General features: G+C 44.7%; 46 protein-coding genes and 1 tRNA gene. 32 read left to right on the top strand and 15 right to left on the bottom strand.

Going from position 1 to position 49,667, the window contains the following annotated elements; genetic code table 11:
- The first annotated feature begins 232 nt into the window (after positions 1 to 232).
- Entirely contained in the window at positions 233 to 1,318 is a 1,086-nt protein-coding gene (locus tag FFM77_RS12000) for an ABC transporter ATP-binding protein (RefSeq protein ID WP_137636002.1), read from the top strand.
- A gap of 388 nt (positions 1,319 to 1,706) precedes the next feature.
- On the opposite strand, the gene FFM77_RS11995 is transcribed toward FFM77_RS12000, so the two are convergent.
- Positions 1,707 to 2,366, bottom strand: coding sequence for an EAL domain-containing protein (locus tag FFM77_RS11995; RefSeq protein ID WP_307722479.1), 660 nt, complete (start codon positions 2,364 to 2,366; stop codon positions 1,707 to 1,709).
- 243 nt (positions 2,367 to 2,609) lie between these two features.
- On the opposite strand from FFM77_RS11995, the gene FFM77_RS11990 reads away from it, so the two are divergent.
- The 4 genes from FFM77_RS11990 to FFM77_RS11975 all read left to right on the top strand — a co-directional run bounded on the left by FFM77_RS11990 (position 2,610) and on the right by FFM77_RS11975 (position 7,590).
- Positions 2,610 to 2,918, top strand: a complete 309-nt coding sequence (locus FFM77_RS11990; protein WP_137636000.1) for a hypothetical protein — start codon at positions 2,610 to 2,612, stop codon at positions 2,916 to 2,918.
- Between the two features lie 122 nt (positions 2,919 to 3,040).
- Complete coding sequence (locus FFM77_RS11985) at positions 3,041 to 3,451, top strand: hypothetical protein (protein ID WP_223876834.1); 411 nt, start codon at positions 3,041 to 3,043, stop codon at positions 3,449 to 3,451.
- A gap of 11 nt (positions 3,452 to 3,462) precedes the next feature.
- The gene (locus FFM77_RS11980; protein WP_137635999.1) at positions 3,463 to 4,215 is read left to right on the top strand and encodes a nitroreductase family protein; all 753 of its coding nucleotides are present in this window, start codon (positions 3,463 to 3,465) and stop codon (positions 4,213 to 4,215) included.
- Positions 4,216 to 4,815: 600 nt separating this feature from the next.
- Positions 4,816 to 7,590: a cation-translocating P-type ATPase gene (locus FFM77_RS11975; RefSeq protein WP_137635998.1), complete on the top strand. Its 2,775-nt coding sequence runs from the start codon at positions 4,816 to 4,818 to the stop codon at positions 7,588 to 7,590.
- Between the two features lie 268 nt (positions 7,591 to 7,858).
- On the opposite strand, the gene glpK is transcribed toward FFM77_RS11975, so the two are convergent.
- On the bottom strand, positions 7,859 to 9,373 hold the full coding sequence (gene glpK, locus FFM77_RS11970) for a glycerol kinase GlpK (RefSeq protein ID WP_137635997.1): 1,515 nt from the start codon (positions 9,371 to 9,373) through the stop codon (positions 7,859 to 7,861).
- A gap of 363 nt (positions 9,374 to 9,736) precedes the next feature.
- On the opposite strand from glpK, the gene FFM77_RS11965 reads away from it, so the two are divergent.
- The 4 genes from FFM77_RS11965 to FFM77_RS11950 all read left to right on the top strand — a co-directional run bounded on the left by FFM77_RS11965 (position 9,737) and on the right by FFM77_RS11950 (position 11,729).
- Complete coding sequence (locus FFM77_RS11965; protein ID WP_137635996.1) at positions 9,737 to 10,531, top strand: hypothetical protein; 795 nt, start codon at positions 9,737 to 9,739, stop codon at positions 10,529 to 10,531.
- 167 nt (positions 10,532 to 10,698) lie between these two features.
- Positions 10,699 to 10,770: transfer RNA gene (locus FFM77_RS11960), tRNA-Asn, on the top strand.
- A gap of 212 nt (positions 10,771 to 10,982) precedes the next feature.
- Positions 10,983 to 11,405 (top strand): Spx/MgsR family RNA polymerase-binding regulatory protein, encoded by a 423-nt coding sequence (locus FFM77_RS11955; protein WP_137635995.1) that lies wholly within the window; start codon positions 10,983 to 10,985, stop codon positions 11,403 to 11,405.
- Positions 11,406 to 11,525: 120 nt separating this feature from the next.
- Entirely contained in the window at positions 11,526 to 11,729 is a 204-nt protein-coding gene (locus FFM77_RS11950; RefSeq protein WP_137635994.1) for a hypothetical protein, read from the top strand.
- Positions 11,730 to 11,906: 177 nt separating this feature from the next.
- Here the strand turns inward: FFM77_RS11950 and ppx are convergent, their stop codons facing one another.
- The 4 genes from ppx to FFM77_RS11930 all read right to left on the bottom strand — a co-directional run bounded on the left by ppx (position 11,907) and on the right by FFM77_RS11930 (position 17,864).
- A complete protein-coding gene (gene ppx / locus FFM77_RS11945; protein ID WP_137635993.1) occupies positions 11,907 to 12,860 on the bottom strand; it encodes an exopolyphosphatase in 954 nt (317 codons plus the stop codon).
- Positions 12,861 to 12,862: 2 nt separating this feature from the next.
- Positions 12,863 to 15,019 carry an RNA degradosome polyphosphate kinase gene (locus FFM77_RS11940; protein WP_137636004.1) on the bottom strand — a complete coding sequence of 719 codons (2,157 nt, stop codon included), beginning with the start codon at positions 15,017 to 15,019 and terminating at the stop codon, positions 12,863 to 12,865.
- Positions 15,020 to 15,021: 2 nt separating this feature from the next.
- Positions 15,022 to 16,551 carry a Ppx/GppA phosphatase family protein gene (locus FFM77_RS11935; RefSeq protein ID WP_137635992.1) on the bottom strand — a complete coding sequence of 510 codons (1,530 nt, stop codon included), beginning with the start codon at positions 16,549 to 16,551 and terminating at the stop codon, positions 15,022 to 15,024.
- 503 nt (positions 16,552 to 17,054) lie between these two features.
- Positions 17,055 to 17,864: a LicD family protein gene (locus tag FFM77_RS11930; protein ID WP_137635991.1), complete on the bottom strand. Its 810-nt coding sequence runs from the start codon at positions 17,862 to 17,864 to the stop codon at positions 17,055 to 17,057.
- Positions 17,865 to 18,039: 175 nt separating this feature from the next.
- Here FFM77_RS11930 and FFM77_RS11925 point away from each other — a divergent pair, with 175 nt between their 5' ends.
- Entirely contained in the window at positions 18,040 to 18,537 is a 498-nt protein-coding gene (locus FFM77_RS11925) for a MarR family winged helix-turn-helix transcriptional regulator (protein WP_137635990.1), read from the top strand.
- 45 nt (positions 18,538 to 18,582) lie between these two features.
- On the opposite strand, the gene FFM77_RS11920 is transcribed toward FFM77_RS11925, so the two are convergent.
- Entirely contained in the window at positions 18,583 to 18,747 is a 165-nt protein-coding gene (locus tag FFM77_RS11920) for a hypothetical protein (protein ID WP_137635989.1), read from the bottom strand.
- A 225-nt stretch (positions 18,748 to 18,972) separates the two neighbouring features.
- Here FFM77_RS11920 and FFM77_RS11915 point away from each other — a divergent pair, with 225 nt between their 5' ends.
- Positions 18,973 to 20,280, top strand: coding sequence for an NCS2 family permease (locus tag FFM77_RS11915; protein ID WP_137635988.1), 1,308 nt, complete (start codon positions 18,973 to 18,975; stop codon positions 20,278 to 20,280).
- Between the two features lie 193 nt (positions 20,281 to 20,473).
- Here the strand turns inward: FFM77_RS11915 and FFM77_RS11910 are convergent, their stop codons facing one another.
- Positions 20,474 to 21,379 carry a proline-specific peptidase family protein gene (locus FFM77_RS11910; RefSeq protein ID WP_137635987.1) on the bottom strand — a complete coding sequence of 302 codons (906 nt, stop codon included), beginning with the start codon at positions 21,377 to 21,379 and terminating at the stop codon, positions 20,474 to 20,476.
- A 736-nt stretch (positions 21,380 to 22,115) separates the two neighbouring features.
- On the opposite strand from FFM77_RS11910, the gene FFM77_RS11905 reads away from it, so the two are divergent.
- From FFM77_RS11905 to FFM77_RS11890, 4 genes are all read left to right on the top strand, one after another.
- A complete protein-coding gene (locus FFM77_RS11905) occupies positions 22,116 to 23,108 on the top strand; it encodes a biotin--[acetyl-CoA-carboxylase] ligase (protein ID WP_137635986.1) in 993 nt (330 codons plus the stop codon).
- The gene (locus tag FFM77_RS11900; protein WP_137635985.1) at positions 23,101 to 23,352 is read left to right on the top strand and encodes a hypothetical protein; all 252 of its coding nucleotides are present in this window, start codon (positions 23,101 to 23,103) and stop codon (positions 23,350 to 23,352) included. Before FFM77_RS11905 ends, FFM77_RS11900 begins: the two co-directional genes overlap by 8 nt.
- Before the next feature lie 151 nt (positions 23,353 to 23,503).
- Positions 23,504 to 25,489 carry an acyltransferase family protein gene (locus tag FFM77_RS11895; RefSeq protein ID WP_137635984.1) on the top strand — a complete coding sequence of 662 codons (1,986 nt, stop codon included), beginning with the start codon at positions 23,504 to 23,506 and terminating at the stop codon, positions 25,487 to 25,489.
- A gap of 104 nt (positions 25,490 to 25,593) precedes the next feature.
- A complete protein-coding gene (locus tag FFM77_RS11890; RefSeq protein ID WP_137635983.1) occupies positions 25,594 to 26,196 on the top strand; it encodes a helix-turn-helix domain-containing protein in 603 nt (200 codons plus the stop codon).
- Positions 26,197 to 26,272: 76 nt separating this feature from the next.
- On the opposite strand, the gene FFM77_RS11885 is transcribed toward FFM77_RS11890, so the two are convergent.
- Entirely contained in the window at positions 26,273 to 28,714 is a 2,442-nt protein-coding gene (locus FFM77_RS11885; protein ID WP_137635982.1) for a Xaa-Pro dipeptidyl-peptidase, read from the bottom strand.
- Positions 28,715 to 28,849: 135 nt separating this feature from the next.
- On the opposite strand from FFM77_RS11885, the gene FFM77_RS11880 reads away from it, so the two are divergent.
- Positions 28,850 to 29,251 carry an OsmC family protein gene (locus tag FFM77_RS11880; protein WP_137635981.1) on the top strand — a complete coding sequence of 134 codons (402 nt, stop codon included), beginning with the start codon at positions 28,850 to 28,852 and terminating at the stop codon, positions 29,249 to 29,251.
- A 334-nt stretch (positions 29,252 to 29,585) separates the two neighbouring features.
- On the opposite strand, the gene FFM77_RS11875 is transcribed toward FFM77_RS11880, so the two are convergent.
- The gene (locus tag FFM77_RS11875) at positions 29,586 to 29,897 is read right to left on the bottom strand and encodes a transposase (protein WP_137635980.1); all 312 of its coding nucleotides are present in this window, start codon (positions 29,895 to 29,897) and stop codon (positions 29,586 to 29,588) included.
- A 239-nt stretch (positions 29,898 to 30,136) separates the two neighbouring features.
- Between FFM77_RS11875 and FFM77_RS11870 the strand changes: the two genes are divergently transcribed.
- Positions 30,137 to 30,328 (top strand): hypothetical protein, encoded by a 192-nt coding sequence (locus FFM77_RS11870; RefSeq protein ID WP_137635979.1) that lies wholly within the window; start codon positions 30,137 to 30,139, stop codon positions 30,326 to 30,328.
- Positions 30,329 to 30,612: 284 nt separating this feature from the next.
- Here the strand turns inward: FFM77_RS11870 and FFM77_RS11865 are convergent, their stop codons facing one another.
- Positions 30,613 to 32,007: an amino acid permease gene (locus tag FFM77_RS11865; protein WP_137635978.1), complete on the bottom strand. Its 1,395-nt coding sequence runs from the start codon at positions 32,005 to 32,007 to the stop codon at positions 30,613 to 30,615.
- Between the two features lie 722 nt (positions 32,008 to 32,729).
- Between FFM77_RS11865 and FFM77_RS11860 the strand changes: the two genes are divergently transcribed.
- Both FFM77_RS11860 and FFM77_RS11855 read left to right on the top strand, forming a co-directional pair.
- Entirely contained in the window at positions 32,730 to 33,542 is an 813-nt protein-coding gene (locus FFM77_RS11860) for a PfkB family carbohydrate kinase (RefSeq protein ID WP_223876835.1), read from the top strand.
- Between the two features lie 48 nt (positions 33,543 to 33,590).
- A complete protein-coding gene (locus FFM77_RS11855) occupies positions 33,591 to 34,001 on the top strand; it encodes a bis(5'-nucleosyl)-tetraphosphatase (protein ID WP_137635976.1) in 411 nt (136 codons plus the stop codon).
- Between the two features lie 237 nt (positions 34,002 to 34,238).
- Here the strand turns inward: FFM77_RS11855 and FFM77_RS11850 are convergent, their stop codons facing one another.
- Positions 34,239 to 34,388, bottom strand: a complete 150-nt coding sequence (locus FFM77_RS11850) for a hypothetical protein (RefSeq protein WP_137635975.1) — start codon at positions 34,386 to 34,388, stop codon at positions 34,239 to 34,241.
- Positions 34,389 to 34,549: 161 nt separating this feature from the next.
- Between FFM77_RS11850 and FFM77_RS11845 the strand changes: the two genes are divergently transcribed.
- The 4 genes from FFM77_RS11845 (at position 34,550) to FFM77_RS11830 (ending at position 37,163) form a co-directional block, all read left to right on the top strand.
- Positions 34,550 to 35,113, top strand: a complete 564-nt coding sequence (locus tag FFM77_RS11845; protein WP_137635974.1) for a guanylate kinase — start codon at positions 34,550 to 34,552, stop codon at positions 35,111 to 35,113.
- A gap of 94 nt (positions 35,114 to 35,207) precedes the next feature.
- The gene (locus FFM77_RS11840) at positions 35,208 to 35,654 is read left to right on the top strand and encodes a Fur family transcriptional regulator (RefSeq protein ID WP_137635973.1); all 447 of its coding nucleotides are present in this window, start codon (positions 35,208 to 35,210) and stop codon (positions 35,652 to 35,654) included.
- 175 nt (positions 35,655 to 35,829) lie between these two features.
- Positions 35,830 to 36,342 carry a hypothetical protein gene (locus FFM77_RS11835; protein ID WP_137636003.1) on the top strand — a complete coding sequence of 171 codons (513 nt, stop codon included), beginning with the start codon at positions 35,830 to 35,832 and terminating at the stop codon, positions 36,340 to 36,342.
- The gene (locus FFM77_RS11830) at positions 36,342 to 37,163 is read left to right on the top strand and encodes a DUF6681 family protein (RefSeq protein ID WP_137635972.1); all 822 of its coding nucleotides are present in this window, start codon (positions 36,342 to 36,344) and stop codon (positions 37,161 to 37,163) included. The genes FFM77_RS11835 and FFM77_RS11830 overlap by 1 nt, the downstream gene beginning before the upstream one ends.
- Before the next feature lie 192 nt (positions 37,164 to 37,355).
- On the opposite strand, the gene FFM77_RS11825 is transcribed toward FFM77_RS11830, so the two are convergent.
- Positions 37,356 to 37,979, bottom strand: a complete 624-nt coding sequence (locus FFM77_RS11825) for an HAD family hydrolase (protein ID WP_137635971.1) — start codon at positions 37,977 to 37,979, stop codon at positions 37,356 to 37,358.
- A gap of 725 nt (positions 37,980 to 38,704) precedes the next feature.
- Between FFM77_RS11825 and FFM77_RS11820 the strand changes: the two genes are divergently transcribed.
- Both FFM77_RS11820 and FFM77_RS11815 read left to right on the top strand, forming a co-directional pair.
- Positions 38,705 to 39,895, top strand: coding sequence for an aminotransferase class I/II-fold pyridoxal phosphate-dependent enzyme (locus FFM77_RS11820; protein WP_137635970.1), 1,191 nt, complete (start codon positions 38,705 to 38,707; stop codon positions 39,893 to 39,895).
- Positions 39,895 to 40,890: a D-2-hydroxyacid dehydrogenase gene (locus FFM77_RS11815; RefSeq protein WP_137635969.1), complete on the top strand. Its 996-nt coding sequence runs from the start codon at positions 39,895 to 39,897 to the stop codon at positions 40,888 to 40,890. The genes FFM77_RS11820 and FFM77_RS11815 overlap by 1 nt, the downstream gene beginning before the upstream one ends.
- 322 nt (positions 40,891 to 41,212) lie before the next feature.
- Here the strand turns inward: FFM77_RS11815 and FFM77_RS11810 are convergent, their stop codons facing one another.
- Positions 41,213 to 41,881 (bottom strand): HAD family hydrolase, encoded by a 669-nt coding sequence (locus tag FFM77_RS11810; RefSeq protein ID WP_137635968.1) that lies wholly within the window; start codon positions 41,879 to 41,881, stop codon positions 41,213 to 41,215.
- A 287-nt stretch (positions 41,882 to 42,168) separates the two neighbouring features.
- On the opposite strand from FFM77_RS11810, the gene FFM77_RS14040 reads away from it, so the two are divergent.
- From FFM77_RS14040 to FFM77_RS11785, 6 genes are all read left to right on the top strand, one after another.
- Positions 42,169 to 42,321 (top strand): hypothetical protein, encoded by a 153-nt coding sequence (locus FFM77_RS14040; RefSeq protein ID WP_171001623.1) that lies wholly within the window; start codon positions 42,169 to 42,171, stop codon positions 42,319 to 42,321.
- Positions 42,322 to 42,652: 331 nt separating this feature from the next.
- Positions 42,653 to 43,393, top strand: coding sequence for an amino acid ABC transporter ATP-binding protein (locus FFM77_RS11805; RefSeq protein ID WP_137635967.1), 741 nt, complete (start codon positions 42,653 to 42,655; stop codon positions 43,391 to 43,393).
- A 21-nt stretch (positions 43,394 to 43,414) separates the two neighbouring features.
- Complete coding sequence (locus FFM77_RS11800) at positions 43,415 to 44,251, top strand: transporter substrate-binding domain-containing protein (protein WP_137635966.1); 837 nt, start codon at positions 43,415 to 43,417, stop codon at positions 44,249 to 44,251.
- The gene (locus FFM77_RS11795) at positions 44,251 to 44,892 is read left to right on the top strand and encodes an amino acid ABC transporter permease (protein WP_137635965.1); all 642 of its coding nucleotides are present in this window, start codon (positions 44,251 to 44,253) and stop codon (positions 44,890 to 44,892) included. The genes FFM77_RS11800 and FFM77_RS11795 overlap by 1 nt, the downstream gene beginning before the upstream one ends.
- A gap of 17 nt (positions 44,893 to 44,909) precedes the next feature.
- Entirely contained in the window at positions 44,910 to 45,563 is a 654-nt protein-coding gene (locus tag FFM77_RS11790) for an amino acid ABC transporter permease (protein ID WP_137635964.1), read from the top strand.
- Between the two features lie 616 nt (positions 45,564 to 46,179).
- Positions 46,180 to 46,950: a formate/nitrite transporter family protein gene (locus FFM77_RS11785; protein WP_137635963.1), complete on the top strand. Its 771-nt coding sequence runs from the start codon at positions 46,180 to 46,182 to the stop codon at positions 46,948 to 46,950.
- A gap of 48 nt (positions 46,951 to 46,998) precedes the next feature.
- Here the strand turns inward: FFM77_RS11785 and FFM77_RS11780 are convergent, their stop codons facing one another.
- Positions 46,999 to 48,330: an APC family permease gene (locus tag FFM77_RS11780; RefSeq protein ID WP_137635962.1), complete on the bottom strand. Its 1,332-nt coding sequence runs from the start codon at positions 48,328 to 48,330 to the stop codon at positions 46,999 to 47,001.
- Positions 48,331 to 48,619: 289 nt separating this feature from the next.
- On the opposite strand from FFM77_RS11780, the gene FFM77_RS11775 reads away from it, so the two are divergent.
- On the top strand, positions 48,620 to 49,501 hold the full coding sequence (locus tag FFM77_RS11775) for a sulfite exporter TauE/SafE family protein (protein ID WP_137635961.1): 882 nt from the start codon (positions 48,620 to 48,622) through the stop codon (positions 49,499 to 49,501).
- Positions 49,502 to 49,667 lie beyond the last annotated feature (166 nt).

Here is a 49,667-nt window from a genome sequence, read left to right as displayed (position 1 = left end):
CAGATTGTGTTCCAACTTTTGGGGTACACCTCAACTTTGGCTTCAAAATGGCCCATGGCGTTCCAGCGTTTTAGGAAGCAACCGGCAGGCGGCAATCCAATTAGCGGTTAATTTAGTTTTAAGCTTCAGGCGGATGCTTGACGCTAATCGGGTTCTCTAGTAACATGAAGCAGTTAGTAATATCGAAAGAAATAGCGTGTCGTGAATCGCTTATAATTAGGAAGTATTTAAAATGACAACTGATTACAAAATTAAAGTGCAAAATGTGACGAAGGAATTCGACTTATTTAAAACGCGTTCTGATCAATTAAAGGCGTTCTTTTCACTTTCCAACCAAAAAATTCCCGAATTCTGGGCCTTAAAAGGGATCTCGCTAGAAGTCCATGCAGGTGAAACCTTGGGCCTAATTGGGGTCAACGGTTCTGGTAAGTCAACGTTATCGAATATTATTTCAGGCGTGATTCCACAAACGACCGGGGTTGTCGATGTTCGTGGGGATACCTCGATCGTTGCCATTAAGTCTGGGTTACGTGGTCAATTGACGGGGCTTGAAAACATTCGTTTGAAAGCGTTGATGATGGGACTCACGAATCAAGAAATCGATGAGATGCTTGATGATATCGTGGCTTTTGCGGATATCGGTGATTTCTTGTATCAACCGGTTAAAAGTTATTCATCCGGGATGAAGTCACGGCTAGGCTTTGCCATTGCTGTGCACATTAATCCAGATATCTTGATTATTGATGAAGCGTTATCGGTTGGTGATGATACGTTCTATCAAAAGTGTGTGGAAAAAATTAAAGAATTTAAAGAAGAAGGCAAGACGATTATCTTCGTCAGTCATTCTTTAAAACAAATTGAAATGATCTGTGACCGTGTCGCTTGGATTCAATACGGTGATTTAAAGCAGATCGGGGCGACTGAACCAGTCGTAAAAGAATATCGGGCCTTCATTAAGATGTTCAAAGCCTTATCGAAGAAAGATAAGCGTAAATATCAAAAGGATGCTAAAGAAAAGCAAAAGAATTTTGATATTAAAGCGTATCAAGAAAAGGTCACGGCAGAACGCCAACAAGCTGAACCAGATAATCGGCATGTCGCGCGTGATGTACAACATGACTTTTACAGCAGTGTGATTTCAGAAACGATGCCGATTCCAACGAAACTCTTTTCATGGGCACTGTTAATCGTATTGGTCTTCTTGATGTTGGTTAATGTTTCCGGTCACTCGCTTAAGAGTGTGGTGGCTAATCCATCATCAATCTTGCACCCAACGACGACTTTAGTTGGTCCTGGGGTTACTAAGTCAGTTAAATAGCAATTTGAAAGAATCTCGATTACGATGGTAGTCGAGATTCTTTTGTTACTGTAGTATTAAAATAGTTATCATGATTTATTAGTTGAACTAATTTAACGGACTAACCGCTAATCCAGTTACAGTCACGGGTAAATCGCTTTCATAGAGGCGATGAATTAATTGATGGTGCTTAAATATCAATTTATCTATCAATTTTTGATAATTTTTCTATTTATTTTCACTAACCATTGACAACGCTTTCAATATCGCTTATTCTAAGCATGTAAGGTATTTAGTTACCTTCTAATCAATTCTCTTTCTCTCTTATGCCGACCACTATCTTTGGATAGTGGTTTTTTTGTGTAACAAAAAAACGGTTGTGCCAGCTATAGCAACAATCGTTTCGTTATTAAAAGGTTAGGTTTTCAGTAAGTTCAGTCGGCATCACCGGTTTACTGTAAAGGTAACCTTGATGAATATGTACCCCGTATTTGGCGGCTAGCGCTTGGTCTTGCTCGTCCTCGATACCTTCTAAGATCATAGTCAAGTGATGCTGATGGGCTTGTTTAGCCCAAAAGTCTAACTGTGATGGAATCTTTTCAGGAATGCCGCTCATTCGTAGATTTTGCATCGCAAACTTGATTTTATCCGCGTATGGTAGAAAGTCTTTGATGTTGGCATAGGTATTAGAGCCAGTGCCAACATCATCGAGGTCAAGTTTCATCTCGTGTTGATGGAGAACCTCACTATAATGTTGCATCTGTGCCAATGTTGGTGCTTCGGTTAATTCAATGGCTAAGCGAACGGGTTCAATCCGTGATTTTAGTTTGAGTAGGGTGTCCAAAGTATCTGTTTGTTCAAATTGCGCGCGATTGAGGTTAAAAGCGAGGAATTGATGTGATAGGTTGGTGCCTAGTTCATGAACGGCTTGTTCAATTAATTGAGCTTGTTCAGCGATAGACAGCGCTAGAAAATTAGTTGGCACCCGCCAGCCCTCAGGTTCAGATTTACGTAATAAGGTTTCGTAACCATAAACCTGATGTTTCCGGACATCAATTTGTGGTTGCACAAAAAATTTAAAAATAATGCTCTCCTCCTAACGCCTGTTTAATACAATTTCCAGGTTCGTTAATTTATTTAACCTTATTGTATGATAAATGAAACTAGCCTGCAATTAATTTGCGACAATGTTGGTAATATAATGGTCAAAAAACAGGTATTTAGGAGGGGTTTCCGACTTAATAGCCCATCATGACTTTTTTGACACGTAAAAAGTTGCCCGCTATACTAAAACTTGAAGTGAGGGATTAATTTGAAAAATCATGAAACGTTAGATTTGATTCAAGAAATTACCCGCAATGACGGGACAACTTATATGGAGCTTGGCAATATGTTGATGAACGGCCGCGCTGAGTTAGCGGCTGAACGTGGCTTTATCAAGCAAGTGCGGATCTTGCAGCTAAATATTCCACATTCTGTGCACGTCGCCGCTTATCAACAATACATCAACGAGAATTTTGAAATTCCGACTGAAGCGATGGATCATTGGGAAGAATGGACGAAGACGCCGGAGATGCAGACGGAAGTTGATACGGTTTTAAAGGAAAATCATATTGGTTAAAGGTGGTTAGACGTTATCCTATTGGGGATGACGTTTTTTTCTGGGTGGCTGAGGTCATTGCCTTACAAATTCGCAGAAATATGGTAATGTAGACCAAGTTTCTTGAAGAGAGGACCAAGCTAGTGAGGAAAGAATTGTTACAATTTATCCAGACGCGGTTTCAAACGAAGTTTCGGTTTCGCAATGAGTTTGAAACCGTGTTAACCTTAAAGATTTTACTGCGACTGATTAATGAACACCCCGAAAGTTTGTTGTTAACGAAACACGATGTCGAAACGATGGTCGGTCAAGCACTAGATGATCCGGCACTACAACGGGAATACTTCCCGCAACGGTCGATGACGTTACTCGAAACGGCGCTCGATAATTTGAGTACCTTGAGTGTCATCGTTCAACAGTCAGTGGGGCGGGTTCGCTACCCCTTATTTCACAGTATTCAGATTGACCAAGTCTGTGAACGGATCGTGTTTAATTTGAATGTCGACGTGTTGCCCCAACTAAACGTGTGGTCAACTGAATTAGTCCAAGGATAGGAGCCTTTATTTTGAGTAATGCCATTATTGAGTTGTTAAACCAGCATCGGACCCAGCGGAACTTTACTGATCAGCCGGTCAGTGATGCCACGTTGGCCCAGATTATCACTAGTGCCCAACAAGCCCCAACGAGTCAGTATTTACAAGCGTATAGCTTAATTGAAGTGACCGATCCTCATATCCGTCAACAATTGGCAACGTTGACGACGCGGGCAACAGTCGCCACACAAGGCCGTTTATTGGTGGTCTTAGCTGATCAACAACGTAACGTCCAGTTAGCCGCTACCCCGGCGGCTAAGCGCGCCTTAACCGAATTAGACCGGTTTATGGGCAGTGTGGAAGATGCAACGCTAATGACTGAAGCGATGGTGATGGTCACTGAAAGTTTGGGGCTTGGCAGCGTCGTCTTGGGCTCTATCAATAATGACACGCAAGCTGTGATTGACTTATTACAGTTACCGGCTTTGACGTTACCAGTCTTTGGGTTTCAAATTGGGTATCCAGCGACACAGCCAGAAAAGAAACCACGGTTGGGATTGGATGCCATCTTGTTTAAGGATCACTATGTGCAGCCGGCGAGTTATCAAGCTGAGTTGACAAAGTTTGACCAAACCTTGCACGCCTATTACCAGCACCGCAGTAGTGGCGCCCGGGATGAACATTTAGCTGATATGACGCGAGAAGCCTTAGGGACTGCGGCTAAACGGCGTGACTTTTTGAAGATTGCGCAACGGCAAGGCTTTCTACCGGAGATTGGCGATTAGTTGCCAGTTTGTCAATTAAATAAAGTTAGGGACCTGCTCACTGAATTGACTTTCAGTGAGTTTTTTTGTGCTGACTACGCTTCTTGGTACTGGTTGGTTTAAATTGCCACTCTGGTTGGACCAGAATTGGCTGGAATGTGGTGGCCGCGTTTGGAAGCCGAAGTGCGGTCTTCCAAGCCGGGCTTTATCTAAGTCGGAAAATCACCGACTAAGATAAACGACACCACTGAGCCAATTCTGGTCCGCCCGACGTTAACTAACGGGGATTAATGATTATCTCTTGTTGACCACAAATTTAGCCGAGCCGTTGATTCCTAAAATGATTAGCCGTGTCGTTGGCGTTCCAGCGTTTTAGGAACCAACCGGCAGGCAGCAAGTTCACCTAGCGCTGAGCGTAGTTTACTGTAAACGGCTGTTCCAAGATTAGAAAATGATGAAATTTCAGCTGGCGGTTTAGGGTAAATTCCTTCATATTAAGTTTATTTAGATCGTCGTCTTCAAGTAATGAACAATATCGGTATAAGTGGCTTATAGTTGGCACGAATTAAACGATTTGTTAAGCTTAACTTGTTACTGAAGCCCAATAAAGGAGGACCACTTATGTTTTATGACCAATCTAAAGCAACCGTCTTAGCGGATTTAAAAACCGACCGGCAGACCGGTTTAACGAGTACGGACGTGCAACAACGATTAGTGACCACTGGCAAGAATGAATTGCCAGTCGTGCCGCCGACCCCGATTTGGCTCGTTTTTTTGCGCAGCTTTAAAGAACCGCTCGTGATTATCTTACTGTTAGCGGTCACACTGTCATTAGTCAGTGGCGGTTATGACTTAGTTCAGACTGGTGATGTGCAACATGCTTGGTCGTCCTTCTATGAAGCGATTGCAATTATGATTTTGATCTTAATCAATAGTGGTTTATCAGTCTGGCAGACAGCGAATGCTCGCAAATCGTTAGCGAGTTTAAAAGCGATGAACAATCATCAAGTTGCAGTCTTACGGGATGACAATTGGGATAAAGTCGCGGCGAATTTATTAGTACCCGGCGATATTATCAGCGTGAAGACTGGCGATTTTATTGAAGCCGATGTGCGCTGGCTCAAAGTTTCGGAGTTAGCGGTTTTGGAGGCCCATTTAACTGGCGAATCGTTGCCGATTGCGAAGCAGGTTGACGCGGTTCCAGCCGATACTGACTTGGGTGATCGCAAGAATATGGGTTATTCGGGATCGACCGTGACGAGTGGCAACGGTTATGCAGTTGTGGTGGCAACCGGTGTGCAGACGGAATTGGGGAAGATTGCTGGGTTACTAAAGGATACACCGACTCAACTAACGCCTATTGAAAAGACCGTCAACGGCTTGACGCACAAGCTGATGTTGGTGGCGGGCGGTATCGTTTTATTCACCTTGATTGCTGGAACCGTGAAGACTTGGTTGACGACCGGGAGCTTCTCAGTTGCGAGCTTTGCGGCTTTATTATCTACGGCAATTGCATTAGCGGTTGCCGCAATTCCCGATGCTTTGCCAGCGGTGCTCTCAATTGTCTTAACGATTGGCGCGACTGTCTTGTCAAAGAGCAATGGCTTGATCAAGTCATTAAACAGTGTCGAAACTTTGGGGGCGACGACGTTTATTGCCTCAGATAAGACCGGGACGTTAACGAAGAATGAAATGACCGTAACACGCTTTTTTGCTAATGGACAGGATTTTGAAGTCGAAGGTCGCGGTTATGAACCATTGGGTGAGCTGGCCCCAGCTGATCAGTTGGGAGTAGCACAAGCTTTTATAACGGCGAGTATCTTGGATAATGAAGCAACGGTGGCAAAAAATGAGCAAGGCAGTTACGTGCCGTTTGGTAACCCGACCGATGTCGCTTTAGTCGTATTAGGCCAGAAAGCTGGTTTAGAGCGAGCAACTTTGCTTGATCAGTCTGGGGCAAATGATGTTGATATCTTGCGACTATTTCCGTTTGATAGTACTCGGAAGATGATGAGTGTCGTGATTAAGCAGGGGGATCAGTACAAGGTCATCACAAAAGGTGCACCCGATGTCTTGTTACAACATGCTGATTATTTAGCGATAGCTGATCAGTTAGTTCCAATCGAAACTGGACGTGCGACGTTTATGGCGAAGATTGAAGCCTTTGCAGCTGAGGCGTTGCGAACGTTGGCAGTGAGTGAACGGGTCATTACGGCGGACGAAGCGTTGCATTTACCGATGGCTGACTTGGAACAACACTTGACGCTGCTTGGTCTAGCTGGGATTATTGATCCGCCACGTGAAGAAGTTCGGCATTCGGTGGCGACCTTGCAAGCAGCGGCGATTAAGGTGGTCATGATCACCGGAGACCACGCCAAAACGGCCCAAGCGATTGCGGCTAAACTAGGAATGTTGGACCAAACGGCTACGGCTAACCAAGTGTTAGAAGGTCGTGAAATCGACCAACTGAGCGATGATGAGTTGTTTGCGCGGGTCCCTGATGTCCGCGTCTATGCGCGCGTCTCACCAGCACACAAGCAACGAATTGTGCGACAACTGCAACGCCAAGGTGAAGTGGTGGCGATGACCGGGGATGGTGTGAACGATGCACCAGCGTTACGAGTAGCGGATATTGGTGTGGCGATGGGGATAAACGGAACGGACGTAACCAAAGAATCGGCGGATCTAATTTTGATGGATGATAAATTCACCACGATTGAACATTCCGTTGAAGCTGGCCGGACGATTTTCACCAATATTAAAAACTTTATGCGTCACGAATTGACGACCAATGTGGCCGAAGTCTTGTCGCTATTACTAGGATTGTTACTGATCACCCATGATATTGGTCAGGTCAGCAGTAATACACCGACGTTGACGGCGTTAATGGTCCTGTGGGTCAATATGGTCAGCGATGCCTTACCATCGTTTGCCTTGGGTTACGACGTGCCGGAAGGTGATCTGATGCAAGTCCCACCGCGGAATAGCCAAGCGTCAATTTTAGCCGATGGTCTCTTAGGCCGCGTCTTGTTACGGGGGATCGTGATGGGGGCCGTGGTCTTTATCGCCTTTATCTGGGCAGCCAGTAGTGGTCTGTCAGTGGAAGCGACGCAAACCGTGGCTTTTTTAACCTTAGTCTTTGGCCAGCTATGGCACGTATTCGATGCCCGGAGCTCTAAAACATTGTTCCATCGCAATCCGTTTAGTAATTCTAAACTGGTTATGGCTGTGGCGTTCTCGGCAGTTAGTTCATTGCTCGTAACGTTGTCGCCATTCTTTAATGACGTGATGGGCACAGCCCGGTTGAGCAATGGCGTGTATGTAATGGTAATCTTGTTGCCGGCAGTGCCAGTACTAGTGATCTCGGGCATTAAGACTTGGTGGCTGGCCCGTTAAAAATGATAAATGCATCTAGTTTAATTACGTGCAATTGCATTGTACTATCTACGTGGCGAGTGCACTTGATTAATAATAAAATTAAGGAAGTTTTAGATGGATAAATTTATTAAGCAACTATTTATAGTGGTTGTACTAATTTTTATCTTGTTAATTTGTTTAGGGTTAATTTACTTTTACTGGTAATCGTATTTTCCTGCTAAAAATTATAAATATAAAAGCCTAATAATATGAACTTAGAAAGTCCACGTTATTAGGCTTTTTTGATTTAATCAGCTTGATAAGGCGTGTGTTTGAACATTTGTGCTGCTTTAACAGCCGTTTGCCAGCCGGCGTACAAGTTGTTCCGTTCAGCAGCACTCATCTGTGGTGAGAAGTGATCACCATCTTTATGCGAGGCTTTGATCTCATCTAAGTCAGACCAGTAACCAACCGCGAGTCCGGCTAAGAAAGCGGCCCCTAGCGCAGTGGTCTCTAAGTCAGCAGCACGTTGAATCTCAACATTGGAGATATCCGCTTGGAATTGCATCAGCAAGTCATTACGCGCAGCGCCACCGTCAACTTTTAGCGTTGGAATTGTCATATTGGCGTCTTTTTGCATCGTGTCGATGACGTCGCGAGATTGATAGGCCAATGATTGTAGCGTTGCTTTGACGAAGTCTTCACGCGTCGAACCGCGGGTCAGACCAAAGACGGAACCCCGGGCATTGGAATCCCAGTAAGGCGCGCCGAGACCGGTAAAGGCGGGCACGACATAGATTTCATTATGATTATGCGAAGCCCGGGCCATTTCTTCAGATTCAGGGGCGGTTTCGACTAAGCGCATCCCGTCGCGCAACCATTGAATCGCGGAACCAGCCACGAAGATCGAACCTTCCAACGCATAGGTCACTTTGCCATTGAGGCCATACGCAATCGTGGTCAGTAAATTATGATCAGACAATTGTGGCTTTTCACCGATATTCATAACGGTGAACGCCCCAGTCCCATACGTGTTTTTGACCATCCCGGGTTCAAAGGCCATCTGACCAAAGAGGGCAGCTTGCTGATCACCAGCCATTCCGCTGATAGGCACTTCGCTACCATAGAAGTTATAGTCCTTGGTTGAGCCATAAACTTCGGAGTTAGACCGGACGTCTGGCAGCATCTTGCGTGGAATGTTCAAGAGTTCCAAAATCTGGTCGTCCCAAGTTAAGTTGTGAATGTTAAATAACATGGTCCGACTGGCATTGGAGTAGTCCGTCACATGAACTCGGCCACCGGTTAGCTTCCAGACAATCCACGTGTCAATCGTCCCAAATAAGAGGTCGCCTTTTTCAGCCCGAGCTTGGGCGCCAGGAACATGATCTAAGATCCAGCGAATCTTCGTGGCCGAGAAGTAGGCATCGGTAATCAGGCCGGTGTGTTCGTGAATCATGTCACCGGCTCCATCGGCAATTAATTGATCTGCTAACGGTGCAGTTTGGCGTGATTGCCAGACGATGGCATTGTAAATCGGTAAGCCGGTCTTTTTATCCCAAACAATGGTGGTTTCGCGTTGGTTAGTAATCCCAATTCCTTTGATCTGATCAGGGCGAATCCCAGAGTCGATAAAGACGTTGGCGATCGTTGATAAGACTGCATTCCAAATTTCGTTAGCGTTATGTTCGACCCAACCAGGTTGGGGGAAGTATTGTGGAAATTCACGTTGCGAATCAGCGACTTGTTTACCCGCATGGTCGAAAATGATCGCCCGGGTACTAGTAGTCCCTTCGTCAATCGCCATGATGTATTCTGCAGGCATAGTATTCCCTTCATTTCATGAGTTATTTTAGTCGTATTGAAAGCGCTTTTAATTGAACGCTATTTATGCTTAAGATTAGCATGATTTGTTAGATTTGTGAATAAATATAAGAAATTTAATAAATAAGGTCTAACAGCAATTAACTAGCAATTAGTGGGGTCTTCATGAAGTTGGTAACCTAGACCAATCAAATCTTTAGGAAAGGGCTGCCATTGTCAACAAAACACACTTTATTGATTATCAAGCTTTCTGTCCGGATCATCAGCGTGTGATCAAATAATTGAAAAATAGACCAATATGAATATAATAAGGCCTTAACTAATTATTGGATAGGCTTCAGGTCACATAATGGAGGCGATGCGCATGCAAAAAAGACGTTTCTTTTTGAAAGGGTCATTAGCCGAAAGTCGTTGGTTGAATCGTCAGGCCCATCATGGTTGGCAGTTGACAGCTGTCAAGGGCTGTCATTATCAGTTTAAGCCTGCTGAGCACGTTGTAACGGTGATGACTGAATATGTACCAGTTGTCGCATTAAAACCATTAGCGGCGCAATTTAAGCCGTTAACGAGCTATACCTATGAACGGCTGGGTGTTGGTGTCGTGTATACTGGACAACCGGTTATTGGGCGGCGAGTCGTCACGGCTGATGACAAAGAACGCTTAAAAGTCACGCGTTGGGCACGCGATTTAGCGATTAACTCGATGAATGCGTGGGTCATTGGGTTATGGTTACTAATGTGTGCCGCCGTTTTCGGGAGCGCACAGGGTAACGCAAATGCGGTCTTAACAAACTTATTATTAGGTGCGCTGGGACTTGGTGGCGGATTAATGTTAGTTGGCATGATTATGGGGGGCCGCTTAGCCTTACGCTATCATCGGCAAGTCTGCCAGTTGATACAACGGACGGGTGACCGGCAAGCGACTTGGCAGCCGACCTTGCATATCCAATTTCACCATCAGACCCAAGCCCCAGATGTCAGTGGCTTAACAAAGTTAGGCAAGTGGTTGCCAACGATGCACAATCAGCGTGGTGATTATTATTTTGATTTGCGCACGACCTTAAGTCCGATTGAAATCCGCAATGAATTGCAAAAACAATTGCACGATCAAGACTTTACGGTGATGTCATGGCTGGGATTATTAACGCCGGTTAAGTAATTGTTATAAGTTAGTTGCGAAAATATTTTGCGCAACCTGTGAATGGCTTGCTAATTATCAGGTGCTTTTACGTTTTAAGCTGAACTACAATGAGAAAAAATGGTGAAAAATTAAAAAAAGATTGTATTTCAATGGCACAATGTGTTATAACTATTGAGTAGCAAAATTGCCCGGTAGTTCAGCGGTAGAATAATTGACTGTTAATCAAGAGGTCGCTGGTTCGATCCCAGCCCGGGCAGTCAGTCAATATTAGTTGGTTTGGCGGTATCTCACAATTGAGATACCGCTTTTGTGGCCAGTGACGTGGTTCGCAAAACCATCAAACTTTCTTCATTAAATCAATATGAAAAAGTTTCCTGACAAACCTTGACTATTATTGACTAACAACGTATACTTACTATATAAAAGTAAGTGTTAAAACCACTTACTGTAAACTTAGGAGGAATTCATCGTGACAGTAAATTTATATTATTCAACATCTAGCAAGTCAAGCCGTAGTGCACGGGCATGGTTGGTTGCTAATGGCATTCCCTTCAATGAACGCGACATTATTGCGAACCCGCTAGATCGCGATGAATTGAAACAGATCCTCCGGCTAACGGAAAACGGCTTCGAGGACATTGTTTCAACGCGGTCCAAGGCTTTCAAGGCATTGCACATCGACTTGTCAGAATTAGGCTTTAATCAGCTGTTAGATTTATTAGTCGAAAAACCACAACTCTTAAAACGGCCAATCATCTATGATGGGCGTCGTTTACAAATCGGTTATAACGAAGAAGATATTCGGGCATTTTTGCCACGTTCAGTGCGTAAGTCAGAATTACGTGAGATTCAACAAAAGCTATATGATGACGACCAACAAGCAGTTGGGTAGGCACCGAGAGCGAGAGGATTGTGCATAAGCGCGATCCTTTTTTGTTACAAGCGAAAAGTTTGGCAGATAGTCTTAAATTGCGTACAATTGATATCAGCAAAGATGAAGGGCGGGGTAACCATGAGTGAAGCCGATCAAGCGACATGGGCGATCCAAGAGTTAAAAAAGTTACAGACACCAGCAAATCAAGCCATAATTGCAGGCATTATTAAAACAATCGATGACCAACAAGCCGAGATTGAAAGTTTACGTGGCTCGATGGAGGGCCAATTATGGAGTCCGACGAGTTGGCATCAGGATCAACAAGACCAGCATAAGCATTAAAGCAGATTAGATAAAAGCAGTCGTCAGTAAGTCCCTTCTAATGGGGCCTTTACTGACGACTGCTTTTTATTGTTTTGTTGATACGGCGTTAGTTAAAACTGCCACGTTCCAGCCGATGCTGGTCCAACCAGAGTGGCAATTCCAAGTTAACTCATTTGTTGATCTGGAATCAGTGGATTATTCACTGACCTTACTATTTTGTTCTGCTAACGCAGTCAGGTGTTCAAAGAGAACGCCTTCGCGTAAGCCATTTTGTGAGAAAATCATGCGGTCAGAATCCAAATAACGCATTAAGGTAATGGCTGGCACCATCCCACCGACGATGATATCGGCGCGATCCTTGGCTAGACCCGGAATTTTTGCGCGGCCAACAGCATCTTGAGTGAGGACATCATCGAAAGTCTTGTAAATTGCCGTATCTTTCAACCGGTAACCGTGAATATCTTCAAAGTCGAGAAAGTTATTCTGGCGGCGATTGATTTTAGCTAAGGTCCGATTACTGCCCCCTAAACAAACTAAAGGGAGATTGAGACCATTGCGCAGCCACCAAACGCTGTTGAATAATTTATCAACGAAGGTCATAGCCTTAAACAGGGCATTGGCCGGAATAGCGTCGCCTAGTTGAAACTTTTCGGATAAACTGACAGCACCAATCGGTAAGCTCACTAAATGTTTAGCTTGGCCGTTGATCATTAGCACCAATTCACAACTACCGCCGCCGGTATCCATCATGACACAGTTAGTGGTCGGTAAGGTGTTAACGACGCCTAAGTAATCATAATAGGCCTCAGTCGTCCCGGGAATGACTTCGATGTCTAAGCCGAGTTCCGTCTTGACTTGTTTCAAGAATTTCTTCTGATTAGTGGCTTTACGCGTCGCCGCAGTCGCTAACGCTTTTAGCGTCAGGTTAGGCAATTGATCATAGATGGTTTTAAAGGATTTCAAAGCCGCAATGGTCCGTTCGATGGCGGCTGGTTGTAAAGTTGGTAGCTCCGTCACGTTTTCATTTTCAGATAAACGCACCATCTCTTTAAGCCGATGCGTGACTGTATAGCCGCCATCGTCATGAATCTGGGTCACAGTCATGCGACACGAGTTGGATCCTAGATCAATTACTGCAAAATTTTCCATACTTATTGATCACCTCCATCATCATGTAACGGATCTGGTTCATTTTTCGGACTCATCATTGGAATAAATTGATGGGCTGTACTCGTTGGCGTCGGGGTGGCATGATCAGCCGCAACCCGGTCTTCAGCCTGCTTAATAAAGGTAGCTTGTGAATCCAAGTTCGGTAAGCCGCGACGGTCACACTTCAAGAAGGTGTCGTCTGGTTGTAAGATCCGTGTCTTGACCGTATCGTGCCACATCGTCTCAAAAATTTCCATAGCCCGTTTGCTGATTTCAGGCTGTAAGAGTGGGAAGAGCAATTCAACCCGGCGATTTAAGTTCCGGGTCATCATATCGGCACTCGACAAGTAGATTTGTGGCTCGCCATCGTTACTGAAGTAGTAGATCCGGCTATGTTCCAATAAGCGCCCGATGATTGAATGTAACTCAATGTTATCGGAAATCCCCTTGATGCCCGTCTTTAAGCAGCAAATACCGCGCACGATTAATTGGATCTTAACGCCAGCGTGGGAAGCTTCATAGAGTTTGCTGATAATTTGCGGATCAGAAAGCGAGTTCATCTTCATCTTGACCAAGGCTGGCCGACCAGCCTTGGCAATGGCAATCTCCGCGTCCAGCTTTTCATTAATGAAGTCGCGAATACCGTCGGGAGAAATATGCAATTTGTGGAAATAAGGCGGTTCGGAATAACCGGACAACATATTGAAAATGTTGGACGCATCGATCCCCATATCAGTATCAGCGGTAAATAAGCCGAGGTCGGTATAGAAGTGGGCGGTCACATCGTTGTAGTTCCCAGTCCCCATGTGCATGTAGCGCTTGATGCCTTCATTTTCACGCCGCACGACTAACGCTAATTTACAATGAGTCTTCAAGCCGATGAGGCCATAAATGACATGGCAACCCATTTCTTCCAGCTTTTTAGCCCAATGGACGTTATTCTCTTCATCGAAACGGGCTTTAACTTCGACCAAAACAGTGACTTGCTTTCCGTTCTGGGCGGCTTGGCCCAAGTATTTAATAATGGGGGAGTCGGCAGAAACCCGGTAGAGGGTCATCTTAATGGCTAAGACATTTTTATCTTCGGCGGCTTCATGAATAAAGTCCACGACGGGCTGGAAATCATCGTAAGGATATTGCATGAGAATATCATGGTCTTTGATTAAGTCGAAAATTGACTTTTCCCGGTAAACAGCCGGGTAGTAAGCGTGATACTTCGGATAATTCAAATCATCATGGCCGGTCACGGCTTTGACAAGCTTAGATAAGAACGTCAAGTTCAGTGGCCCATTAACCACGTAAAGTGCGCTTTCAGTACTGCCTAATGCTTTGGATAGCCGGGTCCGCTGGTGTTTGCTCATGCTCTTTTCAACTTCTAGGCGCATAACCTTCCCGCGTTCCCGCATTTTGAGTTGCTTTTGGACTTCTTTCAATAAATCGGACGTATCTTCTTCAGCCACATCTAAGTCCAAGTCACGAATGACCCGATAGGCACTGGTCTCTTTAACGGTGTAGTTAATGAAGAGGGAACCGACAAAGGCTTTGATGATATCTTCGATTAAGATAAACCGATTTTCAGCCCCAGGTAAAACCACGACTCGTGGGAAAACATCGGGAACTTGCACGGTCGCAAATTTGCGGTCTTTTTTATTGCCATTTTTATAAATGCGTAACGCAATATTCAACGTATTGTTACCGATGAATGGGAACGGCCGCGATGAATCGTCCGCCATCGGGGTTAAGGCTGGATAGAGTTCATCGTCAAAGTAGTTCTTAACGAACGTATATTGTTCACTTGTTAAATCTGCCATGGTTAATAAGCGAATATCGTGTTGTTCAAGTAACGGCAACAGTGAGCGATTCAAAGTGTTATATTGTCGCTTGACCATTTCGTGCGCTTCGGCACTGATAGCGGCGACTTGGTCACTCGGTGTTAGGCCGGCTGGGTCTGGCTTGGTGTAGTTGACGGACATCAACTTGCGAAGTGAAGCGACCCGGACGGTGAAGAATTCATCAAGATTACTTTGCGTAATCCCTAAGAAGCGAACACGTTCCAATAATGGATTCTCTTTATCGCGAGCTTCTTCCAAGACACGATAGTTGAAGTCCATCCAACTGAGTTCTCGATTGGTGTAATAACTTTCCTTATGATAATTCATCATTAACGTACCCCCCGACGTTTAATTACCGGTGTCAGGCCAAAAACCTCCTTGAAAAATTCGGCTTTTTGCGAGAACACCCAGTTTTCTAGAAACAGGTCATCATGTGAGTAACACGTAATGATGACTTTTGGATTTTTTATAGAGACAGAGATTTTAGTAATCTTTTGTTGGCGACCATCATCTAAAGCGTCCGCAATCCGCAAAATTGCGGACAATTTTGAGATAACGAGGCGTTGTTCAAGCGTCATATGCTCAAAATGCTTGATATCTTTAGATGGCGTCTGCGCACTGTGATAGCGGGCAATTGTGGCGATAATTTGTTTTTCGTCGTTCGTCAGACCCGTGATTTCCGTTGCCCGTAAGATATAATCTGAATGCATATAATGTTGATGCGGGTCGATATAACTACCGACATCATGGACAATGGCGGCGACTTGTAAGAGGAGTCGGTCACGCTTGCCTAAGTGATGCAGTGGTTTGAGTTGGTCGAATAAATGTAGTGAGAATTTGGTGACCAAGTCGCGATGTTTGGGTTCAACATTGTAGCGGTTGGCCAAGTTGGTTGCTGCTGTCACAATCTGGTCGTTGAAGTTATACTTCTTATAACCTAACTTGACGGCCTCTTGAATGATTAAGCCATCTAAAACGGTGACGTTCCCCAGCCAAATCGTTTCAGCGTTGGTCAGTTGTAATAGTTCGTTGATTAACAAGAGTTCGGGCACAATAAAGTGGACATCGTTCTCATCAACTTCGTATTTATCCATTAAGTACTGATCGGAGGCATTGATGACATCATTGTAGAGGGCTTGAAAGTCAGTCTTGGTCATTTCAGTCACGCCAGCTTTGGTTGTTTGTTGCTGAAAGAGGTTTGAAAATGGGGCAACCCCTAACATGACGACGTTGCTTGGCTGGTGGTTAGTGGCCGGCAAGAAGCGACCAAAGTCCGCAATTTCGCTAGAAATATAATCATCTAAGACTTCGACATAATTAGGTACCGTTGATTGGAGGTCTTCCAAGACTTCGGCGATGCGAACGGGGCCTAAGCGCAGGCTCCGTGAAAAGCTAAAATTGCCGTGATTGTAATGTGAAATGCCAACGCTCCCAGAGTTAATCCCTAATAAGTAGGTAGGTTGTTGAATGACTTGTTTGAACTTTGGAAAGTTAACCGCAACGGCCGCTGACCGCAAGTAGGTCTCTTGACTGTTGGATAACCAGTCAATCTTGAGCCCCGTTCGGACGAGTAATTGATCTTGAATGTAATCGGCATTGTCGGCTGTTGACAGTGACCACGATCCCCATAGATGATAGTCTTCAACGCCATAATCATGAATGATCTGAATAAAACCAGTCAGGGCTTGGGTCGCTTGTTCGACTGAATCATAATCAATTGTGTGTTGATCATAGATATCTTCCCCGAGGGACACATCCGAGCGCACTCGTTCAACTTGCTTTAGCGTTCGCAAGTTAACGATGGAAAGCTCGATGCTTTGTACATTGATCATCATAATGCCAAAAAGTTTTGCTGCCATGGTTATCCCCCATTTGTTTAATTGATGTGGCTGATGGTTAAAGTTGATTTATCGCGCTTTAAATCGGTTTCTTTACACCCTCAATTTTAACATACGCAAATTAAGGGTGATTACTGTTAAAAAAATAAATTAGTTTTTCATGAGTGGCTGTTTGGTATTAGTCGGTTTAAGTTACCACTCTGGTTGGCCTAGAATCGGCTGGAACGTGGTGGCCACGTTTTCGAGCCATAGTGCGGTCTCGAAAGCCGGGCTTTCACTAAGCGGGGAAACCACCGACTAAGTGAAACGACACCACTGAGCCAATTCTGGCCCGCCCGGCGTTAATGACCAAGTATTTATAAAATAACCGATAATTTTTCACTGGTAGTTAGTGGTTGTGACTAGCATCAATAGGTTAATCAAATATTTTTCAGAGTAGCAGCTTTAAGTCAGCTAATAATATGAAATTTCTAAAAAAGGTAGCTCGGAAGCCGTTACTGGTTTCGGAACTACCTTAGTCGCAATTACAAGATTTCGCGATTATTAATGATTAGTTTGTTCAAATGTTTTTCAACGCGTTTATCAGCTGGCGGTAGTTGCATATAGTCACCATACATCCGGGTCAAAATGGCATCGTAAGCTTTTGGAATCTTGACCTGTAAGGATTCAAACGGTGCCGTTTGTAACTCAGTTAGCTCATCATAGCTGAGAATTTCCTTATCGTAATCATATTGCGATGCAAGATTCTTGTAGGTCCGTGAATCAGAATGTTCGTATAACCGCATGTAATCTTCACGCTGTTGTTTATGGTCGTTAACTTCTGCCAACTGTTGCGGTGTTTTCTTAGTGATGAGGTTGCGCAACGGGGTCTTAACGAAGTTATAGTTGAGGCGCAGCAAAATGGCGGCGTCCTCCAACTTGTAGTGCATCATTTGTGACCGGCGTAAGTCAGTATCATCAGGAATCTTATCGAACGGAAAGATATCAACAAAGACGCCTTTAAAGGCATTATTGACGTTATTCTTTTCTTCGATGTACGTGGTGGCATCCAGTAGCTTCATATAACTGAGTCCGTAATCTGGGTCACTCGCACCAGTCTGTAAAAAGGTCTGGTTAGGGTCCAGATAGTGATTGGCGACTGTAATGAAGCGTTGGTATTCATCGCGGCGCATGCCGATGTCGATGTCGTCATCCCACGGAATGAAGCCGTGATGACGAATCGCACCGAGTAGTGAGCCGCCGATTAAAAAGTAATCGATAGCTTCAGCGTCACAAATGTTAATAACGCGTTGCATTAAGTTCAATTCAACTTGGTGCAAGGGGGTTAATGACATTTAAACATCTCCTCGTAAGCGGTTTAATTCATATCTCAATCATACACGTTTTGAAATTGAAATGTTAGGCAGGATGCTTTACCAGAGGAATTAACCAAATTGTGTTGGTGAATCTGTGCAAATTGGTTAAAGGCGTGTTATATTTTAGAAAATAGCAAATCTTGAGGATGGAACGATGGTGATGGTAATGACTAACGATACGGATTTAACGGATTTATTAAATAATTATTTTGAGGCCTATCAAAATGCCACGAAAATTATGGCGGATTTAGTGGCATGGCCGTTAAGTCAAAATAATCTTTCCTTTGAACAATTTTTGATTCTTCGCCGAATTGCTACGGCAGATGAAGTGACGTTGAATGATATTGCAGTGCAACGTAAAGTCACTCGGAGTGCCATTTCACGGCAAATCAAAGCTTTATTGTCTCAACATTATGTTTTTCAAGTGCCAGATCCAACTGACAGACGCAGGTTATACTTACACTTAACCGAAGGCGGTCAACGGGTCGAGGCTCAAGTTGACCAAGCCATTACCGAACATTTTGAAGCTTGGGTCAAACAGCTAGGTGTCCCGCAGATTAATCAAGTACTTGAGATGATGCAGACGATTACCAATCAAGTCGCAAAGCTCGGGGAGCATAGCGATACCAGTCAATTGCATTATCATCATTAAAAAATCAGATGGGGCGGAAGCATTTTTCCAGCGCCATCTGATTTTTTATTCTTTATGGAAGAAGTTACAATAAACACCTTCGCAGGCTTCTAAAAACATCCCAATTGCCATCAAGTACATGGCGGCCATATTATGCATCGTGAAGACGAGAAATAGCAGGACCGCGTATAGAATTAAAAAGAAAATTGCACTGAACTTGGAACTAGCCATAAGACTCACTCCCTCAAAAAATGATTAAACTTAGCATGTAATCACTTACATTGTAATACACGTTTGGTCAATTTAAAAATGAAAATAAAACTAATGATAATTAATTAGTGTTCGGATATTGTTTTTAATGATGAACAATGATAAGATAATTAGTGTTAAAGATTAGTAAAACACGAACGTTTACAAATGTGCAATTTCTGCAATTATAATTTTTTGGAGGAAATCATGAATAAAATAGCGGCATATTTTAATTTTTCAGAACTCAAGACCAATGTCCGAACGGAAAGTTTGGCTGGCCTCACCACGTTTGTTTCGATGGCTTATATCCTGTTTGTTAACCCTAGCGTGTTAGGGGCTTCCGGGATGAGTAAAGGGGCTGTCTTTACCGCCACTGCGTTAGCGTCAGCATTAGGTTGCTTGTTAATGGGATTAGTTGCGAAGTATCCGATTGCGATTGCACCAGGATTAGGGGTCAACGCCTTCTTCACGTATTCCGTCGTGATTGGGATGGGTGTGAAGTGGGAGACCGCTTTAGCCGGGGTATTCGTTGCTTCAGTGATTTTCATGATTATCACGATCTTTAAGTTACGCGAAATGATTATTGATGCGATTCCGCGTGATATGAAGTTGGCCATCTCGGCCGGGATCGGCTTCTTTATTGCGTTTATCGGGTTACATGGTGGTGGCTTGATTGTGGCCAACAAGTCAACCGTGGTCGGTTTAGGCTCATTAAGTGTTGGGACGACTTGGTTAACAATTTTTGGATTAATCGTTACGTTGATTTTGATGGCACGTAAAGTTCCTGGTGGGATTTTCATTGGGATGGTCTTAACCTCGATCTTGGGCCTAGTGACTGGCTTAATTAAGATGCCAACGACCGTTGTGTCAGCAGCGCCGTCACTAAAACCAACATTTGGGGTCGCACTATCACATATTGGTGACATCAATAGTCTGCAATTAGTCATCGTAGTGCTAACATTCTTATTAGTCACGTTCTTTGATACGGCAGGGACGTTAGTTGGTTTGGCTGAACAAGCTGGGTTTATGAAAGACAACAAGATGCCGCGAGTTGGAAAAGCCTTAATGGCCGATTCCACGTCAATGTTGGTGGGCTCAGTCTTAGGGACGTCACCAACTTCCGCTTATGTTGAATCATCAGCTGGGATTGCCGTTGGTGGCCGCTCTGGTTTTAGTGCCGTGGTAACGGGGATCTTATTCATTTTCGGGTTATTCTTCTCACCATTATTGAACGTGGTTACCGACCAAGTGACAGCGCCGGCGTTAATTATTGTCGGGGTCTTAATGGCTGAATCATTGAAGCAAATTCATTGGGAACGTTTTGAAATTGCCGTGCCAGCCTTCTTGACGGTCATTGGGATGCCATTGACTTACAGTATCTCAGATGGGATTGCTTTAGGGTTCATCAGTTACGTGATTACGATGGTAGCCACTAAACATGGCAAGGATGTTCATCCGTTAATGTATGTGCTCTTCTTTATCTTTATTATCTTCCTCTGGATCTTAAACGTTTAATTTGAATTTAATGGGTCGCTTTGGCAATTGCCGGGGCGGCTTTTTTTAGATTAAATTGCCACTCTGGTTGGGCCAGAATCGGCTGGAACGTGGTGGCCGCGTTTGGGAGCCAAAGTGCGGTCCTCCACAAGCCGGGGTTATCTAAGTTGAAAAAAATACCGCCAACCCAAAGTAGGTTAGCGGTATGAGCTAATTATTTGTTAAAGCTGCCGTCTTCAACATCCTTGATAAATTGTTCCAAGTGGTCGAAGTAAACCGGGGCATTATCAATCATATGATGATGACCACCGTTTGGCGTGGTAACTAAGCGTGAGTTTGGAATATCACGTGCCATGCGCCGAGCTGAGTCGAGTGGCATGGTTTCATGTTCACCAAAGGTCAATAATGTTGGCACTTTGATGTTGTGGATTTGGTCCCGGATATCCCATTCCTTTAACTTACCAGTGATGACAAATTCGTTGTCACCTTGGAAGGCGTTGTAAACGGGGGTAGCCATCGTGTTGATCAAATGCGAGATGGCTGTTGGCTGTTTGCGGTCCACGTAGTTAGCGTTTAACACGTCCACGTATTTTTGATATTGGGGATCATCCCAATTGCCTTCAGCTTCTTTTTGCTTCATATAGGCAACCGCATCGGCTGGCAAGCATTCTTCACGACATTTGTTAACGTTGACGACGTATTCGTCAATATTATCGACCATGCTAGAAATGATGGCACCTTTTAAGTGTTGGCCATATTTCAAGGCATAGAGCATTGTCAAAGCGCCGCCCCATGATTGACCGATTAAGTAGAACTTGTCGATGCCTAACTTTTGACGAACTTCTTCAACTTCATCCAAGAAGTAGTCATAAGTGAGGTATTTCTTAGCAATTTCAGGGTCAGAGTAGTCGGGTTGATCGGAGTACCATGAGCCTAATTGGTCATACATGGTGACTTGGACGCCTAAATCAGCTAACTTTTCACCGAAGTTTTCCCAATATTCATGATTGCCACCAGGGCCACCATGGAGACAGAGTAAATGAATGTCACCTTCACCTTGGGTATTGGTCCATAAATGGTAACCGTTATCCAATGTAATGATCGTTGTGCCTTGTTTCAAAATGATCACCTAATTTCTTATATTTACTAACCATCATACCACTGTTAAAAATGGTTTGGCAATCACCGACAAACCGTTGTTTTGGTTGCCTTTAGTGGCCTAGCCCGATTCAAATCAAATGCATATGTATACGGTTACACGGATAACGCTGTTAAAGTGGTAGGACATAATTGTAGTAGTGTCTGGTATGTCGATACTGTTCAATGCTTAATTTATCGTTTCTATACGCTTGGTGCTAGTTGAAATTGCCGCCTACTGGTTGGTTCCTAAAACGCTGGAACGCCATGGGCCATTTTGAAGCCAAGCCCGGTCTTCAAAACTGACCTTGGCCTTAGTGCGAGTGGTTTGCTCGGACTAAGGCCAACGACATGGCTGAGCATTTTAGGAACCAACTTCTCGGCTAAATGACCGAACTGATGTCAATGTTTTTAATTCCTGTTAGTTAACAGCGGGCGGCCCAGAATTGGCTCAGTGGTGTCGTTTATCTTAGTCGGTGGTTCTCCGACTTAGATAAAGCCCGGCTTGGAAGACCGTACTTTGGCTTCCAAACGTGGCCACCACGTTCCAGCCAATTCTGGGCCAACCAGAGTGGCAAGAACACTAAATTAACAAATATAACGATTCTTTTACCAGTTTTTATGAAAATGTAATATTACAAATGCTCGAATCAATTGCGGTCGGTTAACCGGTATGAAATAATAGGTTAACAAGTTTGAAAGTTAGGTGGACACGATCGATGGCAACCCAGACAGAAGTTTTAAAGTTTTTGATGCAGACGGCACCGAATTATTATTCTGGTGATGGTTTAGCGCAACAGATTGGGGTCAGTCGGACTGCAGTTTGGAAAGCAATTCAAAGTTTGCAGACGGCCGGTTATTCGATTGAAAGTCGTCATGGCCTTGGCTATCGTTACGTGGCCAATAATCAATTGAGTGCACCAGTCATTATGGCGGGGTTAACGGGTCCGGTTCGGCCGAAGCTGTTAACGTTGGATCAGGTTGATTCAACTAATGCCTATCTCAAACGTTTGGCGGTTACTGATCCACTGACGGAACCGACTGTGGTAGTAGCCGATACGCAGACGGGCGGCTATGGCCGCTTTGGGCGACCGTTTTATTCGCCAAGTGCGACCGGATTGTATCTAAGTATCGGTTTGCCAATCAAAGCCGGTGCCCGGTTTGATCCCGGGTTGTTAACGACGGGGACAGCGGTCGCGGTCGCCAAGACATTGGACCAACTGTTCGATGTCACGGTGGCGCTTAAGTGGGTCAATGATGTGTTAGTCAATCATCATAAGGTAGTTGGCATCTTGTCGGAGGCAACAACTGATTTAGAAAGTGGTCAGATTTCAACCGTTATTGTCGGGATTGGCATCAACTTGACACTACCAACGGGTGACTTCCCCGTTGAGTTAAAACAAAAGGCTGGGGCCGTGACCACTGAGTTAACGGTGACGCGTAATCAAGTAGTCAGTACGTTGTTATCTGAATTCTTTACCAGTTATCAAACTTATACAACTGGTGATTTCATGGCCGATTATCGACGCTTGTCGATGGTGATTGGCCAACAAGTCGAATTAAAGACGGGCGCTACGACGATTACCGGGGTGGTCAATGATATTGATGCTACCGGTGCGCTGGTCGTACAACTGCCAACTGGAGAGGTCCAGCATTTGAGTTCTGGTGAAATTACCAAGGTTAATCTCCTGACAGGGGACTACCGTGGGTGAACATAGGCTTCGTAAATATACCAAACAAACGTCAGGATTAATTATGAATAACGTGGTCAGTGTGGTTGGTCAATTATTTGCAGGTGCGTACTGGTTAACCTTAACGACTGGCACACCGCAATCACTATCGGGCAGTACCAGTCGTGATGCTAACCATCATCAAGGTAACCATAGTCGCTGTAGTGGGTGTGACAAGGTTAGTGTAGTGGTCGTTGCTGTGAAATCAAGGGTCGCGAGTCGTTAAAAATTAAGGACTTTGGTGGTTAATAAGAATAACTAAAAAAGTCCGACTAATACTAGTCAAAGCGTTGATTGCCATATTATAGTAGAACTATTAAGATCGTTAGTTATGGATAGCTAATCACTGAAGTAACAATTCAAGGGGTAATGGGAAAATGAACGAAAATTTACAGGGCGTAAACATGAGCCGCACGATGTCGCGGATGAACCGGCACCGCATGCGTCCACGCCGGTATATCACCGGGTTCGATGGTATTCGGACGTTAGCGGTTTTGGGGGTCATTATTTATCATTTAATGCCCGCATCCTTACAAGGCGGTTATTTAGGGGTTCCGATTTTCTTCGTGGTATCGGGCTACCTGATTACGGACATTTTATTACAAGAATGGGAAGGCCACGGGTCAATTCGCCTGTGGAATTTCTATGGTCGGCGATTGCGCCGGTTATACCCGGCGTTAGTCACGATGTTACTAGGCACCACCACATATATTACCTTGTTTCAGCGATCATTATTGACCAATATTCGGGCCACGGTGGTGACTAACTTACTGTATGTGTATAACTGGTTTGAGATTGGGCACGGTCAGAGTTACTTCGATCGGTTCAACGGTGAATCGCCGTTTACCCATCTTTGGTCACTCTCGATTGAAGGGCAGTATTACTTATTCTGGCCATTGGTCGTCATTGGTTTAATGCTGATTTTGAAAGAGCGGCATCGGATCTTCTTATTAATGATGCTGGCGGCGGTCATTTCGGCCGTCACAATGGCGCTTTTATATAATCCGGCGAATACGAACCGGGTTTATTATGGGACCGATACGCGGATGTTTGCGATTTTGATTGGTTCTGGATTGGCCTTTGCATGGCCATCGCGACACTTACCGGATACGCTTGCACCAGTCAATCGGTTGACGTTAGACTTAATCGGTGGCGGTTCATTAATTGGGTTAATCTGGATGTTCTTTAAGATGTCTGGTGAATCCAGCTTCACGTATCATGGTGGGATGTTCTTGTTCACGTTGTTGTCAGGAGTCTTGGTGGCCACGGTCGCACATCCGGCCAGTCATATGAATCGGCTCTTGACCAACCCAGTCTTTACTTATATTGGGCAACGGAGCTACGGCATTTACTTGTATCAATTTCCAGTCATGATCTTCTATGAATCCCGCGTACAAAATATCGGTGACCATCCTTTATTGAACAGTGTGATTGAAGTTGCGTTGATTATGGTGTTTACCGAATTAAGCTATCGGTTTATTGAAAACCCAATGCGGCACTATAATTACAGCCAAGTCTTCAGTGATCTACGGACATTTATGCGGGCCCCTAGGTTCAACAAAGTGACCGGATCGATTGCTAGCTTGGCAGCCGTATTGTTCGTTGTCACAGCGGTTGGCTTTGTGCAACAGCCTAGTAAAGCGTCTACAGCCCAAAAGACTGGTTTACAAAAAACGCTAACGAAGAATTCTAAGTCGGTTAAGAAACAGAACGCCACGGCCTTAAAACGGCAAAAAGAAGCCGTCAAAGCGTCTTCTAAACAGGTTGCCGCTGAAAAGCTAAAGACGAAGCAAGCGTTAGCTAAGTTAAATACTAAGCAAAAAGCGGTGGCTAAGTCGTATAACTTGAAACCACAAGTGGTACTGGCGATGGGACAAACAAACTTGACGGCGATTGGTGATTCAGTCTTGTTGGATGTTTCCAATGATTTGCAACGAGTCATCCCTGGGGCGGTCATTCAAGGTAAAGTCGGGCGACAAGTTACCGACGTACCAGTGATTATTAGTAGCTTGAAGGCGCAAGGGCAATTGTCAACCAATGTCCTAGTGAATATTGGGACAAACGGGACGATTACCAATGCCCAAGCGGATCAGGTTATTCATGCGATTGGTCCTGGTCATCAAGTCTTTTGGGTGACGGCACACGTCCCAACGCGTAGTTGGCAAAATCAAGTGAATACTCAAATTAATAAGACGGCGAAAAAGTATTCAAATGTGCATGTGATTGATTGGTACAGCATGGCTTTAAAGCAAGGTAGCTGGTTCGGCGATGATAATGTGCATCCGAACACGACTGGTAACAAGCATTTAACGGCTTTGATTGCTAATCGGATTGCAACGGTGAATGCACCCAAAAGTAAATAATAAGGCTAACAAATACCGCCAGAGCAAGGTGCCAAGATTCTAAGCTAGGGTCTTATAAGTGAAACAGGTTATGATGAACCTAACTTATGAAGGAGTTGATGGCATTGCGTTTTGGAGAGCGGTTAAAACAAGGTCGCCTAGCACAGCAGCTAACTCAAAAGTCTGTGGCTGAACAATTGCATGTTTCCCGGCAAACAATTTCTAGTTGGGAAAATGAGAATAGTTATCCGGATATTGATAGTTTGTTGCAGCTGAGTGATCTTTACGGCTTGTCCTTGGATACCTTATTAAGGGAAGACACGGGGATGACAGATTATTTACGGCGACAAGATGTGCGACGACAAATTTGGCCCGTTCAGTTGACCTTACGGATACTCGCGAGTGGTTACTTGATTTTAGTAGTGGTTAACTTTTTTAAACCGCAACTAAAATTGATGAATCCGGTGGTGAGCTTATTTTTCCTAGTTGGCTTGTTAGCGTTGAATTATTTGACGAAATTTAATCGGCATTTTGGTTTAGATGAACGGCCATTGTTGCGTGAACGGCATCGTTGGCTTAGCTTATATGGTGCGCTAATCTCAGGATTTATCTTAGGAATTGGTATTGTTAGTAGTATTAAGCAAGTTCTAACGTGGGCTGCAATTCCAATGATGGTGCTCGGAGGTGCAGGCTTGTTCTTGTGCTTGATTGTGCGAACTGAAAAGTAAGAGGTTATTATCAATTCCAACTATTATTGCAGCATTCAAAAATGCGACCCTCAGATTTTGAGGATCGCATTTTTAGTTAGGCTTTAAAAGGTTTCATTGGAATATGCAGCGCTAATTTGTTTAATTGTAAAGAATACTGCAAATCTTGATTGCCACGCACCGTCATCTTCATATCAGTCGCATAGATGACTAAGCCAATCTGATGACCAGTTAACAAGTGATGGAAGAGTGGCTGCAAATCAACATCAAAGTCGTAGAATTCGTTGGCGTGCAGCGCTTCATTGTGCCAAGGATTGTGCCGATTTTGTAAGTTCAAATGGCCTTTGGTGATCATCTTATAATTGGAAGCTGGCGCTAACTTGAAGTCTTTCAAATCATCTTCACGCCAGTGGTAGCCAAGGTCAAGCGCTTTGCTGGCAATCATTTGGGGACTGACCGTTAAGCGTTGGGCTTTACCAAAGTCGATCAACATGAAGCTGAGCATCCCAAAGTTCTGGTTAACCGCAACGGAACCGGATAAGTGTGGCTGGCCGACTAGCAGTTGGTCAGCTGGTGCTTGCCAGCTCTTGAATAAGAGGCGATGATCGTATAGCGGTCCAGTCTTGTCTTCTCGTAATAAGTCGGCTTGCCAGTCATCCAGATGGCGTTGATAATGAGCGAACAACTTGTCGGGTAACTTATCTGTAAAGTGGGCGGCACGTTGGTCAACGGGATGATCAGCCGGTACGAGTTCTTTATATTGCACTTTAAAGTCTAAGGCTTGATCCACATCTTGCCACCAGTTGTCATGGGCATGCCACGTTTGAGCAGCCGTGTTATCTTGAACCAAGACGTTAGGTAATAAGTCTTCGGCATGGTTCTTTAAACCATAGAGTTCGTGACTTAGCCACATGTTCATCATGTCGGTAAAGTCGAGTGACTGTAAGTTATTAATGTAAATGTGTTGGCCTTGATGCAAAATTAGCTTTTTGGTGACGGGGACGTCTTGGAGCTTGTCCCATAAATGGGCGACGTTACGCGGCTTGACATTCCAGTCATTTAAGCCGTGAACCATCACGATATCAGCTTTGATTTTATCGACGTTCTTCAGATAGTTTCGTTCATCCCAGAACTGATTATAACTGCCAGTATTGCGGTCTTGACCAGCCGTGAGGGCAGCGAGCTTTTGATCAAATTTACCTTGAATGCGATGGGCATCACCGGCTTTAAGACTCCGCGAGAAGACTTCGGCGGCTAAAACATCTGTATCTTCACCTTGGAAGGTGTCAGGTGCCACGACCAAACCGTTATCGCGGTAGTAGTCGTACCAACTAGAAATGGCGGCTTCTGAAATGATCGTCTTTAAGCCGGCAACGCCAGTAGTTGCGGCGGCCGTGGCTAAGGTGCCTAAGTAGGAGCGCCCGGTCATCGCAACGGACCCATTAGTCCACCAAGCGTCGATGGCCGTATCAGCATCACGATTAGTGAAGGCGGGCCGTTTACCAGTGAGCCATTCGATAATGGCAATGGTCGACGTGGTTTCGTCTTCGTCACCAGTTGGCGCTAAGCCATCAGAATCAACTGACCCGATGCCGGCTGCATAGACGACCGCAAAGCCACGGGCCAAGAAATAGTCGTTCAGCGTATAAGATTGCTCACGGCCAAAGCTTTCTTCGGCTTGTTTAGTTGTCGCATTGACCGGTCGAGCGGCGGGTAACGGTGTTGTTTTTGGTTGAGCTTCAACATCGGCATACGTCTTTTCATCCGGGGTCTTAGCTGTTAACGGCACATCGACATTATGCATGGTGGCTTTGCCAGCCACGTCGTCGATGCCTTGATTATAAGGACTCGCGGTGTATAAGACCGGGACTTTTAGGCCGGTTTCAGTTTCGGCCGGGCGTAATATTTCAACTTTTAGTAAGTCGCGTTGGCCATCGGCATCGGTATCTAATGGGGCTTCCACGTAGACTACATCACGAATTAAGTCGTTAGTATTGAAGACTGCTTGGGCTTTGCCATTAAAGAAGAGCGGTTTTTGTTCGTTCGGTAACTGATAAAACGGTACAAAATAACCACGGGTCGTCAATAATTCGATTAACGTTTGACCTTTGACACCACGAGTATTCAATAGTAAATACCACGCATAGTAGAGGGCTTCGCGGTCAAAAGCACTGTCAGAAACCATTGGTAATTGAATGTCACGCATAGCCAATAATGGGTCCGCGAGGTCAAAGTCGTGGCCGGGTAAGAAACCGAGCAACTGCAAGCCGACGTTATAGAAGACTTGATTATTGACCACCGTGGCGGTCGTTAACCAGTCAGCTAGTGTGAGTTGGCTGGTAGCCATGATATTAGCAAATTTATGTTTGAGTCCCGCGGCCGAATGAACTTCGGGGAAACTCTTTGCTAGTAAGGTTTGGTAGACAGCAGGTACTGTCTTTAAGGCTGCCATGTTTTCAGTAATAAAGTGAATCTTGGTGAGTTCCGCAATGGCCGCTTCCGAGTCGGTGGGCACGATTGCAAATTGATTATTTTTCATAGGAAAAAGGTCCTTTATTCATCTAGTTTTAATTCATATTATACGCCTATTAGCTGGTAGACCAACACCTAAAGCTGACAGCGCTGTCAAAATATGGGACAATGAGGCCATTCTAAAGTAAAGGTTGGATTGCGCATGGCAGATTATCCCAGTTTGTATACGACACAAGCGATTAATGTGGACGGGTTGCAAGGTGAATCTTGTGTGCCGAATGGCTTAACTGTGCCAGTGTCGAGCCCATTGAGTGCGGCGCCCGGGACCAATCCGGAGCAATTAATCGGCTTGGCATTGAGTACCTGTTTAAATGCGACGTTAGAACAGATTGAAAAAGAACAACAAGTTATCCATCAGAGTACGGTTGTGACGACCGTTAAGCTGAGTCGGGATCAGCAAGGCTATCAATTTGTCGTTGATGCGACCGTGACCATTCCAGAAGTTGATCAGGCGACCGCCGCTGCATGGCTGGAACTGGCCGAGGCACGTTGTCCCGTTGCTAAGTTGCTAGCGGGTAGTGCCAATGTGACGATTTATTTGTAAACTGACTTAACAGTGTTGTGTGCTAGGGGGGAGGTGGAGCTAACTTGCCACTCTGGTTGGGCCAGAATCAGCTGGAACGTGGTGGCCGCGTTTTCGAGCCAAAGTGCGGTCTCGAAAGCCGGGCTTTATCTAAGTCGGAAAATCACCGACCAAGATAAACGACACCACTGAGCCAATTCTGGCCCGCCCGGCGTTAATTAACTGGGTATTTGTCAATGATGGCTTATTTTTTTAACTAACAGACACAATTTACCCTAGTACTGGACGTTACACTATTGTTGCTCAATAGACAAAAAAATGACCAGCTGGCATTTTGTCAGTTGGTCGTTTTAGGTTAATGGTGCATGAAATGTTGGCAAAGATGATGATGGATAAATGCTGGACAATGGTGATGCGCTGGTTCGGTCTTGATCTTGGCTTTGACCGCACCGACTTGTTCAACGGCAACTTGTTTAGTCTTTTCACGTTCGATTTTGAGTTTAAGATGCAATTGTCGCGCTTGCCAAAAGCCGTGAGCTGAGATAGCAACGGGAATGATGTTCAAGGCTAACGTTGCCGGAATTAACCATGGATTTTTTTGAATTAAATCGTTCATTTTAGCATGGTGTTGATTGATGGCTTGATGGATTACTTTTGGTGGTAACATTTAATCACGTCCCTTATGAGTTTGTGTTCATCATACCTTAATTGGTAAGCGGTGTCATTTTTTAGTGTGGTATTGGTTGTGTTTTTCGTTGATCAGATATGACAGGATTAAAAATAATTAGGAACATGTTTAAAACCGGAAACGTTAGGCTAGCAGAGATTGCAATGGTACAATTAAGTTGGCAACAATTTCTGTGTGCGATTGCTGGTGACGTGTCCTAAATATGGGAGGTGTTGCCAGTGGATGAGTATTTGCTTGGCAATTTAGTTAGGAGACGGGTCTTCAGTTTGTTCTTCATCAAGCTGAACGTCGCAAAAGCGTTGAGAGAATTTCGAAAATTAGCACATGACGTTCAGTTAGTATTGATCGTTGCTATGGTTATTGCCATTGCAATTGTCGGTACTGTCATCGTGCTAAGCGCGACTAATTAGAGATTCAGCCACAAAAAAAGTCCGTTGTTTACACCAACGGGCTTAAGTGGTTTTAAAAGTACCAATCAACAATGAAACTTCTTAGGTCGCGTCACAACCAATACAAGCACGTAGCAAGCATTGATTGAAACCAAAGACTAGCGTGATTCCTGTCACGCTGGTCTTTTTGTGTTGAAACACAAACAACCTTACACACTGATTATACTTGATGATCATATTAAGTCAATTAAAACCAAGCTATCAAAAAACGGATCCAAGACATTGGCTTAGACCCGCTAATAGAACTATTTTTGCTGATTCATCTTACTATGGCGAATCCCATAGCTGAAGTAAATGATTAGTCCGAGGACGAACCAAATTAAGGAAGTGGCCCAAGTTTCTAAAGATAATTGGGTCATCATGAAGATACATAGTAAGCCGGAAATGATCGGTAAGTAAGGATAAAATGGGACGCGGAATCCCTTGATTTTATTTAACTTAGGGTTGCGACGTAATAAGATAATCCCAAAGGAAACGAAGGTAAAGGCGATCAAAGTCCCGATGTTAACTAAGTTAGCCAATTGTCCAAGTGGAATTAAGCCACCGAGAATCGAAATGACAATCGTGACGGTCACCATCGCGTGCTTGGGCGTGTGGTTCTTGTCAATCTTACCTAAGAAGCTCGGTAATAAGCCATCGCGACCAATCGAGTAGAGTAAGCGCGAACTACTATAAATCGTCGTGACCATCATCGTGAACATGCCGGCTAAGGCGCCGATGGAAACAATCCCTGCGATGAAGTTTTGGTGAACTAATTGCAAGGCGAATGTGACGGCATCATCAACATTTAACAATTTGTAAGAAGTCATCCCAGTCAAAACTGCGGCGACCATAATATAGAAGATCGTACAAATAACCAACGTGCCGATAATCCCAATTGGCATATTGCGCTTGGCGTTCTTGACTTCAGCGGCAGAACTGGAAACGGCATCGAACCCTAGATAAGCGAAGAAGACGACCGCCGCGCCTTTGAAGATGCCGTGGACGCCAAATGGTGCAAAGGGTGTCCAGTTGCTAGGCTTGACATAAAATGAGCCGACTAGCAGGAACATGATAATAATAGCTAATTTCAAGACAACAATAATATTATTTAGCCGAATCGAGGTTTTTAGCCCTTCATCAATAATCCAAGCAATCAGGCAAACGATGATAATTGCCACTAGGTTGATGTAAGTACCGTGGGCGGGATCAAATGAACCGGTAATTGCTTTGGGTAATCTTAAGCCAAAGCCAGCAATAAATGAATTGAAGTATGCGGCCCAGCCAACTGAAACGGTGGCAACCGCTAAGACGTATTCCAAGACCAGCGCCCAACCGGTAATCCAGCCGACCAATTCACCATAAACAATGTTACCGTAAGAGTAAGCCGAGCCAGCAACGGGCAAGACAGATGAAAATTCAGCGTAACACATCGCCGCAACCGCACAAACAATGGCGGCAATGACGAATGATAAGATAATGCCGGGTCCAGCTGTCGTGGCGGCAACGGTCCCTGGTAGAATAAAAATCCCCGTTCCAATGACCGCACCGATACCTAGAGCGATTAGATCCACCGCTGATAACGTTCGTTCAAAATGTCCGTCCGCCTTTAAATAACGATCTAGATTTTCTTTTTGGAAAATCCGTTGACGAATCCCCATTAATAGTAGCCACCTTTTTTAGTTATTTTTAACAGTCACTTGTCACAAATCGACAAATTTACTGATATGCCATATCATACCGTGACTGATTATTAAAAGTCAATGAGAAACGCGGATTAATTGTTAAAAGTCGTGATTTTAGTTGATTCTACAAGCTTATTTTCGAGTTTTAATGGGGTTACAAGTGCGGGAAATTCTGATAAGATGATTATTAATTAAAGTCGGTGGGCGTTTGAATCAGTACCGAAGTTATACATAGTAGCCTATGCTTGGTGCTAGTTGGTTTAAATTGCCACTCTGGTTGGGCCAGAATTGGCTGGAACGTGGTGGCCGCGTTTTCGAGCCACAGAGCGGTCTCGAAAGCCGGGCTTTATCTAAGTCGGAAAATCACCGACCAAGATAAACGACACCACTGAGCCAATTCTGACCCGCCCGGCGTTAATTAACAGGAGTTACTGACTATCTATTGTCGACCTCAAATTTAGCCGAGAGGTTGGGTCCTAAAATGCTCAGCCGTGTCGTTAGTCTTAGTGCGAGTGGTCTGCTCGGACTTAGACCAAGGTCAGTTTTGAAGACCGGTTTTGAGGCTTCGAAATGGCCCATGGCGTTCCAGCATTTTAGGACCCAACCGGCACGCGGCAATCTCAACTAGCACCAAGCGTAGTATTGAAGTTATACATAAGTAGTCTTAAAAACTAAGGGGGAATGTCACCGTGTCAGCGATGTTGGTAGCAGAAGATTTATCCGCAGTCGGCGGGATTTCATTGAGTGCAGCCGTACCAGTATTGACCGCGATGGATTATCAAGTAGCGGCGTTACCGACGAGTTTATTGTCGACGCATACAAGTGGCTATGGCACGCCAGCAATTGTAGATTTATCGGCATGGTTGCCACAAGTGTTTAAGCATTGGACGACCGCACAGCTGGACTTTCAGCAGGCGTTAATTGGGTATGTTGGTTCGGTGGCTTTGTGTCAATTATTAACGGATTATTTAACCAAGCAATCATTAGAACTCTTGGTGGTCGATCCAGTGTTAGGGGATTTAGGACGATTATATGATGGTTTTGATGCGGCTTACGTGGTAGCTATGCGCCAGTTGATTAAACCGGCCGATGTCATTTTGCCTAACGTAACAGAAGCGTGCCTATTGACAGGAACGCCTTACCAGTCGCAACCGGAGCTAGCGCCGTTACTGCAACAATTGCAACAACAGTTAAAATCTGGGGCACAAGCAATCATTACTGATGTCACTCAGGATGATCAGATTGGCTGTGCTTGGCTGGCAAATGACCAAGTCCAGTTTAGTGGTCAACAGCGCTTACCTGGTCATTATAATGGTACCGGGGATACCTTGGCTGCAGTGTTAGCTGGTTTGTTAGGCCGTGGCTATTCGCTTGAACGGAGTATCAGGTTAGCGAACCAGTGGTTAAATCAGGCGGTCGCGGCAACTTTAGCGCAACATCGTGCTAGTGAGCGGCAGGGGATTGCACTTAGTGGCATCTTGCGAGAAATTTTAGCGTTAGATCAAGGTTGAAATGTTATACTAAATGGGTATTTAATCAGATTTGGGAGGATTTTGTTCATGAGTACAGAAGTAGCCAGCGGTGCCGTTGTTTACCAACAAAAAGACGGCCATCCCGCTTATTTACTATTACAAAGTGCCACCAGTGATTTTTGGGGATTCCCTAAAGGTCATTTGGAAGGCGATGAGACTTTAGTTGAAACGGCTAAGCGTGAGATTAAAGAAGAAACCCAACTCGATGTCCAAGTCGATACGAGCTTTAAAACGTATACAGAATATGGGTTACCCAATGGCAATCTAAAACAAGTGACATTATTTGTCAGCGAAGTCCCAACCGGTGTGGCTGTGACCCGGCAAAAAGCCGAGATCAGCGCAGTCGGCTGGTTCGACTACGCTGCCGCTCGCGAACGATTGACGTATGATAATTTGAAGCGGATGTTGGATGAGGCTAATGCGTATATTACGAAGTAGAGTGTGAGGTAAGCCGGGTTGAGACTGAGCATTGCCTAGTACTTAGCATTACTCGGTGGGGTTTCCGAGTGGTGCTAAGTGCGTAGCAAGCGCAGGTCTCAGGCTTGCCGAACACGTTTCGGCAAATGCCACCATAGACACAAAAAAATTACCGGTCCGTCGCATAAACGGTACCGGTAATTTTAAACTACCAAGTGAATCATTATCTTATTTTTTTAAGTTAAGCAGTAACGATTTTTAGGCTTGCGTCTTTAAGTTTGCGACTGCATCTTCGATTGTGACGCCTTCAGCGCGCAATTCGGGATGAAGTTTGTCAGTCGCCACAAATAATTGCCGTTTCGTATCGAGTACGATATTGAACCAGCTGTTAGTTGTTTGAAATTTCATATGACAAGACTCCTCTCTGAAAATTGTTCGGTCTTGCTACGAGATGCTTACAATCATCTATGAACCTTACAATTTATTTACTATACGCTGTTCGTTGATATAAAGCAAATGAAAAGCCTTACAACTTTGTGAAAATTTAAGCTAATTTAGGAGAAAAATAAATGACGACGCCAAGAGTTTTTGTAGTAACGGGTCCGACAGGCAGTGGGAAAACGACGGTTTGTCGTTACCTATTAGAGCAGTTCAATATGCCACAAGTGATCACCCATACGACCCGAGCACCCCGGTCTGGGGAAGTTAATAATGTCGATTATTACTTTGAAACGCCGACGAGTTTTGCGACTAAGCATTATTTGGAACATGTCACTTATAGTGGCAATCAATATGGGTCTTCACGGGAAGGCTTGCAGGCGGCTTGGGAAAAAGCCCCATTAATTAGCATTGTGCTTGATACTGCTGGTGCGGTGACCTATGCGCAGGAATTGGGTGCGCAAGCCGTCGTGATCTATCTGGAAGTGACGCAACAGGATGCGTTAATTGCCCGGTTAACCAAGCGAGGCGATGAAGCTAGTCGGATTCAAAAACGGGTGGCCAGTAAAGAATATGAACGTGATCAACAATTACCAGCTGGGCTAGTTGGCCATGCCCACGTGATTGTTAACGACGATTGGGAACAGACGAAAGCAGAACTACAAGCCTTAGTCACGCGGTATCAAGCTGAGTAATATCTTTTATTAGTGGACTATGCTAAACTAAATAGTAATGATTACGCTTGTTGATTAGTGTAATCGGGATTTTAAGAATGGGGGCCCCACCAACATGGACGCAACATTGGAACAGGCGGTTAAGGTCTTGCGACGCAATCAATTAAAGATTACCAAGCAACGCCAAGCCCTGTTAGACTATTTAGTGACTTATCAACATCATTACGTGGCAATTTCGGCGGTCGATGACCATATGCGAACCTTATTTGCCGGAATGAGTCATAATACTATTTATCGTAATATTAAAGAATTTGAAACGTTGGGTTTATTGGAATTAAAGGCCGAAGCCAATCAAACGTTGGTCAAATATCAATGTGACTTTAAGCATCAGCACCACCATCATTTTGTTTGTTCGAATTGTGGTCGGGTGATGGAGTTACAAGAGTGTCCGTTAGATGACTATGTGGCACAGTTACCCGGTTGTACGATTACGGGCCACCGGATTGAAATTTATGGATTGTGTGCGGACTGTACAGCCAAGCAACAATTAGCGACTAAATAAGCTGACTACGGGTCGGCTTTTTTTCGTGGACTGGTAATGGTTGTCGACTAAGGCAATCTAAGCGTAAAGAGTTTATTAATTTCGAGAATAATTAATGCACTTTTAATGGTTCCATGTTTAAATAGAAGTTCGAGATAAGAAGAACGGATAATTGACTCAGAAGGGAATGACATCGATGGCTTATCGGACACCGCCATTTATTTCACCATTTGCAATTGTATCGATTGTACTTGCACTGGGTGCCACTAACGTTGTTGTCAACAAAACGACCAAGACGGTTAACGGCGCACCAGCTAGTTCCAGTGTGGTCCAAACGTCAACAATCAGTGGGAGTAGTAGCGACAAAAATAAACCGGACGATAAAAGCAGTAGTTCGGATAGTAGTAAAGATAAGAGCAGTAGTGACTCATCCAGTGATGACAGTTCATCAGATAGCAGTTCTGATGATAGTACAAGCAGTTCTAGTGATGACACAACCGAAGCAAGTTCATCATCGGCTAAGAAGAATAGTACAACGGCCCAATCTAGTGCCAAGAAGACGTCTAGCTCAACGGCTGACGAAACGAATGACGATGATACGACGGATGCAAGTTCTTCTTCTACCGCGAAGAAGCATTCAAGTACCACTGAAAGTTCAACGGATACTACGACGGACGATACCACGACAGATAGCGGGGCGAATGATTAATGTTTAGTATTCTAGATATGATTAACCATGCCCTTGGTTATGTTAACGTCAATGTTAAGATAAAAAACCAAATCTATACCTTGTTAGGGGCAGCCGGTAACTGCTACCTTGGCTATGTGGCGATTCGCTTAATGCAAAATGGCAGCTGGTTGCGTGGGATTATCTACATGTTAGTTTTCCTAGTGATCATTTACTTTTTAGTTTTAAATATCATTTATTACTTCACGAATCGGCAGGCTAAGTTTGACTTGTCACCCAAGATTGAAAAGTTATTAGGTGGTAAACCGAAAGAAGCCATTGAAGCTGAAAAGCAAAGTCGCGTTGGTCAAAACCAGAACCAGCCGTATATTCCGGCAAACGGGATCTTTGACGGTCAAGAATTATTACCCGCTGCGGTGAAGACTTCGTATGCGGAACAGCATAATGTCCATCAAATTGTTGATCAGCTCCAAGCAGCCAATATTATTCGGTTAGACTATGGTGGCATGAGTGATGCGGCGATTATGACGCAAGTCCGGTCAACTGGCGAACCTGTTAAGGCAATCGGTCAAGGCATTCAAATTCCGTATTCACAATTGAAATTAGAAAACCATAAACTGGTGATTTATGCCGGGATTAACCAGATTGACCAACTACCAGTTGGTCACATCACCCGCGTTGGCTTGACCGATGTGCATGATGCGCATGAAGATTATAAATTGTACCTGGCATCAACGCTAATTACGGGCGGAATGGAAAAAATCGCTGGGCGAACGTCGACAATCGAACAGCCGGGCGATTATCAGATTTCGGCGCAAGTGGCGTTTGAGGACAGAGTGTGAGGTAAGCCGGGGTGAGACTGAGCATTGCCTAGTACCTAGTAGGACTCGGTGAACTTTCCGAGTCGTGCTAGGTGCGTAGCAAGCGCAGGTCTCAGGCTTGCCGAACACGTTTCGGCTAATCAGCAAAAAAGTCCCACTGACAGCAACTCATAACGAGTTCCTACCAGTGGGACTTTAAGTTATGCTAAAATCCTAAAGGACATCCAAAATCGCTAACGGTGTGGCTAACCGATAAGTGACCTGCTGATGCTCAGCGTTTGGGTCCATGCCCCAAACGGCCAACCCAAAGTCAACACCAGCTGCCGCGGCCGTTTGTTCATCACTCAAGGAATCACCAACGAATAACGCGTCACTTGGCTGAACCCCGACTTTTTCCAGGGCAGTTAACAGCGGCAATGGATCAGGCTTGATCTTGTCAGTGTCATCGGCGCCAATCACAACGTTCATGCGGTCCATAATCGGATAGTCACGCATACCAGCTTCAATTTCGTTGCGCCGTTGTGACGTTACAATCCCGACTTTGAGTTCAGCGGGTAATTGTTCAAAGACCGTGGCCATCCCATCGTAGAGGGTAATATCTGAAAAATGGTCGGCCATTACGGCTTCATAGCGAGCTTGAAAGTGATCAAATTGGTCGGCCGCAATCCCCAAGTGGGCCATCGCTTGTTCAGCGGCCATTGGGAAAGTGGCTTGGGCGTCGGCGTCCGTAAATGGTTTGCCATATTCTGCTAAAACAATCCGCATCACGCGGGCATATGCCGGTTGGCTGTTAGTCAAAGTACCATCAATATCGAACATTAAAGCACGGTAAGTCATGGGGCATCTTCCTTTCGGTCAAATCCTAAGTATCAGTTGCTTGACTGGGGTGTTTGATTTAGTTTGTCGTCTGGTTTTTTTGACCAGTATGTTTTAAGACAGATGTGTCGTTTTGTACACCAAGCTTAAATAGAAATAGGTCACAATTTTAATGTTTTTTAACGCCGGGCGGGCCGGCATTGGCTCAGTGGTGTCGTTTATCTTTGCCGGTGTTTTTCCGGCTTAGATAAAGCCCGGCTTGGAAGACCGTTCTTTGGCTTCCAAACGCGGCCACCACGTTCCAGCCGATGCTGGACCAACCAGAGTGGCAATTACAACAACCCAATCAATTCCAGTATGTAAGACTAGTATATCAAATTAAGCGTTGACAGCTAGAATTTGAATTGTTATAGTTAGATTAATAATTGATGAGGAGCTAATGATATGTCATTACCGTTAAATCAAAAAACTCAAACTAGCTTTTACTTTTGGTATTTTCGCTAGTGTTTGTGCCAGCTGCTTTGGTGCAAACACGGATCCGATGTTTGCATCGATGCGGCTTGCCAAAAGCTTTTTGTGATTCAACGGCGCCCATGGATGTTTTGAAAATTCCAAGGGTGGCTAATTAGAAGTCTTTTTTCAACTAGCGCATTTCTTGGAACTTTCTGAGAAATGCGCTTTTTGATTAGCCGTTTACAAAACAGCCCGCAACCCCAAACCAACCAAAAAAACTTGGAGGAATCAATATGCCAATTGATAGTACAACTTTAGTGCAACATATGAATGACCGTTTAAGTGAAATCCAACCATCCGATATTTTAGCGTTCAATGCTGAAATCGCCAATATTCCTGGAATCGTACGTTTAACATTAGGCGAACCAGACTTCAATACCCCTGAACATGTCAAGCAAGCCGCCATTGACAGTATTAACAATAACGAAAGTCACTACGCGCCATCAAACGGGACCCCAGCTTTACGACAAGCCGCGGCGAACTTCTTATCTAAAAAGTATGGTGTTAACTACGACCCTGATAATGAAGTCATTATTACGGCTGGTGCGACTGGTGGGATTTACACGGCGTTGAGCTCGATTTTGAATCCTGGCGATGAAGTCTTGATTCCAACGCCAATCTTCCCATTGTACATTGCGATTGCGAAGTTGGCTGGCGCCAAACCAGTCTTTATGGATACGTCAGCGAATGGCTTTGTCCTTTCACCAGAACAATTAAAGCAAACTTTGGCGGATCATCCCAAGGCCAAAGCAGTGGTCTTGAACTTCCCATCGAACCCAACTGGGGTCACTTACCGGGCGGCGGATCTGAAAGCTCTAGCAGCAGTATTGGCTGACAAACCAATCTTTGTGCTTTCCGATGAAATCTACAGTGAATTGACTTACGGTGAGACCCATGTGTCCATCGCTTCATACTTGCCGGAACAAACGATTTTACTGAATGGGGTCTCTAAATCCCACGCGATGACTGGCTGGAGAATTGGGATTATGTGCGCACCAAAGGCCATTACGGCGCAACTGGGTAAGATTCATCAATTTACGGTCACCACAACGACGGCTAATGCCCAGGCTGCAGCGGCGGAAGCGTTAAGTAATGGGATGGATGATGCTCAAACGATGAAGCAGGAATACCAAGCTCGGCGCGACTACTTATATGAAGCTTTGAACAAACTTGGCTTCAAATCTGCTAAGCCAGAAGGGGCCTTCTATCTCTTCAGTAAGATTCCAGCCGGCTTGCCACAAGATAGTATGGCCTTCTGCCGTGAATTAGCGCATGAAGCACGGGTTGCTTTGATTCCTGGTAGTTCATTCGGTCCTGGTGGGGAAGGCTACGTCCGGATTAGTTATGCCGCTTCAATGGACAGCCTTAAAACGGCGGTTGAACGGATGGCAACGTACGTGGCAAGTAAAGCGGAGGTTAAGTAATGACGAAAATTTTAATGTTTAGTGTTCGTGATGATGAAGAAGCGGCGATTAAAGATTGGGCTGCTAAAAATAACGTTCAAGTTGATACCAATGATTTAGAATTTCACCCAGAAACGGCCCATTTGGCAAAAGGGTACGATGGCTTAGTCATTCAACAACGGAGTGCCATTGGTGATGATCCCAAAGTTTACCAACAATTGGCCGACTATGGTTTAAAACAATTAACTAGTCGGACGGCTGGGGTTGATACGATTGACCTAGCCGCTGCGAAAGCGGCCGGCTTAACGGTGACCAACGTGCCTGCATACTCGCCTAACTCAGTCGCTGAAATGGCGGTAACCCAGACGATGCGGCTGATTCGGAATTTGGAACTCTTCGACCAACGGATTAATCAACAAGATTTCCGCTGGGCCGGTCTACAAGCCCGCGAAATTCGGTCATTAACCGTCGGCATTATTGGTGCCGGCCGGATTGGTGGTACCGTGGCGCATTTATTCCATGGCTTAGGTGCCAAAGTGATCGCTTATGATGTGAAAAAGCGGCCTGAATTAGAAGATGTTTTGACGTATGTCGACACCAAAGAAGACCTATTGAAGCAGGCTGATGTGGTGACCCTACATGTTGACTTGAATCCAACGTCGCAAGCCTTGATCGATGGACCAGCCTTGAAATTAATGAAGTCTGATGCGTTCATTATCAATGCGTCACGTGGGCCCGTTATCGTCACGAAAGCCTTAGTTGCGGCCTTAAAAGCTGGTGAAATTGCTGGAGCGGCTTTAGATACGGTTGAAGGCGAAGCGGCGTTATTTAACCAAGATCATTCTGGTGAACCTTTGCAAAATGACTTAGTCGCGCAATTGATGCAAATGCCAAATGTTATTATCACGCCACACGTTGGCTTCTACACCAACTTAGCGGTTAAGAACATGGTCGACATTAGCTTGGACGATGTGTTAACGATTATTAACGGCGGTTCAACTGATCACGCCTTCTAGCAAACGATATTTAGGTTAGTTAGTGTTTGCTTGCCACTCTGGTTGGTCCAGAATCGGCTGGAACGTGGTGGCCACGTTTCCGAGCCACAAGGCGGTCTCGAAAGCCGGGCTTTATCTAAGTCGGAAAACCGCGACTAAGCTAAACGACACCACTGAGCCAATTCTGGCCCGCCCGGCGTTGATTAACTGAAACAGTTTAGTGAGTGGATCAGTTGCTTTAAAAGTGTCATGATGTTCCAGCCTCAATCTAGCCCAACTGAAGCGAAAATTAAACTCAAAACAGCGCGTTACCAATCGAAATTGGTAACGCGCTGTTTGTGGGTTAAAGGGTTTCAAATAGATGATGATAATCCGTAATGGTTTGATCAATCTTAACGCCAGCGGGCATGGCCGGAATAGCCTCTTCGGGTGCATGAACTAAGACGGTCTGGGCGGCCTTGGCATTATTCGCAGCTTGAATCCCCGACAGCGAGTCTTCCAGAATCATGCTGGTCGCAGGTACGCCGCCAATGTGCTTCAGCGCTTGTAAATACATGTCTGGGGCTGGCTTACCAGGCAGGCTGTCATCGTTAATCACCACTTGGTCAAAGTCGAACCAGTGACTGAGGTTCAAGTGGTCAAAGAAAAACTCGACATTCTTTAATTGTGAGGCTGTCGCGATATTCACTTTAATACCAGCGTCATGACACCGATCTAAAAAGGCGGGTAAACCGGGTGCCAAATGGAAAATTTCAGGTTGTTCTAGACAAATTTGACGATACAAAGCTTCTTTTTCGTCAGCTAAAGTGGCAACTTTGTTAGCGGGGAGCGGTTGGTCGACGAATAAGTCAAAGGTGTATTGATTATTACGACCAGCGATATCGTTGAAGAATTCCGCTTCGGTCATTTGATGGTTAAAGGTTTGTTTGAGCATTTGGCCCCAAGCTTGGCGTTGTAGCGCTGTGTCAAAAAACATGGTGCCGTTGAAATCAAAAGCAATCGTTTTAATCATAATTAAAAGTTCCTTCCATTACTGTTATCGGTTACAAAAACTAGTGTACCGCTAAATCTCTGAATTGACTAACTGGCCATTAGCTAACAGCAGGTGACCGTGTTTCTTAATTGTGACTAAGCGACCACGGACTAATTCAAGAATACGTGAGAATTTATCAAGTGGCTAGTTGATGGGATAACATTAGCGAAAATCGAAAAAATTTCAGAACTTTTTTCTTTTAAGCCACTTTTTAAGTGATTGGTAGTCAGTAGACTAAAGCCATTAACTGAAAGAAAGCGGGGGCGATGATGTTAGGTATTATCAGCCATACCTTGGCACAGCCAGCAATGGCGCCGTGGGATGCCTTATTGGTTTGGAATGGTTTAGTTGTGATTGGTGTCGGCGATTTGGGCTTGATTATCTATCAGATGAAGCAAAAAATTAACCATGAAGATTAAAATAAAATGAGAAAACAGTCGGTAAACTCCCGGTAAAAATGGGGTTACCGGCTATTTTTTTGTTGCAAATAACGAATATTAAGCTTAATTTTGCTTGCTTTGTTCAACTAGACCGCTGATTTAAGCTATTTTAAACGAAAGATTCGCCGTGAATTAGCACTATTTTAGTTATTATGAACAATAATAGCCTATATTTTGACAAAATGACTAATTGTGTATTAAACTATTTAAATAGCATTAACGAAGAATAAGAATTCTTTAACATCAAATATTAATGCAATAATTCTAAACATCAGTTTTGAACTGATTGGAAAGCGAAGGTGACTGTTATATGTCAATGATCGAATTTCACAACGTCGAAAAGTATTATGGTGATTTTCACGCCCTCACGAATATTAATTTAACGATTAATGAAGGTGAAAAGGTTGTTTTGATCGGGCCGTCTGGTTCCGGAAAGAGTACCTTGATTCGAACCGTCAATGGGTTGGAACGCGTTCAATCAGGACAGTTACTAGTCAATGGCTATGACTTGGCGGACAAGAAGACGGATATGAACAAGATTCGTAAAAACGTCGGCATGGTCTTCCAACATTTTAATTTATATGCGAATAAAACCGTTTTAGAGAATATTATGATTGCACCACGACTCGTCTTAAAGCGGCCAGAAGCTGAGAATAAAAAGTTAGCGATGGATTTACTAGACAGTGTCGGTCTTGCGGATAAAGCCGGTAATTTACCAAGTCAACTCTCCGGGGGGCAATCACAACGAATCGCGATTGCGCGGTCGTTGGCAATGAAACCAAAATGTTTGTTATTTGACGAACCAACTTCAGCGCTTGATCCAGAAATGATTGATGATGTATTGAACGTGATGAAGAATGTTGCGGCTGACTCCAGTATGACAATGTTGGTCGTCACCCATGAAATGGGCTTTGCGCGTGAAGTTGCCGATCGCGTGGTCTTCATGGCAGATGGTCAGATTTTGGAAGATGACCGCAAAGAACAATTCTTTGACGGCGAACCGACCAATGAACGGGCCCGTCAATTCTTAAGCAAAATTATTACACACTAAGCAGCCAGGGGAGGTCATTTGATGAAAAAGTTAAAACGTTACCTGGGCGTGCTCGGCATGTTGGGCGTCTTAACGCTCGTCTTAACCGCATGCGGTGGTCGCAAATCGTTATCACAACAAGATGTTTTAACGAATGATAAGGCCAGCAATACGATTACTTGGGGCGTCAAAGCCGACACGAAGCTGTTTGGATTAATGGACGTTCAGGATAATACGATCAAAGGGTTCGATGCCGATGTGGCCACGGCCATTACGAAGCAGATCCTAGGTAAAAATGGGAAAGCGAAGTTCGTGCAAGTTACGAGTCAAACGCGGATTCCGTTATTAAAGAATGGGAATATCGATGCGATTATCGCAACGATGACGATTAGTCCGGAACGGAAGAAGCAAGTTGATTTCTCAGAATCATACTTCGATGCTGGCCAAGCCTTATTAGTCAAAAAAGGCAGTAAGGTGAAGTCGGTCAAAGATTTGAATAAAGCTGGCACTAAGGTCTTAGGGGTAACGGGGTCTAGCTCGGTTGCGAATATTAAAAAGTTTGCGCCTAAAGCTAAAGTGCTGGAATTATCAGACTACGCGCAAGCGATGACTGCCCTCAAGTCTGGTCAAGGGGTGGCACTAACGACTGATAATGGGATCTTATATGGGATGGCGACTGAAAACCCCGGCTACGAAGTTGTGGGTGGCACGTTTACCAAAGAACCTTATGGGATTGCCATCAACAAAGGGCAAGCACCATTCAAAAATAAAGTGAATGCAGCACTTAAAGAAATCGAAGCTAATGGGACTTATAACCGTTTATTGAAGAAATGGTTCGGTAATGTCGCCGGCTTCAATTATAAGGAGGCGTCGCGCTAATGGTTTATATTCTAACGCACTACTGGTCAGAGTTGATTCAGGGGCTTGGCTATACCTTATTATCCAGTGTGATTGCACTGGTCTTCAGTACCGTTATTGGGACGATGTTTGCGATCTTTGAAGTCTTGCCGAATCACGCCATGCGGATTATCGGTCGGATTTACATTGAAATTTTTCGGAATATCCCACTGTTAGTGATTGCGATGTTCTTCTACGTGATTATTCCGATGTATGTGGCTAAGATTGATGGTTTTACGGCTGGGACGATTGGGTTGACGATCTATACCTCGTCATTTATTGCTGAAACGGTTCGAGCCGGGATTCAATCAGTTGATAATGGTCAGATGGAAGGAGCGCGTTCTAACGGGCTGACTTACTGGCAAGCGATGCGCTATATCGTGTTGCCACAAGCCTTTAAGATCGTCATTCCACCATTGGGTAACCAGTTCATCAACTTAGTGAAGAATTCGTCGGTGTTAGCTTTCGTGGCCGGGTTCGACTTGATGTATCAAGGAAACTCGATTGCGTCGTTATCACTCGATACGATTAATAGTTACGTGGTTGTTGGGTTATTCTACTTAGTGATCACGTTACCACTCAGTTATTACATGCAGCATTTAGAAAAACGGTTAGCTAATTAAAAAGGAGGCGGCGTTGAATGCAAAACTTTATTGAAGCCTATTCATGGGTCAACATGCGTTTCTTGCTGGAAGGCCTCTGGGTGACTGTCGAAGTGTCGATTATCTCGATTATTGCCAGCTTTATTATTGGTTCAATTTTAGGTGTCTTACGCTATGTTAAGATTAAATACTTATCAAGAGTTGTGGGCTTTGTGGTCGATATCGTGCGGAACTTACCGTTGATTTTGATCATTTTCTTTACTTACTTTGGCCTGCCACATCTTGGGTTTAAACCGGGGATTATCTTTGCAGCCGTCTTAGCGATGACAATTTTCGAATCAGCGATGTTGGCGGAAATCATTCGTTCCGGGATTTTGGCCGTCGACTATGGGCAAATGGAAGGTGCTCGGGCTAACGGGATGTCTTACGTCCAAGCACTTTGGCACATTGTCTTTCCACAAGCGATTAAGAAGACGATTCCGACGATTGTGAGTCAATTTATTTCTTTGATTAAGGATACGTCATTGGCTACGATTATCGTGTTGCCGGAATTACTGAATCATGCGCAGATTATTTATGGGCAAAACTCCGCGTACATTATTCCAATGTTTGTCATGATTGCGGTCATGTACTTCATTATCTGTTACGCGTTGTCCGTATTATCACGGGTGTTGGACAAAAAATTAGCATAAGTAGTTGTGAACGTTCTGAGGTGATGACCTTGGGACGTTTTTTAGTTTTGGCATCAGGTTAAGTTTGAGGTGGCTTGTCACTCTGGTTGGTACAGGATCGGCTGGAACGTGGTAGTCGCGCTTGCGAGCCACAGGTCGGTCTCACAAGCCGGGCTTTGACTAGGACCGGTAAAATCACCCGCTCCAAGTCAAACGACACTACTGAGCCCATGCTGGTCTGCCCGGCGTTCATTATTGTGGTTATTTTAACTAGCGTTGGGCGGAAAGGTAATTATTGTTAGTTATTAGCGAGCTGATAAATAATCCGACATAGCGTCATAATCACTAGTAACCGAAGAAAACAAAGGACAATCAATACAGTACTAGCTTGACGAATGTTAGTCCCAATTCATAAAAATGACTGACGTTTAGCTTAGTTAAGTTGCCTTACAAGGACGAAGCAAGGTGTGTCTTAGTATATTGTGCTATTCCGAGCAAAAGGATAAATATCATTTTGACTTATAACCTGACTAATTGACTGAAATGTTGAAATTAGTATGATTGTCTATTCCAATTGGAAACGCTTTCATATATAATAGTGGCATATTGAGCAAAAAGCTACTAAGGGGATGCTAAGATGTTTAGTCCAGAAGAAATATTAACGCAGAGTATAGCCAAAGGAACCGCCAAGACCCAACGTTCACTGTTCACTAAGTTCCTGTTAGGGATGATTGGTGGGGCCCTGATTGGGATCAGCTTTCTGGCTAACGTCCGCGTGTCGGCGTCGATTCCAGCTAGTTTGGGAAGTGTGGCAACCTTGGTTGGAGCGACCGTCTTTCCCATCGGGTTGGTGATGATTTGTTTAGCTGGAGGGGAATTAGCGACTGGAAATATGATGACGATCAGTACGGCGATGTATGCGAAGCGGATTAGTATCGGCAAGTATGTCGTTAATCTGTTAGAGATTACCGTAGCTAACTTAGTCGGCGCAATCTTAGTGGCGTATTTTTTCGGACACTTTGTCGGGTTGACGCACATTGGGGTCTTTAGAACGACCTTGATTACCATGGCGCAGTCCAAAGTTACGGCGTCATTTTGGCAGAGTTTTGTGTCTGGCATTGGTTGTAACTGGCTGGTTGGCTTAGCAGTCTGGATGTCATTTGGCGCTAAAGATGCAGCTGGTAAAATTTTGGGCGTTTGGTTTCCAACGATGATCTTTGTCGCGGCTGGTTTCCAACATAGTATTGCCAATTGTTTCTTGATTCCGGCCGCTGTTTTTGAAGGTGGGGCAACTTGGGGGCAATTTATTAGCAATTTAATTCCCGTTTATCTTGGCAACATCGTCGGTGGGGGGATTATTGTGGGTGCGGTCTATTACTTGAGCTTTAAAGCGAAAGCAACTAAATAAGCATAGAAAAAGGTCATCCGGAGTGGATGGCCTTTTTGTGTGCCGAGTTTAAGCGGCTTGATCTTGATGTTGTTTGAAGTAATAAATTGGAATCCCTACGAGGACAATCACGAACGATAATAAAACGCCCGGTAGATCAGAGCCAATCTCACTGACAATCACGAACAGCGCCCCGAGAATTGCGATAATGGGTGTTACTGGAAAGCCCGGTGTTGAGAATGGCCGGACACGGTCGCGATTTCGTTTGCGGAGCAGGAAGACCCCAACAAACGTTGCAACGTAGAAACAATAGACCGTAAAGATACATAAATCAGATAACCGGTCAGGGTTGAAGAATGAGATCATGATGCTGGCTAGGATTAAAATCACAATCGTTGCGACAATTGGTTCATGCGACTGGCGATTGATATAGCGTAGCTGCTTGGAGAAGGGTAATTGATTCCGTTCTGCCATGGCATACATGATACGAGGGAATGTCATAATCTTCCCATTCAGACAACCGACCATCGACACAATGACGCCGATATTTAAGAGGCGCCCGCCAATCGTACCGAAAGCCGCTTGGGCGAAGTAGACCGTCGTTTGTTGACCCAAAGCGTGAATCTTGGCAGCGGGGATAAAGTGTAAAATCCCATAGGTCACTAACGTATAGGCAATCAAGACGAGTGAAATGCCTAAAATGATCGCTTGGGGCAAGACTTTTTGTGGTTCTTTAATCTCACCGCCCAAGTTAGCGACTAAAATCCAACCGTCATAGGCAAATAAAGTGGCTAAGACGGCGACCCCAAAGCTACCGGTTGATTGGGTGACCGTCTTTAAGGATTGACCGAAAGCATTTTGGTCACCAAAGAACAGGCCAAAGATGATGATGGCGGCAATTGGTAGTAATTTACCTAAAGTGGTGACGATTTGAAAGGCAGCGCCCCAGCGGTTTTCGAACATATTCAAAATACCGATGAGGACGATCACGCCAATCGCCAGTGGTGCTTGCCACCAGCTAGCTAGATGGAAGAATCCTACTAATAAGATACCTAAGTAAGAGGCAATTGAGGCGATAATCGCGGGACCGTAGATAGAAACTTGCATCCAACCGGATAGGAAGCCCCAAATCTTCCCGTAAATCTTTTCCATATAAACATAAAGCCCACCAGTATGCGGCATTTGGGCGCCGACTTCAGCGATGGTCAGCCCGGCGGTTAAGGTGATAACGCCACCGAGTAACCAGGCTAACAGCGCGTTAGTCGTTGAACCGGCACTGTCTAAAACGGATGATTGCTTGAAGAAAATCCCGGACCCAATCACGGTCCCAACGACTAAGGATAACGCCGACCAGAATCCGAGCGAGCGATTCAGGGTTGGTGCTGTTTTTTCAGATGACATGCCTGCACGACCTCACTTTCGCTGTAGAAGCCAGCGTGAATAATTGAATGCATTTAGCATACCAAATAATACGGTTGGTGACAATTAGAAATCACGCTAAATGGGGTATTTTTAAGCTTAATTACGAACTAATTTTAAAATGTGACGTTGAAAGTTCGATAAATATAATTATACGGATTATAACTGTTTTAAAATGTTCGGGTCGTTTGGTCAACAATAATGCCTAATTTTTTGGCAGCTAAATTAAAGTCAGGTATAATCTGAAAGGTGAGAGAGAAGAGGAACGAAAATGGTAATTGCAATTGTGAGTTTCCTAACGCTAAGTAGCGTGGGGTTATTTGGGTTGTTATGGCGCGGTGCCCGCCAACACCATCATCAGACGACCGGCCGTGAGTTTGGGGTGGGCGTGGCGATTGGGGCGGTGACCGACTTTTTAGATACGTTAGGTATTGGGAGCTTTGTCACGACGACGGCCATTTTTCAAGCGAGTCATTATTTAAAAGATGAACGCCAGCTGCCGGGAACGTTAAATACGGTTCATGCGATTCCCACGGCTGTTGAAGCGTTGTTCTTTGTAACGACGGTTAATGTGGAACCGTGGACACTAATTAGTCTAGTTGTTGCGGCCGCGGTTGGTGCGGTTATCGGCAGTGAAGTGATGGTCAAGCTGAATCAACGGCGGATTCAACTAATTATGGCGGTGGCGTTAATTGTGACGGCTTTAATGATGGCGGCCAAGTTGTTAGGCTGGATCAGTCTGCTCGGTATCGCTAATCACGCGACTGGTTTACGTGGTTGGCCATTAGCGATTGGGATTGGCGGTAATTTTATCCTCGGTCTATTAATGGCCGCCGGGGTCGGTCTGTACGCGCCATGTATGGTAATGGTTTATTTTCTTGGATTAACGCCAATTGCGGCCTTTCCAATTATGATGTTATCTTGCGCGCTACTGATGCCAAGTTCAGCGGTTAATTTTATTCGCCGTGATCGCGTTGACTATCGGGGCTTGTTCGGCATTATTGTCGGTGGTATGTTAGGCGTGGTTGTTGCCGCAACGGTGGTTAAATCATTATCGCTAACCGCGCTCAGTTGGCTAATCGTGATCGTCAGTTTATGGACGGCGCGGTCATTATGGCGAGCAGCAGTGCGGCAAAAACATCAAATGGTTTAACGTAGTGGTACGCTTGGTTCTAGTTGAAATTGCCGTCTGCCGGTTGGTTCCTAAAACGCTGGAACGCCATGGGCCATTTTGAAGCCCTCAAGCCCGGTCTTCAAAACTGACCTTGGCCTAAGTCCGAGCAGACCACTCGCACTAAGGCCAACGACACGGCTGAGCA

Origin of the sequence: Lactiplantibacillus songbeiensis (assembly GCF_005405125.1) — a bacterium.
Classification (GTDB): Bacteria; Bacillota; Bacilli; order Lactobacillales; family Lactobacillaceae; genus Lactiplantibacillus; species Lactiplantibacillus songbeiensis.
Note: the sequence above shows the minus strand (reverse complement) of the source record. Positions and strands in the feature narration are given on the sequence as shown.

What these genes read in the sequence shown, in the direction of transcription:
- FFM77_RS11885 (WP_137635982.1), bottom strand. Translation starts at nt 28,714, where the DNA reads ATGAAAAATAATCAATTTGCAATCGTGCCCACCGACTCGGAAGCGGCC.
- FFM77_RS14040 (WP_171001623.1), top strand. Translation starts at nt 42,169, where the DNA reads ATGATGTTAGGTATTATCAGCCATACCTTGGCACAGCCAGCAATGGCG.
- FFM77_RS11965 (WP_137635996.1), top strand. Translation starts at nt 9,737, where the DNA reads ATGCAAAAAAGACGTTTCTTTTTGAAAGGGTCATTAGCCGAAAGTCGT.
- FFM77_RS11940 (WP_137636004.1), bottom strand. Translation starts at nt 15,019, where the DNA reads ATGAATTATCATAAGGAAAGTTATTACACCAATCGAGAACTCAGTTGG.
- glpK (WP_137635997.1), bottom strand. Translation starts at nt 9,373, where the DNA reads ATGCCTGCAGAATACATCATGGCGATTGACGAAGGGACTACTAGTACC.
- FFM77_RS11825 (WP_137635971.1), bottom strand. Translation starts at nt 37,979, where the DNA reads ATGACTTACCGTGCTTTAATGTTCGATATTGATGGTACTTTGACTAAC.
- FFM77_RS11975 (WP_137635998.1), top strand. Translation starts at nt 4,816, where the DNA reads ATGTTTTATGACCAATCTAAAGCAACCGTCTTAGCGGATTTAAAAACC.
- FFM77_RS11820 (WP_137635970.1), top strand. Translation starts at nt 38,705, where the DNA reads ATGCCAATTGATAGTACAACTTTAGTGCAACATATGAATGACCGTTTA.
- FFM77_RS11790 (WP_137635964.1), top strand. Translation starts at nt 44,910, where the DNA reads ATGCAAAACTTTATTGAAGCCTATTCATGGGTCAACATGCGTTTCTTG.
- FFM77_RS11950 (WP_137635994.1), top strand. Translation starts at nt 11,526, where the DNA reads ATGAGTGAAGCCGATCAAGCGACATGGGCGATCCAAGAGTTAAAAAAG.
- FFM77_RS11880 (WP_137635981.1), top strand. Translation starts at nt 28,850, where the DNA reads ATGGCAGATTATCCCAGTTTGTATACGACACAAGCGATTAATGTGGAC.
- FFM77_RS11775 (WP_137635961.1), top strand. Translation starts at nt 48,620, where the DNA reads ATGGTAATTGCAATTGTGAGTTTCCTAACGCTAAGTAGCGTGGGGTTA.
- FFM77_RS11810 (WP_137635968.1), bottom strand. Translation starts at nt 41,881, where the DNA reads ATGATTAAAACGATTGCTTTTGATTTCAACGGCACCATGTTTTTTGAC.
- FFM77_RS11875 (WP_137635980.1), bottom strand. Translation starts at nt 29,897, where the DNA reads ATGTTACCACCAAAAGTAATCCATCAAGCCATCAATCAACACCATGCT.
- FFM77_RS11860 (WP_223876835.1), top strand. Translation starts at nt 32,730, where the DNA reads ATGTTGGTAGCAGAAGATTTATCCGCAGTCGGCGGGATTTCATTGAGT.
- FFM77_RS11845 (WP_137635974.1), top strand. Translation starts at nt 34,550, where the DNA reads ATGACGACGCCAAGAGTTTTTGTAGTAACGGGTCCGACAGGCAGTGGG.
- FFM77_RS11850 (WP_137635975.1), bottom strand. Translation starts at nt 34,388, where the DNA reads ATGAAATTTCAAACAACTAACAGCTGGTTCAATATCGTACTCGATACG.
- FFM77_RS11935 (WP_137635992.1), bottom strand. Translation starts at nt 16,551, where the DNA reads ATGGCAGCAAAACTTTTTGGCATTATGATGATCAATGTACAAAGCATC.
- ppx (WP_137635993.1), bottom strand. Translation starts at nt 12,860, where the DNA reads ATGGAAAATTTTGCAGTAATTGATCTAGGATCCAACTCGTGTCGCATG.
- FFM77_RS11785 (WP_137635963.1), top strand. Translation starts at nt 46,180, where the DNA reads ATGTTTAGTCCAGAAGAAATATTAACGCAGAGTATAGCCAAAGGAACC.
- FFM77_RS11800 (WP_137635966.1), top strand. Translation starts at nt 43,415, where the DNA reads ATGAAAAAGTTAAAACGTTACCTGGGCGTGCTCGGCATGTTGGGCGTC.
- FFM77_RS11835 (WP_137636003.1), top strand. Translation starts at nt 35,830, where the DNA reads ATGGCTTATCGGACACCGCCATTTATTTCACCATTTGCAATTGTATCG.
- FFM77_RS11855 (WP_137635976.1), top strand. Translation starts at nt 33,591, where the DNA reads ATGAGTACAGAAGTAGCCAGCGGTGCCGTTGTTTACCAACAAAAAGAC.
- FFM77_RS11905 (WP_137635986.1), top strand. Translation starts at nt 22,116, where the DNA reads ATGGCAACCCAGACAGAAGTTTTAAAGTTTTTGATGCAGACGGCACCG.
- FFM77_RS12000 (WP_137636002.1), top strand. Translation starts at nt 233, where the DNA reads ATGACAACTGATTACAAAATTAAAGTGCAAAATGTGACGAAGGAATTC.
- FFM77_RS11865 (WP_137635978.1), bottom strand. Translation starts at nt 32,007, where the DNA reads ATGGGGATTCGTCAACGGATTTTCCAAAAAGAAAATCTAGATCGTTAT.
- FFM77_RS11830 (WP_137635972.1), top strand. Translation starts at nt 36,342, where the DNA reads ATGTTTAGTATTCTAGATATGATTAACCATGCCCTTGGTTATGTTAAC.
- FFM77_RS11795 (WP_137635965.1), top strand. Translation starts at nt 44,251, where the DNA reads ATGGTTTATATTCTAACGCACTACTGGTCAGAGTTGATTCAGGGGCTT.
- FFM77_RS11815 (WP_137635969.1), top strand. Translation starts at nt 39,895, where the DNA reads ATGACGAAAATTTTAATGTTTAGTGTTCGTGATGATGAAGAAGCGGCG.
- FFM77_RS11920 (WP_137635989.1), bottom strand. Translation starts at nt 18,747, where the DNA reads ATGGCTAGTTCCAAGTTCAGTGCAATTTTCTTTTTAATTCTATACGCG.
- FFM77_RS11780 (WP_137635962.1), bottom strand. Translation starts at nt 48,330, where the DNA reads ATGTCATCTGAAAAAACAGCACCAACCCTGAATCGCTCGCTCGGATTC.
- FFM77_RS11925 (WP_137635990.1), top strand. Translation starts at nt 18,040, where the DNA reads ATGGTGATGGTAATGACTAACGATACGGATTTAACGGATTTATTAAAT.
- FFM77_RS11840 (WP_137635973.1), top strand. Translation starts at nt 35,208, where the DNA reads ATGGACGCAACATTGGAACAGGCGGTTAAGGTCTTGCGACGCAATCAA.
- FFM77_RS11930 (WP_137635991.1), bottom strand. Translation starts at nt 17,864, where the DNA reads ATGTCATTAACCCCCTTGCACCAAGTTGAATTGAACTTAATGCAACGC.
- FFM77_RS11915 (WP_137635988.1), top strand. Translation starts at nt 18,973, where the DNA reads ATGAATAAAATAGCGGCATATTTTAATTTTTCAGAACTCAAGACCAAT.
- FFM77_RS11805 (WP_137635967.1), top strand. Translation starts at nt 42,653, where the DNA reads ATGTCAATGATCGAATTTCACAACGTCGAAAAGTATTATGGTGATTTT.
- FFM77_RS11895 (WP_137635984.1), top strand. Translation starts at nt 23,504, where the DNA reads ATGAACGAAAATTTACAGGGCGTAAACATGAGCCGCACGATGTCGCGG.